The sequence below is a fragment of the Lactobacillus ultunensis DSM 16047 genome (assembly GCF_001436305.1).
Taxonomy (GTDB): domain Bacteria; phylum Bacillota; class Bacilli; order Lactobacillales; family Lactobacillaceae; genus Lactobacillus; species Lactobacillus ultunensis.
The window spans coordinates 1-57,671 of sequence record NZ_AZFO01000005.1 but is presented as its reverse complement, the minus strand read 5'-3'; the positions used below and the strand labels follow the sequence as shown (position 1 = coordinate 57,671).

Below are 57,671 nucleotides of genomic sequence, written 5' to 3'. Positions count from 1 at the left end.
TCTAAGCTCTTGCCTTCACCAATTTGCTTACCGGCACGCCAGTTACGTGAGTTAACTGAAGTACAAGTTACGATCAAGTCACCAATACCTGACAAACCACTGAAGGTCATTGGTTTAGCACCAAAGTAGTTAACACCTAAACGAGTAATTTCTGCCAAACCTCTAGTCATCAAAGCAGCCTTGGCATCATCGCCATAGCCTTGACCTACTAAAATACCAGCAGCAATCGCAATAACGTTCTTAACAGCACCGCCAACTTCTACACCGATTAAATCATCGTTGGTATAGAAACGAACATAATCATTTGAAAAGATCTTTTGTACTTTCTTTGCATTTTCTTCATCTGTTGAAGCACATGCAATAGCCGTCAAGTCTTTTTGAGCAACATTTTCTGCATGACTTGGTCCAGAAATAGCAACAATCTTATCTGAATCATTAGGATAAATTTCTTCAGTTAAGATCTCTGAAATAAGTTTCTTGGTACCTGGTTCAATACCCTTAGTAGCTGTTACTAAAAGTGGCTTTTGACCAGTCTTGTCCAAAACCTTACGAACATTTTTAGCTACGATTCTTACGGCTTTAGTTGGCAAAACGAATAATACAAGTTCTGCACCATCAAGTGCTTCTTCCAAATCACCAGTAGCCTTGGCATTTTCGTTAAGCTTCCAATCCTTCATATAATGGCTGTTAGTATGAGTAGCATTAATTTCTTCATTAACACTTTCAATGTTGCCGTAAAGAGTTACATCATTACCATTATCAGCTAACATTGAGCCTAATACTGAACCCCATGAACCGTTACCTAAAACTGCAATTTTTGTCATTTTTTATCTCTCAATCTTTCTAAACTGATTTTCCTATTAATCTCTCGTATACGGATATTTTAATCCGCTACCTTCTAAATACCATTTAGGTTTAACAACTTTACGCCGATAAATCCATAAAATTATTGTAGCAATAAAGAGGATTAAACTTAATGCCTGTGATACACGTATTATACCAAAAATGTATAGGCTATCTGTTCTCATCCCCTCAACAAAGAATCTTACTACACTATACCAAAGAAGATAGGTCATGAAAACTTCTCCTTGCTTGAAGAAATGTGTACGATGCCGTAATAACAAAATTAAAATCAAGCCAATTAAATTGAAAAAAGATTCATAAAGAAAAGTTGGCTGATAATAAGTGCCACCTATCTTCATCTGTTGAATGATAAACTCCGGCAAATGCAAACTTTGCAAAAAATGTAATGTAGTAGGACTACCATGTGCTTCTTGATTAACAAAGTTGCCCCAGCGGCCTAAGATCTGAGCAGCCATTACACCAGGCGTAATGATATCTAACATCAAAAACGGCGGTAGGTTTCTTTTGTGACAAAAGATGAGTAAAACTATTAATCCAGCAATTAAACCACCATAAATAGCGATTCCACCATTCCAAATAGCAATTATTTGATCTGGATGGTGAGAATAATAGCCCCATTCAAAAATCACATAATAGATACGGGCACCCACATAGCCTAATGGAACTGCCCATAATAATAAATCAACGAAGTCATCACTAATAATTTGTCTTTTTTTGCCTTCATTGATAGCCATCCAAGCTGCTAAGACAATGGCCACAGCCATAATTATACCGTACCATTTGACGCTAAGATTACCTAATTGAAATGCAATAGGATTAATTACTAAATTAGTCATCATGTGGCACCTTATTTGCATCCTCTTTTGAGTGCTCTGAAATCAGACTGGTTAAATTATTATCAAAGGTTTGCGTAGCATCATACCCCATCTTCTTAGCTCTAAAGTTCATTGCAGCTACTTCAATAATAATTTCAATATTACGTCCAACCTTCACTGGGATATTAACTTGTGGAATAGGTACATTGCAAATCATCCGAGTATTTTCTTGAAAACCTAAGCGATCATAATTTGCTTTAGGATCCCAGTTAACTAAGTTGATTACCAACTGAATTTCAGTTCTATTTTTAACAGCACCAGCACCAAATAAGTTCATGACATCAATAATACCAATCCCTCTGATTTCCATTAAGTGCTTTAAAATCTTAGGTGCTTCACCAACAACAGTATTGTGATCTTTCTGAAAGGCATCTACTCGGTCATCAGCAATTAATCTATGGCCTCTTTGAACTAAGCCCAAAGCAGTTTCAGATTTACCAACACCAGAAGCACCAGTTAAGAGAACACCCATACCCTTAATTTCAACTAAAACACCATGGATACTAGTTCTTTTAGCCAAACGTGCACGCAGATATTCCGTTAAAATACTTGAAATATAAGTCGTGGATTCTCTAGTTTGTAAAATTGGAATATGTGCTTCCTCAGCTGCAGCAGATAATTCTTCAGGTACAGGCAATGAACGTGAAATCAAAAAGCAAGGGGTAGCTTTAGTAGCCATTTTTGTAAAAACATGTGTCCGGATATCATGATCAAGTCTAGCTGCATATGAAATTTCAGTCCGCCCTAACAATTGAATACGCTGTGCTGGATAGAAATCAAAATAACCTGTTAATTCCAGACCTGGACGATAGATATCTGAAACCAAGACTTCTTTATCTTTAATACATTCTTCACCTTGAAAAATATCAAGAATGCTCTTGTTGTCTTGGATCAACTTACTTAATTTAACCGCATTAGCCATAATAATGACCTCCCAACTATTTATTGATATCCTTTGTAGTTACATTACGAGCATGCTTTCTGCTCTGCGTTTGAGTGGTACTTGCCTTAAACCAATCAAAATAAGAACTGCTGCTTGGCATATTCTCTTTATTTCTTTTACCGGCAATCCAGTAAATAAGCCAGATGATCGCAATAGCAATTAAAGCTACTGGTAAAAGAAGAATAAAGGCCTTAAAAAGCACAAACAGTAAACTTAAAATAATTACCGCTACTAAAACGAGCGTGACAATTCCTAAAAAACTCATTTTTTCACCTATTCTGGATTTTCTTGACTAAGTAGCCACTGCAAATATGAATAAATAAATGGTTGCAATTTACCATCCATTACGCCATTTACATCTGCTGTTTCATAACCAGTTCGCAGGTCTTTAACTAAATTGTATGGATGGAAAACATAGGATCTAATCTGTGAACCCCATCCAATTTCTTTTTGATCACCTTTAAGGGCCTGTTTTTGTTTCCGCTTTTTTTCTTCTTCTAAGTGAAACAACTTTGCTCTTAATTCATTCATTGCAGTTTCACGGTTTTGCAATTGTGAACGCTGTGCTTGAGAAGTAGTAACGATACCAGTTGGCAAGTGGGTAATTCGTACAGCACTAGAAGTCTTGTTAATATGCTGACCACCAGCACCACTTGAACGATAAACATCAATCCGTAAATCTTTCGGATCAATATCTATTTTAATACTGTCATCTACTTCTGGAATCACTTCAACAGAAGCAAATGAAGTGTGACGTCTTTTAGCCGCATCAAATGGCGAAATTCTAACTAAACGATGGACGCCATTTTCGGATTTAAGCATCCCGTAAGCATTTTTGCCTACGATTCTTGCACTAACGCTTTTCAGCCCAGCTTCTTCACCTGGTTCATAATCATTAATTTCAAACTTAAAGCCAGCACTATCACAATAGCGTTGATACATTCTTAACAACATTTGACCCCAGTCCATGGCTTCTGTACCACCAGCTCCTGGGTGAATTTCAAGCAACGCATTATGATTATCGTATTTACCAGATAAAAGCAAGTCTAATTCATAGTTGTGGAATTCTTCCTGCAAATTAGCTAAATCATTTTCTGTTTCTTTTTGCAAATCCGCATCTGGTTCTTCTCGCAATAACTCTAATGCAGTTGAAACATCTTCATAGCCTTTTTGCAGTTTTAAAAATGAATCTCGCTTTTCCTTTAAAAGATTATTGTCATTAATTAATTTTTGCGCTTTTTCTTGATCATTCCAAAAATCTGGTTGAGCCATCTTGGCTTCATTTATTTCGATGCTTTCATCAATTGCATCGAGGTCAAAGAGACCCCCTAAAGTGATTTAAACGCTTCTTAAGCTCGTCTAACGCACTTTGAATTTCACTAATTTCCATAATTTCTTCCTTTTACTGCAAAAAAAGGGAAGCTATTAACTCCCCTTCCTTTTTATTAACGACTAAGATTTTGTCTAATTTCAGCCTTCATGAACAAACGAGTTACATCAAATTCAATATTTGAAATCATTTCTTCAAACATTCTGTAACCAGAATCTTGATATTCAACCAATGGATTAAGTTGACCATAACCACGAAGACCAATTGATTGACGCAATTGATCCATAGCATCGATATGATCAGTCCAACGGTCATCTACGACACGCAAGATAACAACCTTTTCGAATTCAAGCATTTGACTTGGATCACCCAGAGCCTTCTCCTTGTCTTCAAAGTTCTTCTCTACAATGTCGTATAACTTCTTCTTCAAATCTGCAACGCTAATTGTCTTAAAGTCAATTGAATCAGTTACTTTTTCACTAGTTAAACTTGAAGAAATAAAGTCTCGTAATGAATCAAGACGCCAGTCTTTTCTATCACCTTGGGTAAACATGTTAACTTGGTGATCAATTGTACGATGAATCATTGGAACCAAAACATTCTTTAATGATTTATCTGCTTCAATAACTTGCATTCTTTCACCATAGATGATTTCACGTTGAATACGCATAACATCATCATATTGCAAAGTTTGCTTACGAGTATCGTAGTTATTACCTTCAACACGCTTTTGAGCAGATTCTACTTGACGAGTAATCAAACGACTTTCAATAACCTTGTCATCATCATTATCTGACAAACGATCCAAGAAGTCCTTAACACGATCACCACCGAAACGCTTCATTAAGTCATCTTCTAGTGACAAGTAGAATCTAGTGTAACCTGGGTCACCCTGACGACCAGAACGACCACGAAGCTGATTATCAATACGACGTGATTCGTGTCGTTCAGTACCAATAACAGCTAAACCACCAAGTTCTTTAACACCAGGCCCTAACTTAATATCAGTACCACGACCAGCCATGTTAGTAGCAATAGTTACAGCACCACGTTGACCAGCGTTCATAATAATTTTAGCTTCCTTAGCGTGGTTCTTGGCGTTTAAAACAGCATGAGGAATACCAGCTTCATCAAGCATCTTGCTTAAACGCTCAGAACTTTCAATAGCCACAGTACCAACTAGAATAGGTTGACCAGTTGCGTGACGCTTTTTAATTTCATCAACAACTGCCTTAAATTTTGAATCTAAAGTTGGATACAAAATATCAGGCATGTCTTTTCTAGCAATTGGACGGTTAGTAGGAATCGTGATTACCTGCATGTTATAGATTTCACGGAATTCTTCTTCTTCAGTCTTAGCAGTACCAGTCATACCAGACAACTTCTTGTACATTCTAAAGAAGTTCTGGTAAGTAATTGTAGCTTGCGTTCTTGATTCTTCTTGAATCTTAACGCCTTCCTTAGCTTCAATAGCTTGGTGCAAACCATCTGAATAACGACGGCCTTCCATTACACGACCAGTAAATGAGTCAACGATTAATACTTCACCATCTTGGACAACATAATCGATATCCTTAAGCATAATGTAGTTAGCACGAAGGGCTTGATCAATATGGTGAACCAATTTCTGGTTTTCAACATCATACAAGTTCTTTAAGCCAAAATGCTTGCAGGCCTTTTCAATACCAGTTCTAGTAAGAGAAATCGTCTTCGTTGGCCAGTCGATCTTGTAATCACCATGATCTTCATCATCGTCTGCATCATCATCGCTCTTGTCTTCGGTTAACGTCTTAACAAAGCGATCGGCACGGATGTAGTCGCTGTTTGCTTGTTCAGCTTCACCAGAAATAATCAATGGAGTTCTAGCTTCATCAATCAAAATAGAGTCAACTTCGTCGATAATTGCGTAATTTAATGGACGTTGTACCATTTGTTCCTTGTAAACAACCATGTTGTCACGCAAGTAGTCGAAACCTAATTCGGAGTTGGTTGAGTAGGTGACGTCACAGTTATAAGCTTCACGCTTCTCATCTGGTGACATTGAGTTCAAGTTCAAACCAACAGTTAAGCCAAGCCACTTGTAAAGTTGACCCATTTCTTCTTCGTCACGACTAGAAAGATATTCGTTAACAGTAACAACGTGAACGCCCTTTCCTTCAAGAGCATTCAAATAAACAGGCATTGTCGCTGTCAAAGTCTTACCTTCACCAGTCATCATTTCGGCAATGTTACCAAAGTGAAGTGCAATACCACCTAAAATTTGAACGTGAAATGGGTAAAGCCCTAAAACACGCTTAGCACCTTCACGAGCAACGGCAAAAGCTTCAGGCAAGAGTTCATCCAAAGTTTCACCTTTTTTAAGACGGTCACGAAATTCTGGAGTTTTAGCTTGCAATTGTTCGTCAGACAACTTGCTCATTTCTTCAGCATGAGATTCAACTTTAGCTGCAATTTTTTCAAATTTCTTAAGTTCTCTTTTATCGTCGTTATATAGTTTTCTTAAAATGTTTACCATTAAATCGGTCCTTATATGTCGTAAAGTCTAAAAATACAGATTAATTTTAACATGATTGCTTGTAAAAGAAAAATATTCCAATTAAAAAACCTCACGTATGAATAAACGCGAGGTTTTTATCATTAATGAGTATTTTAACTCGATTATTCGTTAGTTTCAATTAAACCGTAACGACCATCGTTTCTGCGGTAAACAACGCTAGTACCGTTAGTTTCAGCATCTTCGAATACGAAGAAGTCGTGTTCCAACATATCCATTTGCAAAATTGCTTCTTCTGGATCCATTGGCTTTAAGCTTACGCGCTTGTTACGAACGATATCGAATTCGCTAGGCTTCTTTTCTTCTTCTTCGGGTTGTTCAACGAAGAAGTCTTGCATACCCTTTTCACGGCTCTTTCTGTTTACACGAGTCTTGTATTTTCTAATTTGACGTTCAAGTTTTTCGGAAACGAAGTCAATGCTACGATACATATCATCCGTGTTTTCTTCAGCTCTCAAAACTAAGTATGGTAAAGGAATAGTAACTTCTACCTTAGCAGAATGATCACGGTACACTCTCAAGTTTACGTGTGCAATCACATCTTGACTCAATTCAAAGTATTTCTCTAACTTGTTTAACCGTTTCTCAACATAGCTTCTTAAAGCATCAGTTACTTCAATATTTTCTCCACGAACATTGTACTTTAACATATAAGATTCTCCTTTCACCGCAAAGCGGTTTTATCTTTACAAACTTATTATACCAAAAGATGAAAGCGTTTCATAATAAATCTAGCGACAAATTGAAAAGCTTTCAATTTTTGCTTCTGGAAAACCTTCTTGCAAGCAATCACGGGCATGGTAGAGCGTTCTGCCTGTTGTATAAATATCATCTAAAATCAGGATTTTACCTGTTCTTATATTTTCGTTTACTTTGACATTTTTATCAATGAAAAAGGCTTGCGGCGTTTTAAGCCGTTCTTCCTTGTTTTTCTCTCCCTGTGCATGACTACCTGCTTTTTTACCTAAAAGCGGCGTAAGAGTCAAAATATCGTCATAGATAGCTGAAATTGTATCAAATTGTCTCTTCTTTTTATGTTCAGGAGAAGTAGGCACCGGAACATAATAATCAAATTGGATTTTCTTCAAATATTCAAAACACAATTCTTGTAAAACTTCCCGCAAAACATAATCACCGCGCCTTTTATAAGCAACCATTAAATCATGAAAGGCAGCATTATATCGATAAAGTGCATGATTACGCAAAACATTCCCATGATATAAACTTTGCCAGTTTTTACAATCAATACAAACTAATCCATTTTCCATATTTTTAGAGCAGATTGTACAACGATTATCGGTTAATTTTTCAAATTGTTTTAAACAGTACAAACAAATTTTAGTTGGACGAAATTTTTTCAATGAAAAAATTTGAGCAAAATAGACTGGTGGAATAAATTCTTGTTCACATAATAAACAGTTTCTCATTGATTCATTTCCTTAATTTGTTTGATACTGCTCCGAATATTTTTAGTATAGCGATGATAACAATATAAAACTAACCCATTACGGTCATCTTTTGCTCGACCAACTCGCCCAGCTATTTGAACCAAACTAGCTGCAGTATAAATTGGATCATCGGCAGCAATAATAATCACCCAGACGTTTTTAAAAGTTACCCCACGTTCCAAAATAGTTGTGGTTAACAACAAATTCAGCTTGCGATCACGAAAGGCTTGCACTTTTTCCAACCGTTGTGGATCCTGTGCATGTACTCCTGCTATCTTAATTTTTTCATCTTTTAGTTTTTCTACTAAAACCTGTAAATAAACCGGGATCTGTTCAATTCGTGGCACAAATAAAAGCAAAGGATGTCCACTTCGAATTACTTTTTTAATCTCAATCAGCAATTTAGAGTGAATCTGTCCTCTTTTATTTAAAAAGGGTTTAATAAAAAGTTTTTCCTTAGGCACTGGCAAAAGTCCACCGTGAAAACGGCGATTCAATTTTAAAATCTCCAATTGTCCCTGTTTAACTTCTTTTAGCAAATCAGTTGTTGGCGTAGCCGTTAGATATACTCTAACTCCACTTGTTTTCACTGCATTTTTAGCCGCAAAATGCAACTGAGGATCACCCACATACGGGAATGAATCTACCTCATCAATCACTAACAAATCAAAAGCTTGATAAAACTTCAATAATTGATGCGTTGTACAAATTGTTAATTGTTCTAATCCCGGCTCTTTAAATTCTCGCCCATGATATTTGCCAATTTGAATCTCAGCAAAAGCTATTTCAAAACGTGGAAACAGCTCATTTACCACATCAATTCTTGGTGTAGCAATACAAGCTCTTTGACCATTTTTCATACATTGAGCAATTAAGTTAAAAAGCATTTCCGTCTTTCCTGCACCAGTAACTGCGTGAACTAAGCTATTTTTCTTTTGTTTAAAATTTTGAACCAAACTATTCGAGATTTCTTGTTGCAGCGGTGTTAATTGTCCTTTCCAAGTCATGCCACCATTTTCTATCGCCTCAAAGGAATAGTCACAGTTTTTCCGAACCAAAATAGCTCCTTCATCAATCCGTCCTAATCCAATACAACCACGGCAATACCGCTTACCATTGGGCAAACAATATTTAACTTCACTGCCACATCGATTGCATTTTCCGTTTTCAATTGCTGGGATTTTGCTGCATCTCACAAATATGCTAGAATCCTCTTGACTAGCAATCCATTGACGACCCAATAATAGAGTTGAATCTTCCATTTTTCTCACCTCTATTATTTATTACGCAAAAAGAGGCGATTTTTTTGTCAGAAAAAGAAAATTTTTTAACTATCAAAGAAAATGGCTCCGTTGAATTAGTTATCAAAAAAAGTAGATTCATTGCCACTATTGCTAGAACCACTTCAACTGATGAAGCTAATAAATTTATTCAAAAGATTTCTAAACAGTATCGGGATGCCACTCATAATACTTTCGCTTACACAATCGGTCTAAATGATGACCAAGTTAAAGAAAGCGACAACGGTGAACCTTCAGGAACTGCAGGAGTTCCTGAACTTAAAGCATTACAATTAATGAATCTGAAAAACGTGACTGTTGTCGTTACTAGATATTTTGGTGGCATTAAATTGGGCGCTGGCGGGCTCATCCGCGCTTATTCCAACAGTGTAACTAATGCTGTCGAAAAGATAGGTGTAATCAAACGCGTTCTTCAACAAGAATTAATTTTCAGCGTACCTTATAATCGTTTTGATGAAATTGATCACTATCTAAAAACCAATAAAATTTTTATTGCTAACGCAGAGTATGGCGTAGATGTTAAGATCCATATTTTCTTAGATGATGATAATCAAGAAAATACTAAGAATGATCTAACCAACTTACTCTCTGGTCAAGTAACTTTTACCAAAGGCGAGAAACGCTACAATGAAATTCCAGTAAAAAGCAATAATTATCATGAACAGTAAAAAACGTTTAGCAAATTTTGCTAAACGTTTTATTTTTGATCTTTTTTACTTTTTAATTGATTTGGTTTTTCATCACCTAAGTGCCAAACTTCAACGGTTGGATCCGTCTTACTCTTCTGATTAATAATTTTTTGAATCAAATTCATTAAAGGATGATACTTTTCACCTAATAATCCAATTGATTCTACGAAATATTCAAGCGCAATTACTAAACCAAGAATAAGAAGCCAAGTGCCCCATGCTGGTGACAATAAGAATAAAAGCGAAATAAACGAGAAAACTAATGACAAAGCATAGATCGTTAAAACTGTTTGTCGATGAGTCAAGCCCATTCGCATTAATTGATGATGCAAGTGATGTTTATCCGCTTCTGAAATTGGCTTTTTATTCAATTTGCGTCGAATCATCGCATAAACTGTATCAGTAATTGGAACACCTAAAATAATAATTGGGACCAACAACGAAATAAAAGTGACATTTTTTAGTCCTTTTAAAGACCATACGGCAATCATAAAGCCAATATACAGTGCACCAGTATCACCTAAAAAAATCTTGGCTGGATGGAAATTATATGGCAAAAAGCCCAACAAACAAGCTGCTAACATAAAGCAGGCAATTGGTACATAAAGCTGGTGCGTATGCAAAAAGAAATATCCGACAATCCCCATTGTCGTTAACGAAATCATTGATACGCCATCAGCTAAACCATCCAAACCATCAATCAGGTTAACTGCATTCGTTAGAGCAAGAATCCAAAAAATAGTAATTGGAAAACTCCACCAACCTAAATTAATCTCATGTGGGATAAGCGGCAGTTTTAGTACATTCATTCTAATGCCAGCTAAGAAATAAATAATCAATGATGCGATAAAAATCCCAAACATTTTTTGTCTAGGTTTTAATTCAAGAATATCATCAATTAATCCTGTTAGTACAATTACACTTGAAGCAAGCAGGATTGAAAAAATCTCATGAGTAGGAAATTGCTCTCGTAAAAGCACAAATGCACCAATATTAAAAGTAACAAAAATGCCCAGTCCCCCAATAGTTGGCATTGGTTTCTTATTAACACGACGAGCATTTGGATTATCAACAGCCCCTAACACAAAGGCAAGCCGCCGAATAAATGGCGTAATTGCCGCTGAGATAATTACTAATAAGAATAATTCAACAATAATTTTAAACATATATGGCTACTTTCCTTATTTACTTGTTTTAATTATACAAGTAGACAAGAATTTGTACAAATAGCAAAAAAGGTTTGGAACTTTTATTCCAAACCTTTTAACTTACTTAGCAATCGCTACAACTCGTTTTTCACGGATAACGGTAATCTTGATATTACCTGGATAATCCAGTTCTTTTTCTACTTGATTACGGATATCACGTGCCAAAATAACTGTACGATCATCTGAAATTTCATCAGGTTCAACCATAACCCGAACCTCACGTCCAGCTTGAATAGCATATGCTTGCTTGACGCCTTGGTAGCTCTTAGCTATCTTTTCTAGCTCAGTCAAACGTCTGATGTAATTCTCCAAACTCTCGCTTCTTGCACCTGGACGAGCCGAAGAAATCGTATCTGCTGCAACAACAAGTTCAGCAATAAACGATAGCTTAGGCACATCACCGTGGTGTGCAGCAATCGCGTTAACTACAACATCAGGTTCATGATATTTACGTGTTAATTCAACCCCAATTTCTACATGGGAACCTTCAATATCATGATCGATGGCTTTACCTATATCGTGTAATAATCCCGCGCGAACCGCTAACTTTTCATCTAAGCCCAGTTCCGCAGCCATAGTACCTGCTAGCTTCCCAACTTCAATTGAGTGTGACAAAACATTTTGTCCATACGAAGTACGATATTTCAAGCGGCCTAGTGTCTTAACTAGCTCTGGATTCATTCTATGAATACCAAGCTCCATCAAAGCACTTTCACCTGCTTCATAAATATCATCATTAACTTCTTTTCTGGCCTTATCAACCATTTCCTCAATTCGAGCTGGGTGAATTCTACCATCTTTAATCAAACGTTCCATTGCTCTCTTAGCAATTTCTCGTCTAATTGGATCAAATCCGCTTAATGTAACAACCTTTGGCGTATCATCAATAATTAGGTCAATACCAGTCAAAGCTTCAAATGAGCGAATATTACGGCCTTCACGACCAATAATTCGACCCTTCATTTCTTCATTTGGTAAATCAACAACAGAAACAGTGGTTTCAGCCACAGTATCTGCTGCACTGCTTTGAATAGCATCAACAATAACTTGATTAGCATAATGATCAGCTCTAGCCTTAACTTCTTCGTTACTATTTCTGATCATCTCGGCACGTTCTTTGACTAGTTCATCAGATAATTGATCAAGCACAATCTTCCTAGCTTGTTCTTTATCTAATTTAGCTACGTCATATAGCTTTTGCCGTCTATTTTCTACTAACTCATCAGCTTCAGCCAATTTTGCCTTTAGGCTAGCATCTTGCTGCTTTAATTGGTCTTCCTTTTGCGTGAGTCCAGCTTCTCGTTCATCTAATAAAGAATTCTTATGATCTAAGGTATCTTCACGTTGTTGCAAACGGTTCTTTTTCCGAGCTAAATTGTCTTTCTTAACATTCAATTCATCTTCGGTTTTTTGCCTAAAATCACGGATTTGTTCTTGAGCTTCAAGAATTTTTTCTTTCTTAGTATTTTCAGCACTTTGTTTAACAGCTTCCGCTGCTTGCTTTTGTGCATTAACTTCAGCTTCAGCAGCAGTTACCTGTGCCTTAGCATCAGCCAAAATGTGGTCAGCATCATTCTGCGCATTCTGAGCTTTCTGTTCCCAAGAATGCTTACGAATCGCATAACCCAACACTGTACCCACCAAAATCGAAACAATGGCAGTTGCGACGGGAATCATAATTATTGTATTCATGATTACTATCGCCTTTTTTTAGAATTATTCACACAACTTTTATGATAAAGAACCTACGAGTCCATGTCAATCTACATGAAAAAACCTTGGAAGATAATTCCAAGGTTCATATCACTTTTTATTTTGTCTTTTCAGCGTCTTTAGCATCTGTTGAAGCTTTTTTCTCTTCCTTAGCTTGTGCTTCTTCACGCTTTTCCTTTATTCTTTCAGGATTTTCACGATCAGCAATTGATTGCTTATCAATACCATAAGCTTTTCTAACCTGCTCTTGAATATCTTGATAAATATCTGGGTGTTCTTCAAGATATTTCTTAGCATTCTCGCGGCCTTGTCCAATTCGATCGCTCTTATATGAATACCACGAACCTGCCTTATCAATAATATCCTTATCAGCAGCCATGTCGAGCAATTCACCACTTTGTGAAATTCCCTTACCATACATGATATCTACTTCTGCTACCTTAAATGGCGGAGCAACCTTGTTCTTTACAACCTTAATTTTGACACGATTACCAAGAACTTCACCAGATTGCTTAATTTGTTCTGCTCTTCTTACTTCAAGACGAATCGTGGAGTAAAACTTCAAAGCACGACCACCTGGCGTAGTTTCAGGATTACCAAACATAACACCAACTTTTTCACGAATCTGGTTAATAAAAATGGCAATCGTTTTGGTTTTAGAAATAGTACCAGATAACTTACGCAAGGCTTGACTCATTAAACGTGCTTGCAAACCCACGTGAGCATCCCCCATCTCGCCTTCAATTTCAGCACGAGGTACTAATGCAGCTACTGAGTCAACTACTACAATGTCAATTGCTCCACTCGAGATCAAAGTATCGGCAATCTGCAGCCCCTCTTCACCAGTGTTAGGTTGAGATAAAATAAGTGAATCAATATCAACGCCCAAAGCTTCCGCATAAGCAGGATCCATTGCATTTTCGGCATCAATATAAGCAGCTGTACCGCCACGTTTCTGTACTTCAGCTACAGCATGAAGTGCAACAGTAGTCTTACCAGATGATTCAGGACCATAAACTTCGATAATACGGCCACGAGGATAGCCACCAACACCAATGGCAGCATCCAAAGCAAGTGAACCTGTTGACACCGTTGAAATTTGCGTATCAGCTTTTTCACCCATACGCATAACAGCACCTTTACCAAAGTTCTTTTCAATTTTCTTGAGCGCTGCATCTAAAGCAGCCTTTTTTTCATCTTTGGCCATTTCGTCCTCCTAATTTTTTGTACTTAATAATTATACTTTGTCCAATATCTAATTTGCAAGCAAAATGCAAACTAATGTTCAAAATATTTAGCCTACACTATTTATTACGCAAAAAAACGTGTTTTTTTTCCGAAGAAACAAAAAAAGAAGCAAATTCATGCTTCTTTTAATATATCTTTAATTGTAGTTTTTTACATAGAGCCCTTGAATACTCCCCATGATTGATGGAAATAATCATAACCTGAGTAAATAGTAAAGATCAATGCAAGATAAAGCAAGATAGTACCAATGTGCCAGAAATCCCCAATTAATAAGAAAATAATTGAAAGCATTTGGCAAGTTGTTTTAATCTTCCCGGGCATCTTAGCTGCCAAAACTTGACCTTTGTTTTCAGCCAAGATTAAACGCAAACCAGTGACTGCTAATTCACGACAAACAATAATAGCTACAACCCATGCTGGAGCTAAGTTTAATGAAACCAAGAAGATAAATGCGGTCATAGTAAGTATCTTGTCAGCTAATGGATCAGCAAACTTACCAAAGTTAGTAACCATATTGCGTGAACGAGCAATATGGCCATCAAACCAATCAGTTGCAGAAGCAACAGCGAAAACGATCGCAGCAATTACACGACTCCACACAACAGTTGAACCTGCTGCTACGACGCTAGCATTGCCACCAAAAATAATAATTAACATAAATACTGGAATCAAAAAAATTCTAAAAACAGTAAGTTTATTAGGTAAATTCATTCTTTGTTGTTTTCTCCTAAATTCTAATTGCCATTATTTCCGTTTCCGCTACTATTGTTACCAGAGGTATCACCACCGTTATTTTGAGTAGTAGTTGAGGATTGAACAGTAGAAGATTGAGTATTTTGGCTACTCTGCGTATGTGACTGACTACTTTGGGTAGTTGTTGTCGAAGATTGCGTATGTCTGCTTTGAGTAGTTGTACTATTATTTGTGTTGTTCGATCTGCTTTGAATTGAGCTTTGACCAGTTGAATTATTGTTATTCTTATAACTAGAAGTATTACTATTATTGTGATGATTATTAGGTTGACCATTTAAACGGTTGGTGCGGTCCACCGATTTCTTAGCATTACCAATTAATAAAGTAATAATTCGATATGCATTATTTGGCACAAATGGTATCTTTTTACCAGCAATAGTAATAGAGGTACCATTATCATTACCTAATGTTACTACTACACGATGTGCATTTGACGGAAGAGTGATTATATGCTTTTGTTTTGCAATTAAGGTTGATTGCCATGTAGTATATCCGTCAATTGAGACACTAGCAGAAATATTTCGTGTAGAACCAGCATGCACGGTTAAATGACGATTCTTTTTCAAACCAATAACTCGATATTCATTATTATTAATTTTCTTTACTTTAACTGGATTTACAGTAATCTTCTTTTTTGGTTTCTTAGAAGATGACGAGGACTTCTGGGATGAAACTGTTACTCTATTATTTTCATCAGTTTCATTATGGTGACCACCTGATGAAATCTTGGCATATAACACATAAACAACTAAGACGAGAATAATTACACCCAGACCAATCGCAATCCGAGGTAAATAATTCTTCCATAGTTTTTTCGTATTATCTGTAGTCTCATGTACCTCTTCGCTCTTATTATCAATGGAATTTTCCACATACTCATCTGGCTTAGCTTCTGGGACATCTTCATGATAATCACTGAGTAATTCTTTGCCATCTAATCCAACAACTTGAGCATATTGACGAATAAATGCTCTAACATAAAAATCACCTGGGAGCTTATCAAATTCATTTTTTTCAATTGCGATCAGATATCTACTTTGAATTTTTGTTATTCTTTCAACATCTTCAATTGAAAGCCCTTTTACTTCTCTAGCTTCTTTTAGTTTATCTCCGATATTTGTCATGTTTACCTCTTCCAAATTAATTTTAACAAATTGAGTATACCATAAAATCTTTACAATAACGTCTTAGTTATAAAAGCCAGCCGCCAGTAACATAAATTGTCTGTCCAGTAAGGTAGCTATTACGCTTGTCTAATAACGTTTTAACCCAGTATGAAATATCCTTTCCTTTTGCCCAACGACCTAAAGGAATTTCTTCTTGAACCTTTTCAATCGTATTTTTAGAAAAGATTGCATTCATATTTGTTTTTACAGCACCTGGCGCAATTACATTAACAGTCAAATTATTAGAAGCTACTTCACGAGCATAAGCCTGTGCAAAACGGGTGAGACCACCCTTCGTTGCACTATAAACTGACTCTAATGCACTACCATCACCGCCATAAACAGAACCTAGATAAACAATTCGACTAAAACTCTGTTTCATCAGCTGTGGCTCTAATAATTTAGTAAGCTTTATTGGTACCGCGAGATTTATTCTAATTAATTTAGCAATATTTGCAAGGTCTTCATCACCCAAAAAGCCATAATTGGTAACGCCTTGAGCAAACACAGCTGCATTCACTGGTAAAAGATTTTGTACAAATTCAGTTAATTGTTCATCACTCGAATTGAAATCTAACTGTATCGGCATAAAATCTTGGTTTGGATATTTATCAAACAAGTCTTGAGCCAGATTCATTGCAAATTGTTCTTTCGAATTATAGTGCAAGTAAAGTGACCAACCGCTAGCAGCTAAGTCTCGACAAATATCCTGCCCTATTCCACCAGTTGCTCCAAATACAATCGCTCGCTTCATTCATTTATCACCCCTTATTAGGATCTAAATAAGCAGAACAAATTGCACTCTCTTTCATAATTTGTTGGCAAACTTGATTAAATTCATCAAAGCTCATAACCTGTAATTTCTTCAGATTTAACTCTAGATTCTCATCATCCAGATTTTCTTCAATCATTTCAATTGCCAACGATGAAAGATCATTAATAGTTCTAACAGTGCGCGCAAACCATTCTTCCTTTTGCAATGCAAAATTATTTTCAATAAAGCGATATTGATCAGAATTTTTAATTAATGGCTCTGTCAAAATCTGCTTTATTTTTTTTATTGCTTCGTTTGCTTGTGGACTCACGCCAAAAATAGTTGCAAAGTCGCCCTGTCTTGTGTAATTAACTGAAATTTGAAGAGGATTGGTCAACAATTTTTTAGATCTCATCTCTTCAAACCACGGTCCCATCACACTTAATTTTGATTCTAACACTATTTCTAATAGAATTTGAGTCAAATCAAGACTTGATAATACTTTCTTAAAGTTTTTAAAGCGAATGCCCACACCAAAAACATTAGAATCCCCTTGAACAGGTAAAACTTGATCCTTCATTAAGCCATTAGGATGTTCAATCTTGCTTGAAATTGCTTTTCTTCCTTCCAAGTATTTTGCCTGCAATTTACCTACTTGCCGTAAAATTGTTTGCACCTGATTATTAGAAAAATCACCACAAGCTACAAATTGCATTTTACTTGGCACATAATTTTCTTCATAGGCAGCGGTCAAATTTTGCTTAGTTATTTTTCCAATTGATTCTTCAGTACCTACTACTTCTGTCCCAAGATTAGAATGATCAAACATTCCCGTCATAATTGCATTATTGACGCTCCAAATGGGATCATCCTTATACATAGCTAATTCTTGCTTAATAATTGGCGCCTCTTTAGCAATATTCTGCTTGGTAAAACATGGTTCACCTACTAATTCAAATAATAAATCTATCATTTTAGGCGTATGTTCAATGCCACTACAATAAAACATAGTTTCATTGAAAGACGTAAAAGCATTGACATCAGCACCAATGTTTTCAAATTTAAAAGAAATATCTCCATCTTTTTTAGCGAACAGCTTGTGCTCCAAAAAATGAGCTGAACCTGCTACTTTTTGCGAGTCGCTACTACCAAAATCAATAATGATACCAAAAAAGCGTTGATAAAAGTGGGGCTTCAAAATTACTTCCGCTTTAAAACCTGATTTATATTTTCTTTTTATTATCTTAGGTGTAATCATTTTAAAACATAGCTTTCATTAAAGAATAAGTTTTGTACAAAATCGACCAACTGATGTGGAGTAGCTCGTTTAATAGCAGCTTCACGATCAAAATTCAAATAATCAGGAAATAGCTCTCCACGCAATGCCTGCCCTAATTGCCAATTCTGACTATCTAAGCCAATTTTAGTATTACGCTGTAAAGCCTTCTTCGATTTTTTAAACAACTCTTCATCGATTTGACCATCCGCAATTTTTTGCATTTCATTGAAAATAATTCGTTTAGCATCTTCTACTTTAGCTGGATCAAGCCCCGTATTCACTAGAAACAGACAATTATTAGCAAAATTAGTTGCACCAACATCATAGGCAGCTCCTAATTCTTCACGAATTTGACTAAATAATTTAGAAGATTGATCTCCTGCCAAGTATTGACTCAGAAGCATCCCTACAATCTGACCTTGATAAGTGATCTTTTGCTTAAAGCCAAAGCCCATTAGCAATTGAGCCTGAATATTATTTTGTTCGTCAACCTTTTCAATAGGATTATTTTCTACAGGAATAGTTAAATCATCTACCTGAAATTGCTTGATAATCCCTGCACCTCTAAAAGAACTATCAACCAGTTTAGTCAAAAGCTGGTTATCCCTGCCCATGCCAATCACTGCCATTGGAACATTGCGTAAACTATCAATGAAATTATCCATTTCTGTAAAACCAGCATTTTTAATTTCATCAATAGAACCCATAAAGTTTTCCGCATAATCAGGACGATCACGATACCATATCTTAAAGAAACGATTAATTGCATAATTTGATGGCTGCTCCATCAATTCACGATAGTCATCTTCAAGTTGTCTTTTAGCATACGCAAACCAATCACGATCATACGAAGGCGATTCAATAATCTGACTTAATGTTTTTACTATTTCATCATACGTATAATCAGGATCAAGTACCTCAGTTGGTTCAACAAAATTAGCATAATAAGTTAAGATAATTTCTTTACCAAAAAGCTGCGGCATAATATCCAATTGCAAATCATATAATTCGGCTAACTTTTTCTGCTGAGCAGCCAGTGTAGGATAAGCCAATGACGTATTCATTTGTAAACGTGCAAGCAAACTGGCAAAAGCCAAATTATGATTAGTCAGTGGCAAGCGCAAAAAACAGCCTAGTGCGGCTGTTGTAAATTTTTTGTTTTTTCTAATTGCAATATTAGTTGTTAGCATTGTTTGAATTACCTTCATTCTTTACTGGTGGAACCAACACTTGACGTGGCTTAGAACCTTCAGATGGACCAACAATACCTTTAGCTTCCATTTCATCTACAATCCTAGCTGCACGATTATAGCCGATTCTAAACCTTCTTTGCAGCATCGATACGCTGGCAGTTTGCTGACGACGAACGAGGTCTACAGCTTGATTATAGAATTCATCTTCTGGTTCATCCTTACCACCATTTTCACCAGAAGTACTTTCACCCTTCTTCGGAATCATGGTTTCGTCATAGTCTACTTTTTGTTGCTTCTTCACCCATGCAATAACACGTTCTACTTCATCACTGGCAATATACGCACCTTGAATACGCTCAGGCTTAGAAGCACCAATTGGCATATAAAGCATATCACCACGCCCTAATAGCTTTTCTGCTCCAGTTTGATCTAAAATTGTTCTTGAATCTACCCCACTGGAAACAGCAAAGGAAATTCTGGATGGCACATTCGCCTTAATCAATCCAGTAATAACGTCAACACTAGGACGCTGGGTTGCCAAGATCATGTGAATACCAGCAGCACGAGCCATCTGTCCTAAACGAACGATTGCACCTTCAACATCATGACCACCGACCATCATCAAGTCACTAAGTTCATCTACAACTACCAAAATATATGGCAAGGGCTTCATTGCAGGCTTAGACTTATCCTGATTATTTTCAGCTACCTTTTGGTTATATTCACCCATATTACGCACGCCACCGGCTGCAAAAAGCTTATATCTGCGTTCCATCTCTTTAACGACTTTACGCAAAGCATTAGCAGCTAATTTGGCATCAGTAACAACTGGGATCAACAAATGTGGAACCCCATTATAAACCGACAACTCAACCATCTTAGGGTCAATTAAAACCAACTTAACTTCTTCAGGTCTAGCTTTCATCAAGATGCTGGCCAAAATCGTGTTGATTGCAACAGATTTACCAGAGCCTGTCGACCCAGCAATCAATAAGTGAGGCATTTTAGACAGATTAGCAGAAATGGTACTTCCTGTAACATCCTTACCTAAAGGCACATCCATTGGATTCTGCTTAGATTTCTTGTCTTGGTGCTCCATTACATCTTTAAAGGATACTACTGAAGTAGCGCGATTAGGTACTTCAATACCAATAAACGGTTTACCTGGAATCGGAGCTTCAATACGAATATCCTTAGCAGCTAGTGCTAATGCTAAATCATCAGCTAAGTTTACAATTCGACTAACTTTAACCCCAACGGCTGGTTGAACTTCATATCGTGTAATAGTCGGTCCTAAAATAGCCCTTTTGATAATTACCTTGACACCAAAGCTTTTAAAAGTTGACTGCAAAATTTGCGTGTTTTTCTTAATTAAGTCACGATCCGCACTTTGATCTGTTGACTTAATCGGATCAAGCAAACTTAAAGGTGGCATTTTATAAGCCATATTTACTGGTGTTGTTTCTGTCTTTAACTCACCATGATCTACTTGTCCTAACTCTTGTTGCAACTTTTGGTCTTCTTCAGCAAATGAATGAGACTTTGGTAGCTCTTTTTCATCAGATTCATCATGTTGAGGAGCAATCTGAATTTGTGGTTCCGGATCTGGCTCTGGTTCTGGTTCAGAGGCTGGTTCCGGTTCTACATCTTCTTCCGTAGGCTGAGGCTTTTCTTCTGGTTCTTCTTCAGGATCAAAGTCAGCTACATCAGGAAATATCGGTTTATCATGATTAGTTTTATCATCTTGTTCAGCTAATCGTTGTTGTCTTCTCTTTTCTAGTACATCCCCGTACTTATTTTTTAGCTTAACACCAGCCTCTTTATTCCTTTGAATAAATAATTGGCTAACAGATTGAAACTTTTCAATAATTGTCCTAAATTTCACATCAAAGAACATTAAGATGCCGATTGGTAGCAATAATGCCGCAAAAATACGTACGCCCCATTGACCAAGCAATGGATAAAATATTTGATAACCTAAAGAACCAATAAATCCACCACCAACATCTTCTGTTACGCCAGCACGACCAAATTCAGCACTCATTGCATGCCAAAACGAATTCAAGAAACCACTGTTCACAAGCTCATGTTCAAAATAAAGGCCACTTTGCATAAGCAAAATTCCAAAGAACGCCAAAATTAAACCTAAGCTACGCTTAATTGTGAAATGGATTGGTTGATTATAAATTACATTAACTAAGCCAAACACAGCCAATAAACCACTAGCAAACAAATAAGAATCACCAACTAACATTCGAATTAAGTTAGCAACTTGTTTGCCTAACATGCCAAATCTGACAACAGCCAACACAGATAACAAAATTAAAATTAGGCCAATAATACTCCAATTTAAGTTTTGCTTTTTAGTTGTTTTTTTATTTTTTCTCTTTGTTCTTCTTTTTTTCCTTTTTACAGGCATGTACTCACCCTAATTAGTGATTAAAAATTAGCCTTGAAGTTCAAGTTGACCGGTTTATCAAAGGTAACTTGAGTTACTTCATACGTTAAAGTTTCAATATATTCAACTAACGGCCGACTAAGAAGTTGCCAGTCAGCATTATCAATATCGGTACCATCACCATGGTAGCCCTTAATTTGCACGATTTGGTGAATTGCACCGCTAACTTCAAATTCCACCGGCTCTGGTATTACATCAAAGAAAACAGCAACATCATAGTAACTGCCATCTTCTTCGGAGTGAGTATCATCACCACTAACATCAAGTTTTCTAATACCAGGCTTAACATCGCTTTTGGCAACTGCCTTTTCATCAGTTAAATCATAGTGAAATGACTGTACAGTAACTGGGGTTCCTTTCTTAAAATCCATTATTTCTTATCTCCTAAATTACGTTCATATCTTTCAGGACGATTATAATCATCCTTCAATTTATCATTTTCATAGTGGTGTGCGGTTTCCATATTTGGAAAACCTTGTTGACGCAATGCCTCAAGCAACACCATTGCAACTGAATTGGACAAATTATAGCAACGAATATTATTAGACATTGGAATTCTTAAATTACGATCATAATATTCGCGCATAAATGTTTCTGGCAAGCCAGTTGTCTCTTTACCGAAAACAAAATAGTAATTCTTTTTAGGATCGGTATAATCAACTTCTGCATAATTTTTAGATGAGAATTTTGAAATTAAATACATTTCATCATTTGGACCCAAAGTCTTTAAAAATGCATCCAAATCATCGTGCATACGCACATCCACCTTGTCCCAATAGTCCAAACCAGCTCGTTTCATTTTTTTATTGTCAATTTGAAACCCTAATGGTTCAATCAAATCTAAAACCGTATTTGTTCCAGCACAAGTACGAGCTATATTTCCTGTATTAGCAGGCATCAATGGTTCATATAAAACTACATGATTTGTCATTCAAAAACTCCTTAATCAAAAAAGCGCAGCTTTAAGCCACGCTTTAAAACTATTTAGCATCATTTTTTACTTTTTTATCTGCATCCCCCGCGGCTAAAGAAGCAGCATCCGTTTCGCTAAAAATTTCAGATTCTCTTCGATAATAATTGTACACGCGAGACACAATAATCTTCAAGATTGCGTAAATTGGAATTCCAAAAATTACACCCCAAAGTCCCCAAACAGAACTTGCACCAATTAAAAGTAAAATTGTTGTTACAGGATGCATTTCCATCTTATTCCCCATTACTAATGGACTCAAAATTCTTGTTTCAATTGCTTGCTCAATTACAAAAATAACTAGAACCTTAATCAACATTGGTACTGAAGTCATTACAGCAATTACAATTACAGGAATCAAAGCCAATGGCGTTCCGAAATAAGGAATCAAATTCATAAAACCAGCCAAAATAGCTAAAGCCAAACCATAAGGCAACCCAATGACTATATAGCCAATTGTAAACATAACTCCAACCCAGAAAGCTACAGTAATTTGTCCTCGAATATAGGAAGCTAAAGCATAATTAATATCATAAAGCAATTTGCTAAAACTTGCTTGCCAATTTTCAGGTGCAAATTTAGTAATGTATGGTCGAAGCTGATGACCATCTTTCAACATAAAGAACAAGATAAATGGAGCTGTAAGCAAAGTCATCACAATCATAGTAATGATACTTACTGCTGATGAAATATTACCCAAAGTTGCATTTACAGTACTTTGTCCTGATTTAAACAAAGTTCTCTGAGTATTATCAATCATGCTCTTAAGGCTACCTTTTACCGGCGACAGTCTTGGATCACGCAGCGCGCTTTGTGTCGTATTAACTGCATCATTCCAAATGTGGGGCCAATTTTTAACCAAAGAATTAATCTGATTCTGCGCCATAGGAACCAAGATGTTGATAATCCAAATTAGAGCAATAATCACAAACAAAAATAGCACGATAATCGTCGCTACTCTTGGTACTTTGAATTTCTTTTCAAACCAATCTACTACTGGATTCATAATGTAGTATTGAATAATTGCCAGTAATAATGGTGGCAAAACCGCACTGAAGAAAACCCAAGCAGGATTCAATACAAAAGATATTTTATTAAAAACCCAGATGATTAAGAAAAACAATAAGATGTTTAATAAAACAATACTAAACCGATTATTTAAAAACCATCTTTTAAATAAGGTTTCTCCCTTATGTTTTTGTTTATAATCCATCTACCTATCCTATTGTTTAAATGTGTTCGTAAACAATATCATCGTCTACTTTAAAGTTAGGCAATGGTTGGTCAGTATCCGGATCAAAGTACACTGCGTTAGCCAAAGGAGTCTTTGAAACTGGACGATTAAAGAACAAGGTTGCGTGACCTAAAGCCTTCATGTTGCTTTCTACCATTGGTCCTACGTAATTTGCTACATAAGTTTGACCATCAACAGTGATAGTGTCACCCTTTTTGAAGACAAAACCACTAACTGGTGTATCGCTACTAAACTTTTGGATGACAGAAACTTCTTCCAAATCTTTATTAGCGCCTTCGCCAAATAAAATTACCATACCGTCTTTGTTATCGACAGCTTTTTTACCAATTTTCTTAATAGTTGAAATCCATTTCATAATTACATATCTCCTTAAAAATAATTTTAGCATAAGAAAAGCCGCTTAAAAACTTAAGCGACCCCAAATTACTGAATATTTTTCTTATGATATATTAACCATTTTCTTGCTTCATCAAGCAAAACCAATGGAATTGGCAACAAGAACAAGAAGATCCAGTCCGTTCCCAATAATGGCGTGGTATTAAACAATTCTTGAATACCTGGCGTAACTGTCAAAATGAAAAATAAGCAGATTTCAAAGATAATCCCATACCAAATATTTTTATTGCTAAATAGTCCCTTCTTGAAAACTGAAGTTGTATTAGTCCGGCAGTTCAATACGTTAGCTACCTGAGTGAAGACAATTGCACCTAATACCATTGTCGTAGCTCTCATATAAACCGGACCACTTGCAGCCAAATTCTTTAATGGCCAACCGTTTTGCCAGTTGACAAAGAAGTAAGCAGCAGTGGAAATAGCGCTGGACAACAGACCATACCAGCAAAATGCTTTGACCATGACACCCTTATTCAAAAGGTGTTCATTTCTTTTACGTGGTGGTTGATTCATCGTATCAGGGTCAGCTGCTTCGGCACCTAAGCCTAAAGCTGGCAACATATCAGTACCTAAGTCAACGGTTAAAATTTGCATGACCGTCATTGGCAACGGAATCAATCCAGCCGAGAACAGGAACAAAACTGATGGAATAGCTTCTGGAACATTTGAAGTCAAAATGTAGGTCAAGAATTTACGAATATTGCTATAAACAGCACGTCCTTCTTCAATCGCAGCTACGATTGAGGCGAAGTTATCGTCCGTTAAAATCATGTTGGCAGCTTCTTTAGCAACATCCGTACCAGTTTGCCCCATGGCAATTCCAATATCCGCCTGCTTTAAAGCTGGAGCATCGTTAACCCCATCACCGGTTGAAGCAACGACTTCACCATTAGCTTGACAGTTCTTAACGATCCGATACTTTTGTTCAGGTGCTACTCTGGCAAAAATGACTTCGTCTTTCAAAGCTTTACGTAATTCTTCATCACTCATCTTCTCAAGTTCAGTACCAGAGATTACCCGCGCTTTATCTGAAGTTAAACCAATTTGTACAGCAACAGATTTAGCAGTCAGTTTAGAATCACCCGTAACCATAATGATTCTAATTTTGGCTCTATGACAACGTTTAACGGCATCATAAATTTCTGGCCGAGGAGGATCACTCATAGTGGTCAAGCCCACAAAGACCAGATGACTTTCAGCTTCATCAATGGTCATCTTATTAATATCTTGATCACGATCAATTATCTTATAGGCCATAGCCATGCTCCGAAGACCACGAGATGCATAATCAGCATTAGCTCTCTTAGCATGAACACGGTCTTTTTCGGTCATTGCACGTACTTTACCATTTTCTTGAATACGATCGCATTGCTTAATCGTATCACTGTATGAACCCTTGGTAAGAATAATATATTGAGTATCATTCCAGCGGTGAATAGTTGACATCCGTTTACGATCAGAATCAAACGGTAATTCACGCAAACGTGGATATTTAACCAATACTTTTTGCTTGTCAAAACCAGCTTTTTGAGCCATGACAATCAATGAAGCTTCAGTTGGCGTACCCAGAATCTTAGGCTTGCCACCATCTTTACTTGGTTGAACAGATGTATCATTATCAAGTGCCGCAATTTGAACTAATTTATGCAGATCTGGATTTTCTTCATACCAAAGCTGCTTTTTATTTAATTCAATCTGCCCATTATTGACATAGCCATTTCCAGTAACGTGATATTCACCAGCTGGCGTCCAAATATAATGAATGGTCATTTGATTTTGTGTCAATGTACCAGTTTTATCTGAACAAATAACTGTTGTTTCGCCCAAAGTTTCAACGGAATTCAATTCCTTAACTAAGGCATGCTTTTTAGCCATTCGTTTAACGCCTTGAGCCAAACTCAAGGTTACAGTTGGCAGCAATCCTTCTGGAATAAACGCAACGATCATCCCCAACGCAAAGATAAATGCCTTAGCAAAAGGATATTTAACAAAGAAGATCGCTGCAATAAGGAAAATTATTCCAATCGTAATTGCAATAACTGAAAGCTGCTTAGTCAAACGATTAAGTTCCGCAGTTAACGGACTAGAAGTTTTAGTCTGCTTTTGCGTTAAACTAGCAATCCGACCAAATTCTGTCTTCATCCCTGTAGCAAAGGCAATCGCTCTAGCAGTACCAGCTCCAACAGTAGTACCAGAATAAACTAAATTGCTTTCCGCATAACTACCTTCACCAGGATCATATTTTACCGTTTTAGATTCAGGAACAGATTCCCCGTTTAATGCACTTTGATCAACCTGCATTGAACTAGCAGAAATAATTCGTGAATCAGCCGGAATCGAATTTCCTGCCTGTAACACAAAGACATCTCCTGGGACTAAATCTTTACTATCAATTTGTTTTTTCTTGCCATCACGGATAACATCCACATAAGTTGGCAACATATTATTCAACGCATCGGTTGCCCTTTTAGCAGCTCTTTCCTGCCAAAAACTAAACAAACCATTAATAATATTAACCAACCAGATGGCTATCCCTAATTCAAGAGTTCCTGACACCACAGCAATAAAGCCTGAGATCCATAGCAAAATCGCCATCATACTAGTAAAGTTCTTGAAAAAGGTTTTCCATTCGGACTCTGCCGCTGCTTTTTTAATAGCATTTTTACCATATTTTTTTAGCCGTCGATCGGCTTCAGCTTGTGATAAGCCGTCAGCGGAAGAGTGTAAGTTGGTAAAGACATCCGTAATATTATTTTGAGCATACAGCTCCCGGATTTTCTTTTCATCCATCTACACACGCCTTCTTTTTTAATAATCTACTTTTATTTGCATTACCTTATACCTATAACTGTAGCACTTTTAAAAAATAAAGAGTTATAAAGCGTCTTCTAATTCACATGGTATACTTAATTCTAGTTAATACTTTTTCTTAAAAATGGAGGTCACACATGAAAGTTTTAATTGGCGGATATACTAAAAAGACTTCAAAAGGCATTTATGAATTGCTTTTTACTGGAGAAAACAACGATGCTCGTCTGGGCAAGGCTGAAAATATTATCAGCGTCGGTGGTCCAACTTATTTTCAAAAAGATGGTGATTTGGTTTTCACTATTAATAATGCAGGGGACGAAGGCGGTATTAGCGTCTTTAAGTTAAGCGATCATGGTTCAAATGAAGTAGATCGCTACCTCACCCCTGGTGCTTCTCCAGCTTATGTTGGGATCGATCGTGAAAAGAAATTAATTTACACCGCCAACTACCACACCGCTGTTTTATCAGTCTTTCACTACAGCGAAAGCGGCAAACTTGATTTAGTCGATCAAGTTACACACAAAGCAGAAAGCTTAGGACCTCGTCCAGAACAAACCGATGGCCCTCATCCACACTTCTTTGATGAAACTCCTGCCGGCAATTTAGTTAGCTGTGATTTAGGTAATGATACCGTTGATTTTTATCGTCTAGAAGATAATAAATTAAAGCACCTAGCTCAATACAAAAATGAAGCTGGATTTGGCAGTCGCCATATTGTTTTCTCAAAAGATGGCAACTATTTCTACGTTGTTGGAGAACTTTCCAGCAAAATCAATGTAGTTAAATTTAACGAAAATACTTGGGAATTTGAAAGCATCGCCACCTACAAGACGATTCCTGAAGATTTCACTGAACATAATGGTGCGGCTGCTCTTTACATTAGTAAAGATGGTAAATATATTTACAACTCTAATCGTGGACATAACTCAATCACTGTATTCAAAATTAATGATGATCATACCTTAAGTCTTGTTCAACGTGTTTCCACCTTTGGCGATTTTCCACGGGACTTCAACTGGGATATTAGTCAAAAATACGTAGTAGCAGCCAATCAAAACACTGACAATGCTACTTTGTACTTAAGAAACGGTGGCAATGGCACTTTGACCCCTATTCAAAAAGATATCGCTGTTCCAGAAGGTACTCGCGTATTATTCACTAAGTAAAATTTTCAATGTAAGTCATGACAATGAAGTCATGGCTTTTTTAATTTTTTAAGTTAAAGTAAAATATAAATATAAATGTAGTGCAAGAAGGTGACAAAGTGAAACAAAAAACAATTCGAATTATTTTATTCATTATAGTTGGCATCTTAGGTTTATTGCTCTTATACAAGCTTTACCTAAGCTACCTACCAGAATTAAGATTGCTAACTCATTTTGATCACCATAATGAGGAATTATTAGTCAAAATGGTGCGCAGTCACGGTATTGAAGATTTAGCCTTTTTATTTATCCTTAATGCTGCCTGCGTAGCCATTCCAGGTTTATCTAACGGGATATTTTGTGTTTTAAACGGCATTCTTTATGGTCCAGCTCTAGGCTTTATTGTTAATTGGATCAGCGACATACTAGGACAAGTTCTTTTAATGGAATGCTTACGTAAGCTTTACGACATTAGGAATATGTCTAACAGTCGAATTTATAAATTGCTTACATCACAAAAATACCCAATGGTAGCTCTCACAATTGGATATTTAATTCCATTTATTCCTAGTGCTACAGTTAGTTACGTAAATGTCATGATTAATAAAGGAAGCCGTAAAAAGCAACTGACTCCTATTGTAATCGGAGTTGCTCCAATGGCCTATCTCTATGCTTATGGTGGAGACTCTATTCTGCACTTAGATAGTAGTCGAATCATTAAGTCAGTGATTATCTTTGTAGTCCTTGCATTGATTGCTGCAGCAATTTTATTTATTATGAAAAGCCTTAAAAAACATACAAAAAAAGCTTGAGTCAAAAACTCAAGCTTTTAATTTAGTTTAAAATTACATCAAGTTAGCTTCTTTAAGCAATTCAGCTACCCAGGTCTTTTTAATCTTTCTCATTCCTGTCTTAACAGCTAATTTTTCTGGCAGAGGCATTTCTTGATCCACCAATTTCTTCTTATCAGACATGTAGTACATTGCGCGAAGAAGTTGACGAATATCATAAATCGAATCAAAGACCTCCGGAACGCCACGATCAACATTAAGCAATGTATAAACAGCTTCCATCGCGGTTCTAACTGAATATTCAGTAGTGAAGACAGTATCTCTAGTTGGTGATTCCGCGAAGTTACCAATAAAGGCAATGTTGACAGAACCTTCTGGTACAACATCTGGACGATCTCCATCGTGACGAGGCATGAAGTAACTAGTGATATATGGCATATAAACTGGAACAGTATTCATGTTCTCTTCACTAGCTAATTCACTGATTTGACTTTCTGGAACACCTAAGTGATATAAAAGTTCTTCTGCAATTTCTTTACCGGTACAATCAACCACTCTCTTCTTAATGTAGTTACCTTCAGTATCTGAATATAAAGCATAAATCCAAACTACAATTTGATTTGGATTTTGACTCTTGAAGTGAGGCTGACGATGAATAGTAAAGCTAAGTTCCCAGTTTGAGTCAACAATAGTGATAATACCACCAGTATTAACCTTACCATCGTAAAGGCTACGCTTGGTTAAGCGTTCAAAGTAAGGTGCAAGCTTCTTGTTTTCCAAAGTTGCAGTTGCGGAAACAAACCAGCTACGTTCTGGCAAGTTTTCACAGAAGACGTCTGGATGACCAAATGCTGGATCTTGCTTAGCCAAGTTTTCCCATAATTTCCATGAACTGCCTTTTGCATGAGTAATTGGAGCTGGTGTATTTTGATCACCATAAGTTGAACTTTCAGTAATTGAACCATTAGTAATGAAGACGATATCATCCGGAGTTAAAGGAATTTCAGTTTCCTTGCCATTTTGAGTCATAACGATCTTTTTAGCAATCTTTTCATTGCCCTCATGATCAACTATTACATTTTGAACGTGACAATCATATTCAAATTTGACACCATGATCCTTCAAGTAAGCAAGCAATGGCTTTACCATAGATTCATATTGGTTGTACTTGTTGAACTTTAAGGCAGTAAAATCTGGTAAACCATCGATATGGTGAATAAACCGCATTGCGTAACGACGCATTTCAGCAACTGAGTGCCATTTTTCAAAGGCAAACATGGTTGACCAGTATGACCAGAAGTTAGTCTTAAAGAAGTCATCACTGAAGAATTCCTCAATAGTTTCGCCCTCTAGTTCCTTTTCTGGTGTCATGATCAATTTCACAATTTCATTAGCACATTTACCTAAGCCATATTGACCATCGCTTGGAAGACGATCACCACGGTTGTAGATTAAACGACAATTAGATGAGTTAGGATCTTCTTTATCAAGCCAGTAATATTCATCAAGGTATGATGCACCAGGAATTTCCAAACTTGGAATTGAACGGTACATATCCCATAAACATTCGAAGTGGTTCTCCATTTCACGTCCACCACGTACAACAAAGCCGGCATTTGGACGCTTAGCACCATCGAGTGAACCACCTGCAACTGGTAATTCTTCTAGGACATGAATATTTTCACCTTTCATTTGAGCATCCCGTACTAAAAATACGGCTGCAGAAAGTCCAGCTAAACCACTACCAATAATATAAGCTGATTTTTTATCTACACCTGCAGGTTTTTTAGGATCTGCAAACGCTTCGTAGTTACCATTGGAATAATACATAAAGACATCCTCTTTTCTGTATGAGTATAGTTTTACCTTATACTTCTTATTCTAAAGAAAACGCTTTCGGGATGCAAGACTTTTAGTAGCTTTGTCTAATAACTTTAGAATTTCTTGTTAATCATTTTTTGCCAAAGCTCATTCATATCTGTTGGTTCTTCTATTGAAATTTCTTTAATTTTTTCATTATCAAAAGGATCTGGAAAACTTAGATAAAAACAATTAAGAGCTTGTCTAGAAAAGTCATCCTCAATTCCATATAAATGATCACCATATAGAGGATGACCTAAATATGCCATATGTACACGAATTTGATGAGTTCTACCAGTTAATAGACGTAATTCAACCAGACTGGCCCCTGATACTTGTTTAAGTACCCGATATTTTGTCTGAGCTTTTTTACCACCTTCAACTACCGCTCTTTTTACACCACTACCTTTTTTACCTATTGGTGCATCAATTACTCCGGTAAGCTTATCCTCTGAAAAATTACCATGTACAATAGCATGATATTTTTTTACAAATTTTTCCTTTCCGATTTTACTAAAACGTGCATGCGCGATAGCATTTTTACCCACCAATACTAGCCCTGAAGTGTCACGATCTAGCCTGGTAATAACATGCGGCTTAAGATTTGACATGTTCTTTTTAGCAAAATAGCCCATCAAGCGATTAACAATAGCATCATTGTCTTCGTAACGTGATGGAATTGACAATACGCCGGCTGGTTTATCTAGAACAATATAATTTTTAGTTTCCAAAACCGGCTTCACAGGATTAGAAGAAGGCTTTAGAAATTCATTTTTCTTTTCTTCACCACTAATGAAAATCACTTCATCTCCTGTCCTTAAGCGAAAACTGAGATATCGTCTTTTATGATTTACTAAAATCATACCGTGATGATATCTTGCTTTAATCAAAGCTTGATGAGAAAAACCATTCTTTAACAAAAAAGAGCCCAATTTCTTTGGGTCTCTTTCTTGTACAATCAACTTAAATAAACTCGTCATTATTTTTTGCTTCTCCAATAAATGCATCTTGAACACGAGCCCAGAAATGATGGTGGCCAAATTGATCAAATTGGATTGAATGTTGAGAAATTCGATATTCAATTTTTTTAGCATTACGCACATCAATCCTTGCACCATCCACAGTCATTACAAAATGGTCCGCATTAGGAATAATTGTGATCCATTGATCAGGTGCAATTACAATCGGAGCGGACAAAGTTCTAAATACTCGATTGTTAATCGAAGCAATTTCAGTCATTTGCAAAGCTTTTAGGCGAGGATGAATAACTGCGCCACCCAATGATTTACTATAAGCAGTTGAACCTGTAGGGGTTGAAACACAAAGTCCATCACCCCGAAAGTTTTCAAATAACTCATCATTTATATAAACATCCGCTTCAAGCGTATGCGACACTCTTTTTACAGCTGATTCATTAACTGCTAGATGATAACGAGTTTCTCCTGATTCCGTTAGCATTTTTATCTCAAGTAAAGGATACTTAGCTGGCTCTCCTTTAGTTAATAAAAGCGCATCAACCATTTTGTCAATGTCATAATTTCGCCAATCAGTGTAAAAGCCTAAGTGACCAGTATGAACCCCTATAAAACGGACTGAATCAACCTGGTTCTCATAGCGGTGAAAAGCATTAATTAATGTGCCATCTCCACCAACGGTAATTACTACATCGGGATATTTGGCATCAAAAACAACATTCTTCTTTTGTAGAATATCTTTAAGACGAGCTACCGTTTCCAGCGTCTTATCATAGTTGTTATGCGCAATCGTTATTTTCATGATTTTTCCTTGCCCTTGTTTTTGGTAAAAATCTTTTGAGCTTCTTGGACCTCATCTTTAATTGATGACATTTCTTCATCCAGCTTATAAGCAGCTTCCGCAGTTGACTTTAACCGTTCAGAAATATCATCTGGATAGACACCTTGATATTTATAATTTAAGGTATGTTCAACAGTAGCCCAGAAATTCATTGCCAAAGTTCTAATCTGAATCTCGGCAATTAACTTTTTCGGACCTTCTGGCAAGTAAACAGTATAATTAATCACCATATGATATGAACGATAACCTGAAGGCTTAGCATTCTGAATATAGTCGCGTTCCTCTACAACTTCCATATCATCACGAGCATGAATTAAATCAACGACTTTATAAATATCGTCAACAAACTGAGTAACAATTCGAATACCAGCAATATCTTGCATATCAGTCTCAATAACATCAGGGCTGATTACTCGCCTGGTCATCTTTTCCTTAATCGAATCTACTGTTTTAACTCTACCAATTACAAACTCAATCGGTGAATGTTCTCCCTTAGTTAAAAAGCCTTGTCTAAGAGAACGAAATTTAACCTTTAATTCGCGAACAGCTTCATTATAAGGCCACAAGAAGTTATCCCAATCTATCTCCATGAGAAAACATTCCTTTCTTAAGCAAACATCTTAATTTTAACATATAATTGTCTTGTACAGTTTGGAGGAAAAACTATGAGTAAAAATCGTGAAATTGAAGCAAAAACACTTTTACAGAAAAAAGTTTATGATGAAATTGTAAACGGATTTCCTATAAAAAGCGACTTTATTCAAGAAAATTATTATTTTGATACTCCCGATGATGTATTAAAAAATCATCGTATCAGTTTAAGAATTAGAATTTATTCTGATCATGCAGAACAAACAATGAAAGTACCAGATCTAAATCCCGTACAAAAGAAATTCCACGAGGTTATCGAAATTAACGATAATTTAGCTTATGATCAAGCAAAAAAACTGGTCAGTCAAAAACATTTTCTTTTTCACGGCAATATAGGACAGTATCTCAATGAGAATTTTGCTACTAAAAAGAATGAACTTTCTTTGTTCACTTGGAGTAAAACTCGCCGTATTTTAATGAATGGTCCTAAAAACTGTGAATTAACTTTAGATGCTACTTCTTATCCAGATGGTTATCAAGACTTTGAACTTGAAATTGAAAATACCAATCCTTCTCTGATTAAAGAAGTTCAAAAGCAACTAGAACAAGATTATGGTTTTAAGCAAACAGCTGCGAATACTAATCAAAACAAAATCGCACGTGCAAGCGCACACAGAAAATAACATATAGAAAATAAAGCATATTTTTTGTCACTTATTTTGTTTCTTGCTAAAGTAACAATTAGTAAAACACCAAAGAGGTAGAGAGTATGTTTGAGATTTTTCTATTCATCAATCCAATAGGGATTTATTGTTACGATACAGAAAGACAAATTCGTAAAACCGTTGATGAATTAGGGATTGATGTTTGTTGTCATTATATCCCTATTGCTAATGTTAGTCTCGTACAAGACGACATTATTCGCCGCCGTAAGGATGCACAAAAATTACCAGATATTAGTAGTTTTTCTACAGCAACATATGATGCTTTAAAGGATTATCATGCCATTAAACTAACATATGGCAATAAAAAAGCTCGTAAATATTTATATGAATTACAAAAAAGTTTAAGTCATGATGCCTCAGCTTATAAACCGGAGCTACGTAAGCAAATTACCCAAAATTTGAACATTAAAATTTCTACTATTGATGCAATTAAACAAAGCGATTACTTAAAAATTTCTATTGAAGAAGATCAAAAATTAGCAAACCAGTGGAACATCAAGGCCACTCCAACTATTGTTTTATTTAATGAAAATAATGAACGCAATGGAGTACTACTAGATGACCCAGTGAGTCAAAACGATTTGCTTAATCTTTTGTTACCAGATTGCCCACCACATTATTTATCTAACTATCTGCCTGAACAGAGTCATCTACGTCTTATTTAATAAGACGCTTTTTTTGTAAATAATGTAAAACAGTATTTTCTTCTCCTGGTTTACGCCACTCGGTAAATAATTTTTCAGGCAAATCTTCAAACTTTAATCTTTGTTCATAAAGTAGCTGTCCAATTTTTAAACCTAATTTTGTTTTCTGCTTTATTTGTTTTCTAAGATAATTTTTCTGACTAGCAATATTTAAGATATATCGCTTTTTAGATGGATTAAAATACCAAAAACTTCGAATACTCACTTCATCCAAAACAAAATACTTAGTTTGATAATAAATCTTTCTAGTTACTGGTTCCTGTAAAATATTATATTTTAAACAAAAAAAGTTCTTTTGGGGATTAATTTCCAAATAATAATTGCCCCATTTTTTATTTTCTCTAAAAAAGATTAATTGTGTCTGTTTTAAACGATTTTTTAAGTAATGTCGCCTTCCAACAATCCAAATATCTGTCACACCAATTTTATGGTACAAATCATGTCGATGTTTGAACTCACTTTGACTCAATGGTGCGCATTGTACTTCAAAAGCAAGCTTTTCAGAAACTAAGACATCTGCTCTAAGTTGCCCATCAGCTAGTGGTATTTCTACTGCTGCATTAAATCCCGCGGCAGTTAATGCTGATTTTAACAACATTTTTGATTGGTGATGTTCTTCTTTTTCACCTATTAAATTGTTGTAGTTAGCCCAATGCTTAAAAAAGGCTGCTTTACGCTCTGACATAATCAAAATTACTTTTTTACTGCAATGCGGACAACGATAAACTTCTTGATTTAGTTTCTTTTGCTTAGTATTAACCAGATGTGCCTCGCTTACGGCAAGGACTAATTTTTTATTTAACATGGCTGCATACATTTTTTCACCCATGTTTTATTACGCAAAAAAGAGACGGATTTTTGTTCCGTCTCTTTTTCTTTAACAAAATTTAATTATTTTGCCTTACTTAAAAAGTAATAACGAATATGACCCAAAGCATCTTGATTAAGCAAACACTTACCTGTTTCCTTAACTGTCTTCATTTCTTCATCGGTAATTTTAATTCCATATTCATTAGCAATTGCCCAGGCATCAGCTGGTTTCAATTCAGCGTAATTTTCATCAAGAAAAGCCAATTCCAAGAAGTATTGACCACGTTGATAATATAAGCTAGAGGCCAAATCTCTTACTCTTAAACTATCTGCTAATTCAATCACATTGCCAAGTTCTGTGAATCTATAAGCATGACGTTTTTGAAACTTCCAATATTCACTATTAGCATCATTACTTGTATTTGCAGTTGCTTCTCGCTTTTCTTGTGCTGAAGGATCAAGTTCAGTATTTACATCGTCTTTAGGATCCAGATCGAAGAAACTTCTTCTTGTATCAGCCTGTCCTTGAGATTGACCACCATTATTATCGTCCATTCCACCCATCATTTTACGTAAATTATTGGCATCTTCAGGTTGGACTTTGGTAATCATTAAATCAAGGCCACCATTATTAGGCATTACTTGAAAAGTTACGGGTACGCCTTTAGTAAAGGTATGGTCTGTATCAACCTCTGAAAGGATTGAATAGAAGAACTGTTGAATCTTGTCTTTATCACCTAAAAGGTCTAATACCTTCAATCCACGACGAGCTAATTCTTCTTTATCAATTCTAACCCTAATGGTATTTTCATTAATATGATCTACTTGCAAAGGATTTCACCTCCATGAATCATTATAATATATTGTATCCTATTTTTTATTTAAAATAAAAGTGTTAGCTTAATCACTAACACTTTCAACAATTTTATAAATCAGCAATCTTTTGTGCTTCTGCTAATTCTAACCGACGTACCTTACGTGGCAAGAACCGACGGATTTCATCTTCATTGTAACCAACTTGAAGACGACGATCATCCATGATGATTGGCCTTCTAAGTAAACTAGGATTCTTTTCTACTAAATCAAGTAACTGATCAATTGATAAATCATCTAAATCGATTTTCAATTGTTGGAAAGCTCTTGAGCGGGTAGAAATGATTTCTTCTGTACCATTTTCAGTCATACGCAAAATCTTGAGTAATTCCTTTTTAGTTAATGGTTCAGAAAAGACATTTCTTTCCTTAAACGGAATATTGTGCTTTTCAAGCCAAGCTCTCGCTTTGCGACATGAGGTACAACTAGGAGATACATATAAATCTACCATAAAATCACGCTCCTCAGAACAAATATTTGTATACGTTCTTTATCATATAATTAGTATAACATACTAACTTCTTTTTTGTAAGTACTTATTTTATCGTTTAGGTTAACTTACAAACATATCCTAAAGATAAAACGTGAATTATTTGTGAAGAAATTATTTGTTTTGTTTAAAACTTTAAAAAAGACAACAAAAAAAGAGACATTTCGTCTCTTTTTTCATATTTAATAGTAAATTACTTGTTGATCTTCTTCATCAAGTCGTTAACTAATTTTTCATTTTCTTCAGCAGTTTCTGAAACGAAGCATGCTTCATTAGCTAATTCCTTAAGATCCTTAGTATCAAACTTCTTCATTAAGCTTCTGATACGTAAGATTGAAGTTGCACTCATTGAGTATTCATCAAGTCCCATTGAAAGTAAGATTGGGAACATAGTGTTATCACCGGCAGCTTCACCACACATACCACACCAAATACCGTTTTCGTGAGCAGCATCAATAGTATGCTTAATCAAACGAAGTACTGATGGGTTATATGGTTGGTACAAGTATGAAACGTTGTCGTTACCACGGTCAGCAGCCATAGTGTATTGAATCAAGTCGTTAGTACCAATTGAGAAGAAGTCAACTTCCTTAGCGAATTGGTCAGCTAAAACTGCAGCTGCAGGAACTTCGATCATCATACCAACTTGTAAGTCGTCACCGATCTTAACGCCCTTTTCAATAAGCTTTTGCTTTTCGTCATTCAAAATAGCCTTAGCTTGACGAAGTTCAGCCAATGTACCAATCATTGGGAACATAATACCAAGTTTACCGTATGCTGAAGCACGAAGCAAAGCTCTTAATTGAGTACGGAAAATCTTTTCATTTTTAAGTGAAAGACGAATAGCACGTACACCTAAGAATGGGTTCATTTCTTGTGGCAAGTCCCAGTAGTCGAGGTGCTTATCACCACCGATATCCATAGTTCTGATGATGACTTGCTTGCCATTCATGCCTTCGATAACCTTCTTGTAAGCTTCGAATTGATCATCTTCTGTTGGGAAGTCTGATGAATCCATGTACAAGAATTCAGTTCTGTACAAACCAACGGCTTCAGCACCATTTTCATGTACACCTGGCATATCATTAGGAGTACCAATGTTAGCAGCGATAGTAAACTTCTTACCATCTGCAGTTACTGAAGGTTCATCCTTTAACTTTTGCCATTCAGCCTTTTGCTTAAGGAAGTCTTCACCCTTCTTCTTGTAGTCTGCAACTTGATCATCACTTGGAGCAACGATTGCAGTACCATCAAGACCATCATCAATTAACATTTCGCCGTTCTTAACGTCTTTAGTAATTGAATCAGTACCAACTACGGCTGGCAATTCAAGTGAACGAGCCATAATTGCTGAGTGAGCTGTACGACCACCAACATCAGTAACAAAGCCCTTAACATACTTCTTGTTAAGTTGTGCAGTGTCACTCGGAGTTAAGTCATGAGCAACTACGATAACTTCGTGATCGATTGAAGCTGGGTTTGGCAATTCCTTACCAAGAAGGTGAGCCATGATACGCTTTGAAACGTCACGTACATCGGCAGCACGTTCTTGCATATAAGGATTATCAGTCATACCTTCAAAAATTGCGATGAATTTTTGAGCAGTTTCATCAAGTGCAGCTTCTGCATTAATCTTTGAGTCCTTAATCTCATTCTCAATAGCACCAGTAAATTCTGGGTCATTCAAAATCATTAAGTGAGCTTCAAAAACTTGGGCTTCTTCTTCACCCAAGCTCTTTTTAGCAGTATCACGAATTTTTTCAACTTCTGAAGTTGATTCCTTAATAGCATCCTTGTAACGAGCTACTTCTGAATCAACATCATCAATTGATGACTTTGAGAATGAAAGATCAGGCTCTACAAGAAGATATGCTGGAGCAATGGCAATACCATCACTAGCAGCAATTCCTTTTAAAGTCTTGGTCATTATTCAGCTAAACCTTCTTTTTTCATAGTGTCAGCAATTGCGTCTAAAGCGTCCTTTTCGTCGTCACCTTCAGCAGTGATAGTAACGTCAGCGTTTTGACCAACACCAAGTGACATAACGCCCATGATTGACTTCAAGTTTACTGACTTGCCGTTGTATTCCAAGTTAACATCTGAACCAAACTTTGAAGCAGCTTGTACTAAAAGAGTAGCTGGACGTGCATGAATACCTGTTTCTGCAATAATATGAAAATCGCGTTTTTCCATTGTGAATATCTCCTTTAAAATTGAAAAAATTAAACCGGTAATAAATACCCATTCGAGTACTAGATTATCATGTTTTTACGGTTAAGACAACAATAATGTAACAGTTTACATTATTTATTCATCAGTGTTCGTCGCGGTATACACAATAGCACCGCCTCTTTCAGCCCTACCGGTAATGTATTGTCTTTTACCATAATTTCGAATAGTTTTTTGAAGATCAAAGGCATCTTTAGGCTCTACTTTATACTCTTTAAGTTCACCTGAAACCAGTTGATCCAAAATTTTTTGATAATCCAAAAATATCACCACACTTTTAAGATAAGATTTTATAATTTTTCCCTCTTTTATTCTACTATTTATAGTAAATTTTCTAAAATATTAATATTTTATCCTGCTCTTACAAAAAATAAGTTTTTGGTGCTTAGCACTTGACTACTTCGAGTGCTAAATATATAATTTTGGTACAGTTTAAATGAAAGGCGGTAATATTTTTGCTTTGCCAAAATTGTCATAAACGGCCTGCCTCTATTCACCTTTTCACTAAGGTAAATGGCCAAAGCCGTGAAATTGATTTATGTCAACACTGTTATCAAGAATTAAAAAATCAACAAGGAAATCTAGAAAATATGAACAACGATAATAACGAATTTTTTGGCGACTTTGATGATTTATTCAACGCATTAAACGGAAATAATAACAATGCCGCAAATAACAACAATAATAGAAATATCGACCCTAGAATGCAAATGGGTGGCGGAAATGGTGGTCAAGGCGGTAGGAGTCTGCTTGATCAATATGGTACAGATTTAACCGAACTTGCTAAAAAAGGTAAAATCGACCCCGTTATCGGCCGTGACAAAGAAATTGCTCGTGTCATCGAAATTTTAAACAGAAGAACTAAAAACAACCCTGTTTTAATTGGTGAAGCCGGTGTTGGTAAAACTGCTGTAGTTGAAGGACTCGCACAAGAAATTGTGGACGGTTCTGTTCCAGCTAAATTACAAAATAAAAAGATTATTTCATTAAATGTAGTTTCACTCGTTCAAGGTACTGGCATTCGTGGCCAATTTGAACAAAGAATGGAACAACTGATTAAGGAACTCCAACAAAGAGATGACATTATTCTCTTTATTGATGAAATTCATCAAATTGTTGGTGCTGGTAACGCTGAAGGCGGTATGGATGCAGGCAATATCATTAAGCCAGCTCTTGCTCGTGGTGAACTTCAATTAGTGGGTGCTACTACTATTAAAGAATATCGTGATATTGAAAAAGATTCCGCTTTAGCAAGAAGATTCCAACCAGTTGAAGTAAAAGAACCTTCAATTGATGAAACTATCCGTATTTTGAAGGGTATTCAAAAACGTTACGAAGACTATCACCATGTTCACTACACTGACGATGCAATCGAAGCTGCTGCTAAGCTCTCAGCACGGTACATTCAAGACAGATTTTTACCAGACAAGGCTATTGACTTACTTGATGAAGCTGGTTCAAGAATGAATTTAACCATTCCTTACATCGACAAAGAAAAGATGCAGGAAAGAATTGATGCAGCTGAACAATTAAAGGAAGAAGCCCTAAAGAACGAAGATTACGAAAAGGCTGCCTACTATCGTGATCAAATTGAAAAGTACGAAAAGATGAAGGATCAAAAAGTTGACCCTGATAAATCTCCTATCATCACCAGCAAGATCATGAATAAAATTGTTGAAGAAAAGACCGGTATCCCTGTTGGCGACATTCAAAAGCAAGAAGAAAATCAATTGCAAAACTTAGCTAGTGACTTAAAGGCTCATGTTATTGGTCAAGATAAAGCAGTTGAAAAAGTTGCTCGTGCTATTCGTCGTAACAGAATTGGTTTCAACAAGTCTGGACGTCCAATCGGTTCATTCCTCTTTGTAGGTCCAACTGGTGTTGGTAAAACTGAACTTGCTAAACAACTTGCCAAGCAAATGTTTGGCTCAGAAAATGCCATGATCCGTTTCGATATGTCTGAATACATGGAACAATACTCTGTATCCAAATTAATCGGTTCAGCACCTGGATATGTTGGTTATGAAGAAGCTGGACAATTAACTGAACAAGTTCGTCATAACCCATATAGTTTGATCTTGCTTGATGAAATTGAAAAAGCTCACCCAGATGTTTTGAACCTATTCTTACAAATTCTGGATGATGGTCGTCTAACCGACTCACAAGGCAGAACTGTTTCATTCAAAGACACAATCATTATCATGACCTCTAATGCAGGTCAAGGCATCAAGAATGCCAGTGTCGGCTTTGCTGCTGAAAATGAAGATGAAGAACGTGAATCAGCAAGAAAGAACATGAGTCAATTCTTTAAGCCAGAATTCTTAAACCGTCTAGATGACGTTATTGAATTCAATGAATTGACTAAACCAGACTTACTCAAGATCGTTGACTTAATGCTCAAAAATACTAATGATATGGTTAAGGATCAAGGTATTCATATTGATGTCACTGATGCAGCTAAGGAAAAATTAGTAAATGATGGTTTCAACCCTGCTTTAGGTGCTCGTCCACTTCGTCGTACAATTCAAGAAGAAATTGAAGATAAAGTTGCTGATTATAAACTTGATCATACTGACAGCAAGAATCTAAAAGCAGATGTTAAAGATGGTCAAATCGTAATTAGTGATGAAGACCAACAATAATAATTAATTAGACAGTTTTTAAGTTATACGCAAAAAGATTCTGAAGCTTAAACTTTAGAATCTTTTTTGTTAAATATTTAAATAAAGTTCTATACACAAAATTGATATTTCAACTTTGATTTGAGGTATACTAAAAGTATGATAGAAAAGCTAAGAGAAACGGGTGAAATCCATGCATTTAATTGATGTAACCAATAATTATTCTGATTTGGTTCAAAGTCAGCTTAATACTACCGATGCTAATTATGTCAAAGTGTACTCATTAGGTAATACGTCAGTAATTTATACTGAAAGTAAGAACGCTATCGGTATTGCACTTGAAAATCACGATCGCCGCGTTCGTGAAGATGAAGTTGAATTTATTATCAATCGTTTAATTAAAAACTATGATTCTTCATATACATTAACTGTTGATAAGAGTCGTCACGTAATCGAAATTCACGTTGACAAGTAATAGAAATTTTAGCTACTAAAAAATCCTAGGAATAGATTTCCTAGGATTTTTTATATTTTTATAATTTTTCAGTCAATTTAACATCTGGATACTTGTCATGGAAGAATCGTTCCGCAAATTCATTTTCAAATAAGAACAAAGGATTACCATAACGGTCCTTTACCAACAGGTTCCGACTATTAGACATGCGTGGATCTAATTGATCAGGATCGATCCAACGTGCAACACGATGACCAATACTATTCATTTCAACTTCAGAATTATATTCATTCTTCATTCTGAATTGGAATACTTCAAATTGCAATTGACCTACCGCACCTAAAATATATTCATCAGTTTGATAGTTACGATAAAGTTGAATCGCACCTTCTTGCACTAATTGGTTCATCCCTTTATGGAATGACTTCTGCTTCATTACATTCTTAGCAGTTACCCGCATAAAGAGTTCAGGGGTAAATTCTGGAAGTGGTGGGTAAATAATCTTACGCTTACCGGCATAAATACTGTCCCCAATTTGGAAATTACCTGTATCGTACAATCCAACAATATCACCAGCAACAGCATCTGAAACTTGTACACGTTCACTAGACATAAATTCAGTTGCATTATTTAAACGAATTGGCTTTCCTGTTCTTGCTAAAATTACATCTAAGCCCTTTTTAAATTCACCACTACCTACACGAACAAAAGCAATTCGATCACGGTGATGAGGATTCATATTAGCTTGAATTTTGAAAACAAAACCTGAAAATTCAGGGTCTTCTGGACTTAATTCTTCATCCCCGTTAACAGTATGACTTTCTGGAGCCGGAGCTAAATCAACGAAACTATTCAAGAAGGTTTCAACCCCAAAATTAGTCAAAGCAGAACCAAAGAAGACAGGAGTTTGATCACCCATTGCAATCTTTTCACGATCAAACTTATTACCAGCTTCTTTTATCAGGTCAATTTCATCAAGCGTATCTTTAAATTGAGGATCCTGACTAAGTGGTTCATTATCCGGTAAAGTTCCTTCATCGTTAAGTGGCAAAAAACGATCCTTATCATTCTCACGGTAAAGTTCAACTCGTTTATTAGCAATATCGTACAAGCCTTTTAAAGTTTGACCTGAACCAATTGGCCAATCCATTGCTACGCCTTCGATTCCCAACAGATCTTCCAATTCAGCAATTAAATCCAAAGGTGGACGGCCATCACGGTCAAGTTTGTTCATAAAGGTAAAAATAGGAATACCACGTTGTTTAACAACCTTGAACAACTTCTTGGTTTGAGGTTCGATACCCTTGGCTGAGTCAATTACCATGACAGCTGCGTCTACTGCCATTAAAGTTCGATAAGTATCTTCAGAGAAATCTTGGTGACCCGGTGTATCCAAAATATTAATTCTCTTACCCTTATATTCAAATTGCATAACAGAACTAGTAACTGAAATACCACGTTTCTTTTCAATTTCCATCCAGTCACTTGTAGCATAGTTACCAGTCTTACGCGCTTTAACAGTACCAGCTTTACGGATTACCCCACCAAATAAAAGCATTTGTTCAGTAATCGTAGTCTTACCTGCATCCGGGTGAGAAATAATTGCAAATGTTCTTCTCTTTTTAACTTTATCTGCTAACTCTTTATCCATTAGTCTTTTATATCTTCTTCCTTTTTCGTTTCTTTTGATAATAAAACAGTAAGCAAACGCGACCCCTTCATTCTTCTAGTCGTTAAGCTCATGCCATCTCCAATATCTATTGTCAGCTTTTCCCCTTTAGCAGGGATCACCTTTAGAGTGTTAATGACATAACCCGCTACTGTATCGACATCTTCCATCTCTAATTTAGTGCCAAATTGTTCGTTAAAATCATCTAAGGGCATCTTGCCATAAATAATATATTTATTGGGAGCTATTTGATTATACAGGATTTCAGTATGATCGACCTCATCATCGATATCCCCGACAATCTCTTCGATCAAATCTTCAATTGTAGCTAAGCCGGTAACACCACCATATTCATCGGTCAAGATAGCTAATTGACGCTGAGTCTGTTGCATTTCCATCAACAAATCACCTAATTCTGCAGTTTCCGGCGCAAATAAAGGCTCCGTCATTACATCTTGGTAATCAAGATTTTCAAAGCCCTTCTGTTTAGCTTTTCGTAATACCGTTCTAATATGAATAATGCCTACGATCTTATCTTTATCTTTTTTATACACCGGAATGCGTGAATATGGTTCTCGTAAAATCTCATCCAAATTATCTTGAAAACTTTCTTCTGCATCCACCATGAAGGCATCTGTTCGTGGCACCATTACTTCACGAGCCATCTTGCCTTGGAAATCTAAAATTCCCTCAAGCATTGAGAATTCTGCATCATCAATCTTATGATTATCGTGCAGCTCATTAATTTCCTTTTCTAAATGATCTTTAGTTCCCTCTTTTTTCTCACCAGATAACCTATTGCGCAAGCGATCAAAAAGATTTTCCGCTCCCGGATCACTACTCATTTTTCTACTCTCTTTCTTAAAAAGTTATCTAAATATAGCTATTATAGCATAGAGCAAGCCTCATTATGTTAAAATAGCACATAAGACTAGAGGAGGTAAGACTTATGAAAAAAAGCCATGTCTTGCTTGTTTTTACATTTTTACTATTAATCCCATACATTTGTAGTCTGCTAATTATTGGAATTGGCTATAATGCATTAGTATTGCACTCAGCAGAAATCTACCGCACTATTATCGGTGCACTTGTTGGTTCAATCATTATGTTTGCTGTCAAAGCCACTATTCAACGCCCTGTTGACTTATTAGCTGTCCAAATTAATGATGGTTTGCTAAAACAGCTATTGCGTTTCTTCAGCATTAGGCGACGCTATTATTTATTATTTGCTAACATTATTTTAGATTTTATCTTGTGTTTTGCAGCAACGTATCTAGTTCGCTCAGTATTGACACTTGATCAAATTGTTGGTAGCTCCATCGGCTTTGTTTTGTTAATTATGTTCGTTTCAACTTGCTTAGGTGCCTATGTAGAATATGACAACCTATCGATTGATCCAGAACAACATTAATTCTATTCACTGACCTTTACGTAGAAATCTTGGGTCAGTTTTTTTGTATCCAAATTAAGATCCCAAACAATATAAGGCGTATCACTATCACCTAAATTTTGATAAACCTTAACGCCATTTGCCACAACCCTTTTTACAAAGTTAGGTACCGTGCTAACTAAAGGTAAATTGAAGTAAACTAAATTTTGATTTTCCTCTTCTTCCTCATCTATTTCAGCCTTAGGCAATTCAAACTTCATTAGACCTGTAGGCACATCAATCGGCTTATCATCTAACAAAACACCATACCAGTACATAAAACTTTCAGGTGCAGAAACAATCAAAGCGGTTCGTTTGTTTTCCAAATCATGATCAGCTAAAAATTTCTGAAAAACTTCATCATTTTCAAGTTGTTGATTAGATTCCATAAAACTCTTTTGTGCATTCATCATACTACTTGGAAATGGACGACCAACGAATAATTTTTTATCAATAACTTTCTTCATTTTTTCTCCTTAATATTCAGCTAATTCACTCAAATCAATTACTTCGCCATTCAAAAAAGCATCGATTTCACCAGATGAGAAACCATGACTAAATAAATACTTTTTTATCTTAAACTTTCGTTCAGATTCATCAAAACGGTGAAAACGTTTATAAGCTTTAATGCCCTGCTTTTTCAAAGCTTCCATTTGCGTATCTTCATCTTCTTGCAAATCTAAAGACGCGATAACTTCTGTACTAATGCCACTATCAAAGCCATGACTTAGCAGTTTAGTTCTCATCTTACGCTCTATTTCACGTTGCGAGATTTTTCCAAGTTGATGTACCATTGATTTAACAACTCTTTGCCCAACTTCAATCCACTCTTCATCAGCCACTTCATCTAATTCATCCTGACTAATCTCAGGATTAACACCTTTTTGGGTTAATTTACGCAATAAACTTTTCGATCCATCTGATCCAACCCGCAAATTATTCTTAATAAACAATTTCATATATTGCTGATCATCAAGATAGCCTAATTCATTCAGCTGACTCACAGCACTATTAGCTGCCTCATCTGAAATCTCATGTTTTTTAAGATACTGCAATACCTCAAAAATAGTTCGTGGTTCATAACTTAAAAAGTGCGCTGCAAGATCACTTGCTTTAGCATCTGCATCAAATTGTTTAATTTTTTCAACTTGAGCATCATCTAATTCTTTTCCTTTTAAAAGAACAAATTCAGCTACAGTTTTCTCACTCGCGGAAAAGGCATATTTACCATCCAAGAAAATATTATAGCGACCTGGTCGCCGTTGTGCACTTACTTTGGTTATCAGCATTTTTTCACCTCACAATATTCCAAAATACATGCTAGCAAATTTTCGTAAGGCTTGCTAAGAACTTTTTTTAGGTAGTACAATTAATAGCAATGTAATTTAGTTTTTAGTAGAAAGAATAAGATAATGAACAGAAAATTTTCTAAGAATAAACAACATCGTGAAAAAGATGTCATCATTACCATCAAGCGTTTAGGCATTAATGGTGAAGGCATTGGCTATTACAAAAAGAAGATCATCTTTATTCCTGGTGCTCTCCCAGATGAAGTAGTTGTAGCTAAAATTGTAAAAAGCTATCCACATTACCTTCAGGGCGAACTTGTTCGGATTAAAGAAAAGAGTCCTGACCGTGTTGCCTTTCCAGAAGGCGTCGACCCCGAAATTGGTGGTCTTGAGTTAGCTCATTTGTCTTATGACAAGCAACTTGAATTTAAGCGCAACAACATGCTTGAATCTCTTAAGAAATACCACCCACGTGGCTACGCTAAATATAAGGTCAAAAAGACTATTCCTGCTCCAGACCCTTGGCACTATCGCAATAAGGCTCAATACCAAATTGAAAATGTACATGGTAAGATCAAATTAGGACTGTTTGCACCAAATTCACATCGTTTAATTGACCTTCCTAAGATGCCTACTCAAAGCGAAGATACGCAAAAAACAGAACGTGAAATTAAAGTCTTAATTGAAAAACTACATGTTCCAGTTGCCAATTACAGAAGACATTTACCTGGAATTAAAACCGTAGTTGTTCGCCAATCAGAAGCCAACAAAGAAATTCAGGTTACTTTAATTACAATTGACCATAAGATTAAGAATTTGATTCCTTTAGCTAAGGAAATCATGAAACTTGATCATGTTGTCAGTGTTTACCAAAATGAAACTGAATGGCAAAATCCACAAGTTTGGGGCAATAAGACTGAGAAACTATTAGGTAAGAATCAAATCGTTAAAGAAATCTTAGGCAAGAAATTTGCCTTGTCCCCACGTGCTTTCTTCCAACTCAATCCTGTTCAAACTACTAACCTGTACTCTGAAGCCTTGAAGTACTTAGACTTAACGCCTGATCAAACCTTAATTGATGCTTATAGTGGTGTAGGTACCTTAGGTATTCTCGCAGCTGATCGCGTTAAACATGTTGTGGGCATTGAGACTATTCCAGAAGCAGTTAAAGATGCAGAACACAACGTTGAATTAAATCACATCAAGAATGCCGATTATATTCAAGGCAGTACAGAAAAAGTTTTACCAGAGTTACAAAATAGTGGCGTATCTATTGATGCCTTAATTGTGGATCCACCAAGAACTGGTTTAGCAAAGAGCTTGATCAAGACAATTTTAAGGGTTAAACCTCAAACTTTCGTTTATATCTCATGTAACCCTTCAACTCTAGCTCAAGATTTAGTTTTACTTAGTGAAGCTTATGATGTCCGTGTCATTCAAAACGTTGATATGTTACCTCAAACTCCACGTTGTGAAGCTATTGCTAAGTTAATTTTAAGGAAATAACCAATTAGCCTAGTCAAACGACTAGACTTTTTGCATACAAAAAAGCAGCTATCGGACAATCCTTGTCTCTTAATAGCTGCAATTTCAAGTGGATGAGGTAGCTCATCAATTGATAGTCACGATTTTCAGTTGTTTGGTATGTAATAAACAATGGCTATCGCAACCAATATTAACATTCACTTGTTCGGGTCTTTACATAAAACGTAACTTTTTAATGAATTGGAGTTTTTGCGAACAGCCACTGATAATCAAATAATCTAGCATCATTAAATGATTTATGGCTGACACCTCTACATATAGAGAATCTTTCAAGTTTCCAATAATAATACAATTCTGGAGATAAAAACTTATTGTTTGTTTTATAATCTGTTAACTTTATTTCTACCTCTTCCACACTTCTAATTATATCCGCTTGTGTAACCGCTTGCAATGATTAACAATTATATTTTTTCAAAAAGGCTCTAACACGCTGTTGATATTCTGTTTTATACATAGGATAAGATAAAGCATGCCCAGCTAAAGGCGCAATCCATAATTCTTTGGGCGCATTTGTTGCTGCATAATTTTGATAAACCATTTTTGTCGGTACAAAATGATCCTTACCACCATGGATAAATAAGAACGGTCTAGTATTTTTTCTTAATTGTTTCACCGCAGATGCATGTCCCAGGAAAAAGCCATTTCTGAGCTTATTAATACAGCTTACTGTCTCAATTACAGGAATTCGAGGAAAAGCACGCAGATTAAATAAATTTCCTGCCTGATATTCAATTTCTTCTTTCACGCTCGAATAGCCACAATCTTCAATAAATGCTTTAACCTGAACTGGCAAATCTAATCCACTAACCATCATTGCAGTGGCACCGCCCATACTCTGTCCCATGATGACGATTTTACTGTTAGACCCTACCTTGATAATTACTTGATTAATCCAAGCTAGAATATCTTCTTTTTCAACCCAACCATAACCAATGTATTTGCCTTCGCTTCTTCCTTGAGCACGAGCATCTGGCAACAGAATGTTAAAGCCCAAGTCATAAAACATTTTAGCAAAACCACCCATGCTATCACCATCACTCATAAAACCATGAAGCAAAATAGCCGTTTTATCAGAATGATGATTCAAATATTGAGCAAACAAGTTAAGTCCTTTATCTGACTTAATAGTCCATTTTTCCTTTGGAAAATCCTTAAACCAAACTTTATCTCGATAAAGGGGATCCTTACCTGATAACTTTTTAGAATCAGGCTCTTTATTGTAAGGTGTCATAGCATATTTAAAAAAGTATTCTCCAGCTGCAAGTAAGCCAAGGCCTGCTACAGCTATAGATGACAATAATAATTTTTTCTTCATGATGAGCACTTCCGAATTATTTTAGTAGTATTTATCTTATAATTTAATTGATAATCTTATTTTAACTTTATTGTACTAAAAAATGCGTTTAACAGATTTACTTCAATTAATTGATGATTTAAATATAAATACTGCTTTTTACTTACAGATTGATAATCAACTATTGCCTTGGAGCAAACTTACTTTAGCAGGCGATAAATGCTTGCTTTATCCAGGAAAAAAGCCATTAACCAAAATTAGACTAATTAAATTAGTAGGCAGAATACATGGTCGTGGCATCCCTCTTTTAGCTGTAGTCAATGATCAGGAATATCCCATTTTCGGCCTACAAATTAGGGAAGAAACAGGACAAGCTGTTCTGAAATAAAAATAATCATGATCTAACGACCATGATTATTTTTTTACTTTTGTTTGTATTGCCGGATATGACCTTGAGTTCCAGCAAAATACCAAGTTCCGGCTGCATCATCACTAGTCAATTCCTTACCATCTACTGGATCCTTTAGAGCAGTGTTAAAGACATCTTCATATTCTGCAATAGTCAATTTTTGGCGACGATCTAACATTGCTTGATCAGCAACTGGATTAATTTCCTTTTCATATCCTGGAACTAAATTGCCACTATAAAATTCACCCATTGCGCCAGAACCATATGAAAACAAACCAACTAACGAACCAGCAGGCAAATTGCCTTTTTCTAATAAACTAAGCAGACTCATATATAAAGATGCTGTATAAATATTACCAACATGGCGAGATAATTGCTTAGATGCCTCAAAACTGTTTTGCAGTTTTTCCGTTGTCTTTTCGTCTTGATCTTCAACCGCAATTCTATTTGCTTTAAGTCCCATCTTAGTAAACGGCAAATGGTAAATTAGTGCATCGAAGTCTTTAGTGGCTAGATTTTTTTCTTTCTTATAATCATTAAAAGTCTTTGTAAAGAAATCCAAATATACCTGAGTAGAATATTTGCCATCAACCATTGCCACGCGTGAATCGTTAGGCCGCCAGAAATCATTAATATCCTCACTATAAGCACTGTGACCATCATTTAACGCTAAAATACTTGGATCCGTCTTAATCAACATACTAATGCTACCAGCGCCCTGTGTGACTTCTCCTGGTGTATTTATTCCGTAACGAGCAATATCACTACCAATTACAATAGCAGTTTGGTGGGGATGCACTCTGACAAAGTCACGAGCAATCATTAAAGCTGCAGTTAAACCAAAACATGCTTCCTTAACTTCAAAAGTTCGCACTTCTGGCTTTAATTTCAATGCAGTCTTAACAAATAATGAAGCAGACTTGGATTGATCAATTCCACTTTCAGTACCAAAAACAAGTAAACCAACCTTATCTTTATCAATACGATCAATGTATTTCATTGTCGCATTAATTCCCATTGAAACGGCATCTTGAGTTTGATCAGCTACACTCATTTCACTCTGACCAATTCCAATTAAAAACTTATTGGGATCTTGATTTCTAGCATGAGCTAAATCAACCATATCAACATACTTATTTGGCGTAAAAAGACCGATTTTATCAATACCTACCTGCATTATTTTTCCTCTCTTAATTTCTGTAAAAGTTCTTGTGCATGACTTTCAGAGTAATTCTTCTCTGTTACCATTTTATCTAAAACTAACTGTTTTTCCTTATCGTTTGCATCAAGTTCCGCAACTACATTTCGAGCTTGTAGTTTCATGTGCCCCGCTTGAATACCCACAGTTGAAATTGCCAATAGTGCAGCTAAATTATTGGCTAAACCAGTGCTAACGATAATTTCCGACAAATCCTTACTGGTAATTTTATTTCCAAGAATAGAAAAGCTTTGCTGCACATCGTGACGCGCTTTAATTGAACCGCCTACTACTCCAATCGCCATTGGCAAAGTTAGAGTACCGATTAATTTATTATCTTTCATTGTCCACTTAGACAAACTACGGTACTGTCCATCCTGACTTGCCAGAACAGCTGTAGCACTCTCAATTGCACGATAATCATTACCGGTTGCTAAAAGTACAGCATCTACACCATTCATAATGCCCTTATTGTTAGTTACCGCACGATAAGGATTATCCCAACCAATTTTGCTTAATAAAGCTACTCGTTTTGCCACTTTTTGACCGCCAACCGTTTTAGGATCAAGCTCAACTCTAGCTGTAGTTAATTGACTAGGATAGTTAGACAAAATGGCAAAAAGTTTTTCTTCAACACCAGCAAAATTTTCTAATTTTGCACCTAAAAATTCCAAAATTGAATTGGTTTTATTGGCACCCATTGCTTCAGCTGGATCAACTAGTACCTTAAGGTAAACCAGGTCATCTTTTTGATTAGCTGTGATTTTTCGAGTACCGCCACCATGTCTAATTAAACTAGCAAATTTTTGATTTGCATCATCGATAAGTTCAGGAAATTCTTTTTCAAGATCAACTAAAGAAAAATATTCATCAACCTTTAACACAATTTGGCCATAGATTCCTTGGCGCTTACTATTACTTTGTACTCCGCCATTTTTGGCAAAAATATTAGCTCCGTGGTTAGCAGCAGCAACTACAGATGGTTCTTCCACTGCCATCGGGACCCAATATTTTTTTCCATTAACACACAGATTTTGAACTACGCCTAATGGAAGCCGGAGTTGTCCAACGACATTTTCACTTAGCTTGTCTAAACGCTCAAGAATGTGTTGATCAATATCTTCTAACTTAATTCCTTCAGTTATTAAAATTTGTCTTCGCTGCTCGGGCGTTAATCGATAAAATTTCATTATGCATTCTCTATTTCATAAGCAACGGCTTGACCGCCACCAATACACAAGGTAACCAAAGCTCGTTTGCCATTTCTATTCTTTAAACCACTAATTGCTGAAGCGACTAGACGTGTGCCAGTTGCTCCTAGGGGATGACCTAATGCAATAGCTCCGCCCATGATATTAAGCTTATCCATTGGAACGTGCAAATCACGTGCAACTGCAACGCTTTGAGCTGCAAAGGCTTCATTTAATTCAATAACATCATAGTCGTTAATTGTTCGCCCAGTTTTAGCTAGCAACTTTTTGACTGCAAAATATGGCGTATAACCCATGTAAGCTGGATCAAAGCCGGCTTCCGCAAATTGACCTAATTTAGCAATTGGCGTTAAGTGCAATTCTTCCATTTTCTCTTTAGTAGCTAAGACCAACATGCTAGCACCATCATTCAATGTCGAGGAATTGCCAGCTGTAACCTGACCATCTTTCTTGAAAACTGGCTTTAAGTCACTTAAAGCTTCAAGTGTAGTATCTGGTCGAATCGATTCATCATGATCTAGAGTTTGACCATCAATTTCCACTTTTAATATCTCATTATCAAAGAAACCTGATTTCGTTGCCTTAGTAGCTAAGCGATGTGAGCGCAAACTAAATTCATCCATATCTTTACGCGAAACATGATATTTCTCGGCAACATTTTCCGCCGTAATACCCATATATTTGTTAGAAAAAGCATCCATTAAGCCGTCATTAATCATTGTGCTGACCATACTATCAACTGGGTGATCCTTATTCTCTTTTTTAACAAAATAAGGTGCACGAGTCATATTTTCACTACCACCCACTGCAACTAAGTCAAGATCTCCCATTTCCATTTGACCTTGAGCCAAACGAACGGCTTTCAAACTAGAGCCACATACTTCATTGATAGTAACTGCCACAGATTCTTGCTTCATTCCTGAATGAAGTGCAACCTGTCTAGCCATATTTTCACCTAGACCAGTAGATAAAACATTACCCATAAATAAAGCTTGGATGTCTTTTGGATTAATTCCACCAGTCTTCAAAGTACCTTTTAATGCTATTACTCCCAAATCAACTGCAAAAACATCTTTAAAAAAGCCACGATACTTTCCAAAAGGCGTTCTTTTAGCAGCAACAATATAAATATCTTTCATTAAATTCTCTCCATTTTGTAATTGTAACAAACAAAATAATAGCAAAAAATTATTAAGAATACGTAAAAAGACTACGCAAAATACGTAGCCTTCTACAATATTAATTAAGAATTTATTTTTTAGCTTTATCTTCAGCTTCAAACTTTTTATCTAAACGTTGAATATATGCACGAAGCTGTTCCTTGATTTCAGGGTGCTTTAAACCATATTCAATTGAAGTTTCAAGATAACCTTCCTTGTTACCAACATCATGACGTTCACCCTTGAACACATGAGCAAAAACCCTTTGAGTTTTGTTCATTGTATCAATGGCATCAGTCAATTGAATTTCACCACCACGACCTGGTTTTTGATGAGCTAAAATATCAAAAATTTCTGGCGTAAGCAAGTAACGGCCAATAATTGCATAATCACTTGGAGCCTTATCAATATCTGGCTTTTCCACAAATGACTTAACATTGATTAAACCAGGCATGATTTCATTCTCTGGTTCAATGACACCGTACTTAGAAACTTCTTTATGAGGTACTTGCATTACGGCAATTGTTGAAGCATGAGTCTTGTTATAACGCTCAATCAATTGCTTAGTTAATGGAACCTTATCATCCATTAAATCATCGCCCAACATAACTACAAATGGTTCATCACCAACGAAGCTACGGGCACGGAAAATTGCATCCCCTAAACCAGCTGGGTGTGGTTGTCTAGTGTAATACAAATTGACGCCCAGGTGAGTAATACTTTGAGTTAATTTCAAAAGGTCATTCTTACCCTTTTCTTTTAGATCTTGTTCCAATTCAGGATTAGAATCAAAGTGATCTTCAATTGGACGCTTATTTTTACCAATTACGATCAAAATATCTTCGATGCCAGACTTCTTAGCTTCTTCTACAATAAATTGAATTGTTGGCTTATCAACAATTGGCAACATTTCTTTAGGTAAAGCTTTAGTAGCGGGTAAGAATCTAGTACCCAAGCCGGCTGCTGGAATAACAGCTTTTCTTACTTTCATATAAACACACTTTCCATATCAAATTTATAAAATAATCATAGCAAATTTCTAAATTATCAGCTACTTTGTTTTCGTCTTTTATCTTGAATATAACTTGCAATCCTACCAGCCGAATATTCTAATTCTCCTACACGATTATGAATAATCGCTGCATTGACAGCAACCCCAACTAAAAACAAAACAGCTGCTATATTTAGCCACAACATAAAAATAATAAAGGTACCTACAATACCATAATTTTCCCATGTAATCGGAAAATTATGTAAGTAAAAACTAAATAAAAATGAAAGTCCTAACCAACCAATTACTGTAGTAATTACACCTGGCCAAATTACGCGCTTTTTTAATTTAATGTTGGGCAAAACATAGTTCAAATATGATACCGCTAAAACCATAACTAATATAACCACAGGATAGCGGTAGCTAAATATCTTATTAATTTCATTCACCGGTAAATGAAAAATCGGTTGCAGTACATTAAGCAACTGTTGACCAAAAACTAACACAATACTGACAGCCGTAAAAATGATAATCATTAAAGCCGTAAAAGCAATAGTGATCATTCGTGTCCAAATAAAATTAACAATTGAAAGTTTTAATTCAACTTGGTGTACGCCATAAAGCCGATTTTCACCTAAACGAATAGCATTAACTAAATTAGAAAATGACCACACGGCTAAGATAATACCGAACGACATATATCCTGTTGAAGTTGTCTTAAGTAACGAATTAACAATCGGCATAATAAACTCTGACACTTGATCCGGAAAAACGACGTTTAAATACTTCGCAATCGGTGCCGTATCAATATGAAACAAGGGTAAAACATTTCCGATAATAATGATGATCGGAAAAATCGAAAATAAAATATAATAGGCAATTACAATCGAACTATCAAATATTTCACCCTGAGACAGAGTTGTACGCAAAGTAAGAATAAACTTACCAAATTTGGAATCGAGTCGACTCTTTTTGTTCATTAAAAAACCTAGTCATCCATCTCATCAAAATGAGGGATATACTTTTCTAAACCATCATAAGGATGTTGTAAAGTCAAAATCTTAGGACCATCCTTGGTAATAGCAAAGGTGTGTTCAAATTGAGCAGCATTTGAGCCATCTGGAGTTGCATAGTATACCCAATCATCATTTGGATCATCTACAGTTCTTTGGTCAATGTGCCAATCGCCACCAGCTTCAACCATTGGTTCACAAGTAATGGTCATTCCTTCACGTAAGCGAATGCCGTGACCAGCTTTACCCCAGTGTGGAACTTCTGGATCTTCATGAATTGATGGTTGAATACCGTGACCAATTAATTCACGAACATCACCATAATGGTTCTCATCTTCTACCCAATGTTGAATAGCAGCACCAATATCACCAATACGGTTACCTAAAACAGCTTGATCAATACCCAGATACATAGCTTTCTTAGTTACTTCTATTAGCTTTTTATCAGCATCTGAAATTTTGCCAACTGGGAAAGTAGTACATGAATCTGATTCATAACCGTTCAAATTGCAGGTAACATCAACCTTAACAATGTCGCCTTCCTTTAAAATACGATCCTTTCTTGGAGTTTGGTGAGCAATTTCATCATTAACTGAAATACAAGTACCATATTTATAACCTTCAAAACCTTGTTCTGAAAGACGTCCACCACGACTCTTAACAAATTTTTGACAAAACTCTTCAATTTCCCAGGTTGAAATTCCTGGCTTAATAACGTCACGCAAGCCTTCAAACATAGTAGCTAAAAGGTGGCCTGAAGCTTGCATACCTTTAAGTTCACGAATTGATTTAATTGTAATCAAAATTTTTTCTCCTTTTAAAATGTATTCCTTATCATTATAACGTTTTAACGAATATTTTTAAAAGTTTATCAAAACGAAACAAAATTCTCCGGGTTTTCATGTATAATAAGGTGTCGTACAATGCATTGAAAGGTATGAAAAATCATGAAAGCAAGAATTGTCTATGCCAGCATGACTGGTAATGATGAAGACATGGCAGATATTTTAGAAGAAGATCTTCAAGATTATGGTTTCGACGTTGAAACAAGCGACGTTGGCTTTACCGATGCTAGTGATTATTTAGAAAGTGATCTTTGCATTTTTATAACTTATACCTATGGTGAAGGTGTAATGACTGATGAACTTGCAGACTTCTATGAGGAATTAAAAGGGCTTGACCTTACTGGTAAGTATTTTGCTGTAATGGGCTCCGGTGACAAGACTTACGGCAAACATTATTGTGAAAATGTTTTTGATTATGAAAAAGCATTTAAAGATTGTCACGCCACAGAAATTACTAAGCCAGTTACTATCGAAAATGCTCCTGATGACGATGCAATTGCATTAATTGATCAAGCTGCAAAGGAAATGGCTGATAAATTAAATGACTAAAAATAAAAAAGAGGCCACTATTGCTGATCAGGCTCAGATTCACAAGCTAGGTCAAAAGCTCATTAAACGCCATCGTAATCTGTGGGTCTATATGATCTTTGGTTTTGTAGCCGCACTTATCAATACGATCGTTTTTATGATTTTACACTCATGGTGGCATAGCGTAATGGTGATTTCCAACACAATTGCCTTTATCGTGTCCAACTTAGCTTCGTTTTATTTCAATCAAAAGGCCGTCTTCATTAATAATGTAGATCATGATCATTCTACGTGGCATAAACTAATTGTTTTCTTTACTTATCGTGTCATCAGCTTAATCCCTGATACATTAATCATGCTTGTAGGTTTATCATGGCTTCACTTGAACGCCTTGCTCGTCAAGATCATCGACCAAGTTTTAGTTGGTGTCTTCAACTACCTGACTACAAGATCTGTCTTTCAAAAACAAGAACATACCATGATTGAACGTGCTAAGATGCGCATTCAAGAACAGAAGAACAAAAGAAGCAGCAAATAAAATTGCTGCTTCTTTTTTCTACTCAAAATCTTTTGGCTTAGCTACTTCATCTTTATGGAAGTAGTAATAAATATCATCCATGATACGATCGCTGGCATGACCATCACCATATGGATTCTTGGCATTAGCCATTTTATCGTAAGCTGATTTATCTTCTAATAGCTTGAGCATCTCATTATGAACCTTATCTACTTGAGTACCAACCAACTTTAAAGTACCGGCCTTAACGCCTTCTGGTC

The 57,671-nt window shown here is 36.1% G+C and carries 57 protein-coding genes (1 of these 57 running past the window's edge); 12 read left to right on the top strand and 45 right to left on the bottom strand.

Annotated features, from left to right (window positions below; all coding sequences use genetic code 11):
* From FC57_RS02600 to FC57_RS02560, 9 genes are all read right to left on the bottom strand, one after another.
* On the bottom strand, positions 1–824 hold the 5' portion of the coding sequence (locus FC57_RS02600; protein WP_007125243.1) for an NAD(P)H-dependent glycerol-3-phosphate dehydrogenase. 196 nt of this gene lie to the left of the window's left edge; 824 of the gene's 1,020 nt are visible here — the first part of the coding sequence; it begins with the start codon at positions 822–824; the stop codon falls past the left edge of the window.
* A gap of 36 nt (positions 825–860) precedes the next feature.
* Positions 861–1,700: a prolipoprotein diacylglyceryl transferase gene (gene lgt / locus FC57_RS02595; protein WP_040529420.1), complete on the bottom strand. Its 840-nt coding sequence runs from the start codon at positions 1,698–1,700 to the stop codon at positions 861–863.
* Positions 1,693–2,661 (bottom strand): HPr(Ser) kinase/phosphatase, encoded by a 969-nt coding sequence (gene hprK, locus FC57_RS02590; RefSeq protein ID WP_007125241.1) that lies wholly within the window; start codon positions 2,659–2,661, stop codon positions 1,693–1,695. Before hprK ends, lgt begins: the two co-directional genes overlap by 8 nt.
* Positions 2,662–2,677: 16 nt before the next feature.
* Positions 2,678–2,947, bottom strand: coding sequence for a hypothetical protein (locus FC57_RS02585; protein WP_007125240.1), 270 nt, complete (start codon positions 2,945–2,947; stop codon positions 2,678–2,680).
* An 8-nt stretch (positions 2,948–2,955) separates the two neighbouring features.
* Positions 2,956–4,072 (bottom strand): peptide chain release factor 2 gene (gene prfB, locus FC57_RS02580; protein WP_148449527.1). Its coding sequence is split into 2 segments (ribosomal slippage): positions 2,956–3,999 and positions 4,001–4,072, totalling 1,116 coding nucleotides; the frame shifts between segments, so codons are not numbered across the junction.
* A 55-nt stretch (positions 4,073–4,127) separates the two neighbouring features.
* Complete coding sequence (secA, locus tag FC57_RS02575; RefSeq protein ID WP_007125238.1) at positions 4,128–6,527, bottom strand: preprotein translocase subunit SecA; 2,400 nt, start codon at positions 6,525–6,527, stop codon at positions 4,128–4,130.
* A 143-nt stretch (positions 6,528–6,670) separates the two neighbouring features.
* Positions 6,671–7,216 (bottom strand): ribosome hibernation-promoting factor, HPF/YfiA family, encoded by a 546-nt coding sequence (gene hpf / locus FC57_RS02570; RefSeq protein ID WP_007125237.1) that lies wholly within the window; start codon positions 7,214–7,216, stop codon positions 6,671–6,673.
* Between the two features lie 81 nt (positions 7,217–7,297).
* Positions 7,298–7,993, bottom strand: coding sequence for a ComF family protein (locus FC57_RS02565; RefSeq protein ID WP_007125236.1), 696 nt, complete (start codon positions 7,991–7,993; stop codon positions 7,298–7,300).
* Complete coding sequence (locus FC57_RS02560) at positions 7,990–9,276, bottom strand: helicase-related protein (RefSeq protein WP_007125235.1); 1,287 nt, start codon at positions 9,274–9,276, stop codon at positions 7,990–7,992. Before FC57_RS02560 ends, FC57_RS02565 begins: the two co-directional genes overlap by 4 nt.
* A 44-nt stretch (positions 9,277–9,320) precedes the next feature.
* Here FC57_RS02560 and FC57_RS02555 point away from each other — a divergent pair, with 44 nt between their 5' ends.
* Entirely contained in the window at positions 9,321–9,983 is a 663-nt protein-coding gene (locus tag FC57_RS02555; RefSeq protein ID WP_007125234.1) for a YigZ family protein, read from the top strand.
* A gap of 29 nt (positions 9,984–10,012) precedes the next feature.
* Here the strand turns inward: FC57_RS02555 and FC57_RS02550 are convergent, their stop codons facing one another.
* From FC57_RS02550 to FC57_RS02485, 14 genes are all read right to left on the bottom strand, one after another.
* Positions 10,013–11,170, bottom strand: coding sequence for a glycosyltransferase family 4 protein (locus tag FC57_RS02550; protein WP_007125233.1), 1,158 nt, complete (start codon positions 11,168–11,170; stop codon positions 10,013–10,015).
* Positions 11,171–11,272: 102 nt separating this feature from the next.
* On the bottom strand, positions 11,273–12,904 hold the full coding sequence (gene rny / locus FC57_RS02545) for a ribonuclease Y (protein WP_007125232.1): 1,632 nt from the start codon (positions 12,902–12,904) through the stop codon (positions 11,273–11,275).
* A 118-nt stretch (positions 12,905–13,022) separates the two neighbouring features.
* Complete coding sequence (gene recA / locus FC57_RS02540; RefSeq protein ID WP_007125231.1) at positions 13,023–14,132, bottom strand: recombinase RecA; 1,110 nt, start codon at positions 14,130–14,132, stop codon at positions 13,023–13,025.
* Positions 14,133–14,323: 191 nt separating this feature from the next.
* A complete protein-coding gene (pgsA, locus tag FC57_RS02535; protein ID WP_007125230.1) occupies positions 14,324–14,884 on the bottom strand; it encodes a CDP-diacylglycerol--glycerol-3-phosphate 3-phosphatidyltransferase in 561 nt (186 codons plus the stop codon).
* Between the two features lie 23 nt (positions 14,885–14,907).
* Positions 14,908–16,050 carry a helix-turn-helix domain-containing protein gene (locus FC57_RS02530; protein ID WP_007125229.1) on the bottom strand — a complete coding sequence of 381 codons (1,143 nt, stop codon included), beginning with the start codon at positions 16,048–16,050 and terminating at the stop codon, positions 14,908–14,910.
* A 67-nt stretch (positions 16,051–16,117) separates the two neighbouring features.
* Entirely contained in the window at positions 16,118–16,846 is a 729-nt protein-coding gene (ymfI, locus tag FC57_RS02525; RefSeq protein WP_007125228.1) for an elongation factor P 5-aminopentanone reductase, read from the bottom strand.
* Between the two features lie 7 nt (positions 16,847–16,853).
* The gene (locus FC57_RS02520) at positions 16,854–18,104 is read right to left on the bottom strand and encodes a M16 family metallopeptidase (protein ID WP_007125227.1); all 1,251 of its coding nucleotides are present in this window, start codon (positions 18,102–18,104) and stop codon (positions 16,854–16,856) included.
* On the bottom strand, positions 18,101–19,315 hold the full coding sequence (locus FC57_RS02515) for a M16 family metallopeptidase (protein WP_040529349.1): 1,215 nt from the start codon (positions 19,313–19,315) through the stop codon (positions 18,101–18,103). Before FC57_RS02515 ends, FC57_RS02520 begins: the two co-directional genes overlap by 4 nt.
* Complete coding sequence (locus FC57_RS02510) at positions 19,302–21,737, bottom strand: DNA translocase FtsK (protein WP_007125225.1); 2,436 nt, start codon at positions 21,735–21,737, stop codon at positions 19,302–19,304. The genes FC57_RS02515 and FC57_RS02510 overlap by 14 nt, the downstream gene beginning before the upstream one ends.
* Positions 21,738–21,757: 20 nt before the next feature.
* Complete coding sequence (locus tag FC57_RS02505; RefSeq protein WP_007125224.1) at positions 21,758–22,147, bottom strand: DUF1149 family protein; 390 nt, start codon at positions 22,145–22,147, stop codon at positions 21,758–21,760.
* Entirely contained in the window at positions 22,147–22,707 is a 561-nt protein-coding gene (locus FC57_RS02500; RefSeq protein ID WP_007125223.1) for a tRNA (cytidine(34)-2'-O)-methyltransferase, read from the bottom strand. Before FC57_RS02500 ends, FC57_RS02505 begins: the two co-directional genes overlap by 1 nt.
* 49 nt (positions 22,708–22,756) lie before the next feature.
* Positions 22,757–23,959 carry an AI-2E family transporter gene (locus FC57_RS02495; RefSeq protein WP_007125222.1) on the bottom strand — a complete coding sequence of 401 codons (1,203 nt, stop codon included), beginning with the start codon at positions 23,957–23,959 and terminating at the stop codon, positions 22,757–22,759.
* Positions 23,960–23,975: 16 nt separating this feature from the next.
* Complete coding sequence (locus FC57_RS02490) at positions 23,976–24,356, bottom strand: PTS glucitol/sorbitol transporter subunit IIA (RefSeq protein ID WP_007125221.1); 381 nt, start codon at positions 24,354–24,356, stop codon at positions 23,976–23,978.
* A 68-nt stretch (positions 24,357–24,424) separates the two neighbouring features.
* Positions 24,425–27,184, bottom strand: a complete 2,760-nt coding sequence (locus FC57_RS02485) for a cation-translocating P-type ATPase (RefSeq protein ID WP_007125220.1) — start codon at positions 27,182–27,184, stop codon at positions 24,425–24,427.
* A gap of 158 nt (positions 27,185–27,342) precedes the next feature.
* Between FC57_RS02485 and FC57_RS02480 the strand changes: the two genes are divergently transcribed.
* Entirely contained in the window at positions 27,343–28,371 is a 1,029-nt protein-coding gene (locus FC57_RS02480) for a lactonase family protein (protein WP_007125219.1), read from the top strand.
* A 98-nt stretch (positions 28,372–28,469) separates the two neighbouring features.
* On the top strand, positions 28,470–29,162 hold the full coding sequence (locus tag FC57_RS02475; protein ID WP_040529348.1) for a TVP38/TMEM64 family protein: 693 nt from the start codon (positions 28,470–28,472) through the stop codon (positions 29,160–29,162).
* Positions 29,163–29,195: 33 nt separating this feature from the next.
* Here FC57_RS02475 and FC57_RS02470 read toward each other — a convergent pair whose 3' ends face one another.
* The 4 genes from FC57_RS02470 to yjbM form a co-directional block, all read right to left on the bottom strand.
* Entirely contained in the window at positions 29,196–30,971 is a 1,776-nt protein-coding gene (locus tag FC57_RS02470) for an oleate hydratase (protein WP_007125217.1), read from the bottom strand.
* A gap of 104 nt (positions 30,972–31,075) precedes the next feature.
* The gene (locus FC57_RS02465) at positions 31,076–31,981 is read right to left on the bottom strand and encodes an RluA family pseudouridine synthase (RefSeq protein ID WP_040529347.1); all 906 of its coding nucleotides are present in this window, start codon (positions 31,979–31,981) and stop codon (positions 31,076–31,078) included.
* Positions 31,965–32,777 (bottom strand): NAD kinase, encoded by an 813-nt coding sequence (locus FC57_RS02460; protein WP_007125215.1) that lies wholly within the window; start codon positions 32,775–32,777, stop codon positions 31,965–31,967. The genes FC57_RS02465 and FC57_RS02460 overlap by 17 nt, the downstream gene beginning before the upstream one ends.
* A complete protein-coding gene (yjbM, locus tag FC57_RS02455; protein ID WP_007125214.1) occupies positions 32,774–33,406 on the bottom strand; it encodes a GTP diphosphokinase in 633 nt (210 codons plus the stop codon). The genes FC57_RS02460 and yjbM overlap by 4 nt, the downstream gene beginning before the upstream one ends.
* A gap of 75 nt (positions 33,407–33,481) precedes the next feature.
* Here yjbM and FC57_RS02450 point away from each other — a divergent pair, with 75 nt between their 5' ends.
* Positions 33,482–34,090 (top strand): CYTH domain-containing protein, encoded by a 609-nt coding sequence (locus FC57_RS02450; protein ID WP_007125213.1) that lies wholly within the window; start codon positions 33,482–33,484, stop codon positions 34,088–34,090.
* A gap of 86 nt (positions 34,091–34,176) precedes the next feature.
* Positions 34,177–34,797, top strand: coding sequence for a DsbA family protein (locus tag FC57_RS02445; protein WP_007125212.1), 621 nt, complete (start codon positions 34,177–34,179; stop codon positions 34,795–34,797).
* On the opposite strand, the gene FC57_RS02440 is transcribed toward FC57_RS02445, so the two are convergent.
* From FC57_RS02440 to FC57_RS02415, 6 genes are all read right to left on the bottom strand, one after another.
* Positions 34,790–35,653 carry a competence protein CoiA gene (locus tag FC57_RS02440; RefSeq protein WP_040529419.1) on the bottom strand — a complete coding sequence of 288 codons (864 nt, stop codon included), beginning with the start codon at positions 35,651–35,653 and terminating at the stop codon, positions 34,790–34,792. The two genes, FC57_RS02445 and FC57_RS02440, sit on opposite strands and share 8 nt — an antisense overlap.
* Before the next feature lie 74 nt (positions 35,654–35,727).
* Positions 35,728–36,477 (bottom strand): adaptor protein MecA, encoded by a 750-nt coding sequence (locus FC57_RS02435; RefSeq protein WP_007125210.1) that lies wholly within the window; start codon positions 36,475–36,477, stop codon positions 35,728–35,730.
* A gap of 94 nt (positions 36,478–36,571) precedes the next feature.
* Complete coding sequence (spx, locus tag FC57_RS02430; protein WP_007125209.1) at positions 36,572–36,970, bottom strand: transcriptional regulator Spx; 399 nt, start codon at positions 36,968–36,970, stop codon at positions 36,572–36,574.
* Positions 36,971–37,202: 232 nt separating this feature from the next.
* Positions 37,203–38,936, bottom strand: a complete 1,734-nt coding sequence (gene ptsP, locus FC57_RS02425) for a phosphoenolpyruvate--protein phosphotransferase (protein WP_007125208.1) — start codon at positions 38,934–38,936, stop codon at positions 37,203–37,205.
* Positions 38,936–39,202, bottom strand: a complete 267-nt coding sequence (locus FC57_RS02420; RefSeq protein WP_005718606.1) for a phosphocarrier protein HPr — start codon at positions 39,200–39,202, stop codon at positions 38,936–38,938. The genes ptsP and FC57_RS02420 overlap by 1 nt, the downstream gene beginning before the upstream one ends.
* A 114-nt stretch (positions 39,203–39,316) precedes the next feature.
* A complete protein-coding gene (locus FC57_RS02415; protein WP_187364794.1) occupies positions 39,317–39,499 on the bottom strand; it encodes a hypothetical protein in 183 nt (60 codons plus the stop codon).
* A 194-nt stretch (positions 39,500–39,693) separates the two neighbouring features.
* Between FC57_RS02415 and FC57_RS02410 the strand changes: the two genes are divergently transcribed.
* On the top strand, positions 39,694–41,880 hold the full coding sequence (locus tag FC57_RS02410) for an ATP-dependent Clp protease ATP-binding subunit (RefSeq protein WP_007125206.1): 2,187 nt from the start codon (positions 39,694–39,696) through the stop codon (positions 41,878–41,880).
* 172 nt (positions 41,881–42,052) lie between these two features.
* On the top strand, positions 42,053–42,334 hold the full coding sequence (locus FC57_RS02405) for a DUF1827 family protein (protein WP_007125205.1): 282 nt from the start codon (positions 42,053–42,055) through the stop codon (positions 42,332–42,334).
* A 58-nt stretch (positions 42,335–42,392) separates the two neighbouring features.
* Here the strand turns inward: FC57_RS02405 and FC57_RS02400 are convergent, their stop codons facing one another.
* Complete coding sequence (locus tag FC57_RS02400) at positions 42,393–43,964, bottom strand: peptide chain release factor 3 (RefSeq protein WP_007125204.1); 1,572 nt, start codon at positions 43,962–43,964, stop codon at positions 42,393–42,395.
* Complete coding sequence (locus FC57_RS02395) at positions 43,964–44,827, bottom strand: hemolysin family protein (protein ID WP_007125203.1); 864 nt, start codon at positions 44,825–44,827, stop codon at positions 43,964–43,966. Before FC57_RS02395 ends, FC57_RS02400 begins: the two co-directional genes overlap by 1 nt.
* A 104-nt stretch (positions 44,828–44,931) precedes the next feature.
* Between FC57_RS02395 and FC57_RS02390 the strand changes: the two genes are divergently transcribed.
* Positions 44,932–45,393: a hypothetical protein gene (locus tag FC57_RS02390; RefSeq protein WP_007125202.1), complete on the top strand. Its 462-nt coding sequence runs from the start codon at positions 44,932–44,934 to the stop codon at positions 45,391–45,393.
* Positions 45,394–45,395: 2 nt separating this feature from the next.
* Here the strand turns inward: FC57_RS02390 and FC57_RS02385 are convergent, their stop codons facing one another.
* Positions 45,396–45,878 carry a hypothetical protein gene (locus FC57_RS02385; RefSeq protein WP_007125201.1) on the bottom strand — a complete coding sequence of 161 codons (483 nt, stop codon included), beginning with the start codon at positions 45,876–45,878 and terminating at the stop codon, positions 45,396–45,398.
* A gap of 9 nt (positions 45,879–45,887) precedes the next feature.
* Complete coding sequence (gene recX, locus FC57_RS02380) at positions 45,888–46,700, bottom strand: recombination regulator RecX (RefSeq protein ID WP_007125200.1); 813 nt, start codon at positions 46,698–46,700, stop codon at positions 45,888–45,890.
* A gap of 123 nt (positions 46,701–46,823) precedes the next feature.
* Here recX and rlmD point away from each other — a divergent pair, with 123 nt between their 5' ends.
* Entirely contained in the window at positions 46,824–48,206 is a 1,383-nt protein-coding gene (rlmD, locus tag FC57_RS02375; protein WP_007125199.1) for a 23S rRNA (uracil(1939)-C(5))-methyltransferase RlmD, read from the top strand.
* A gap of 433 nt (positions 48,207–48,639) precedes the next feature.
* On the opposite strand, the gene FC57_RS02370 is transcribed toward rlmD, so the two are convergent.
* Entirely contained in the window at positions 48,640–49,560 is a 921-nt protein-coding gene (locus tag FC57_RS02370) for an alpha/beta hydrolase (RefSeq protein ID WP_007125197.1), read from the bottom strand.
* An 82-nt stretch (positions 49,561–49,642) separates the two neighbouring features.
* On the opposite strand from FC57_RS02370, the gene FC57_RS02365 reads away from it, so the two are divergent.
* Entirely contained in the window at positions 49,643–49,927 is a 285-nt protein-coding gene (locus FC57_RS02365; protein ID WP_007125196.1) for a hypothetical protein, read from the top strand.
* A 34-nt stretch (positions 49,928–49,961) separates the two neighbouring features.
* Here FC57_RS02365 and FC57_RS02360 read toward each other — a convergent pair whose 3' ends face one another.
* The 6 genes from FC57_RS02360 to map all read right to left on the bottom strand — a co-directional run bounded on the left by FC57_RS02360 (position 49,962) and on the right by map (position 56,324).
* Positions 49,962–51,125, bottom strand: a complete 1,164-nt coding sequence (locus FC57_RS02360) for a hydroxymethylglutaryl-CoA synthase (RefSeq protein WP_007125195.1) — start codon at positions 51,123–51,125, stop codon at positions 49,962–49,964.
* On the bottom strand, positions 51,125–52,336 hold the full coding sequence (locus FC57_RS02355) for a hydroxymethylglutaryl-CoA reductase, degradative (RefSeq protein ID WP_007125194.1): 1,212 nt from the start codon (positions 52,334–52,336) through the stop codon (positions 51,125–51,127). Before FC57_RS02355 ends, FC57_RS02360 begins: the two co-directional genes overlap by 1 nt.
* A complete protein-coding gene (locus FC57_RS02350) occupies positions 52,336–53,496 on the bottom strand; it encodes a thiolase family protein (RefSeq protein WP_040529346.1) in 1,161 nt (386 codons plus the stop codon). Before FC57_RS02350 ends, FC57_RS02355 begins: the two co-directional genes overlap by 1 nt.
* A 112-nt stretch (positions 53,497–53,608) precedes the next feature.
* The gene (gene galU / locus FC57_RS02345) at positions 53,609–54,508 is read right to left on the bottom strand and encodes a UTP--glucose-1-phosphate uridylyltransferase GalU (protein WP_007125192.1); all 900 of its coding nucleotides are present in this window, start codon (positions 54,506–54,508) and stop codon (positions 53,609–53,611) included.
* Positions 54,509–54,564: 56 nt separating this feature from the next.
* A complete protein-coding gene (locus FC57_RS02340; RefSeq protein WP_007125191.1) occupies positions 54,565–55,488 on the bottom strand; it encodes a YihY/virulence factor BrkB family protein in 924 nt (307 codons plus the stop codon).
* 8 nt (positions 55,489–55,496) lie between these two features.
* Entirely contained in the window at positions 55,497–56,324 is an 828-nt protein-coding gene (gene map / locus FC57_RS02335; RefSeq protein WP_007125190.1) for a type I methionyl aminopeptidase, read from the bottom strand.
* Positions 56,325–56,468: 144 nt separating this feature from the next.
* Here map and FC57_RS02330 point away from each other — a divergent pair, with 144 nt between their 5' ends.
* A complete protein-coding gene (locus FC57_RS02330) occupies positions 56,469–56,915 on the top strand; it encodes a flavodoxin domain-containing protein (protein WP_007125189.1) in 447 nt (148 codons plus the stop codon).
* Entirely contained in the window at positions 56,908–57,432 is a 525-nt protein-coding gene (locus FC57_RS02325) for a GtrA family protein (RefSeq protein ID WP_007125188.1), read from the top strand. The genes FC57_RS02330 and FC57_RS02325 overlap by 8 nt, the downstream gene beginning before the upstream one ends.
* An 18-nt stretch (positions 57,433–57,450) precedes the next feature.
* Here the strand turns inward: FC57_RS02325 and FC57_RS02320 are convergent.
* On the bottom strand, positions 57,451–57,671 hold a 221-nt coding region (locus FC57_RS02320; RefSeq protein ID WP_201781913.1), incomplete at its 5' end, for a UDP-N-acetylglucosamine 2-epimerase.

What these genes read in the sequence shown, in the direction of transcription:
- FC57_RS02550 (WP_007125233.1), bottom strand. Translation starts at nt 11,170, where the DNA reads ATGTTTAAAATTATTGTTGAATTATTCTTATTAGTAATTATCTCAGCG.
- ymfI (WP_007125228.1), bottom strand. Translation starts at nt 16,846, where the DNA reads ATGAAGCGAGCGATTGTATTTGGAGCAACTGGTGGAATAGGGCAGGAT.
- lgt (WP_040529420.1), bottom strand. Translation starts at nt 1,700, where the DNA reads ATGACTAATTTAGTAATTAATCCTATTGCATTTCAATTAGGTAATCTT.
- FC57_RS02510 (WP_007125225.1), bottom strand. Translation starts at nt 21,737, where the DNA reads ATGCCTGTAAAAAGGAAAAAAAGAAGAACAAAGAGAAAAAATAAAAAA.
- FC57_RS02370 (WP_007125197.1), bottom strand. Translation starts at nt 49,560, where the DNA reads ATGAAGAAAAAATTATTATTGTCATCTATAGCTGTAGCAGGCCTTGGC.
- FC57_RS02500 (WP_007125223.1), bottom strand. Translation starts at nt 22,707, where the DNA reads ATGACAAATCATGTAGTTTTATATGAACCATTGATGCCTGCTAATACA.
- FC57_RS02330 (WP_007125189.1), top strand. Translation starts at nt 56,469, where the DNA reads ATGAAAGCAAGAATTGTCTATGCCAGCATGACTGGTAATGATGAAGAC.
- FC57_RS02530 (WP_007125229.1), bottom strand. Translation starts at nt 16,050, where the DNA reads ATGACAAATATCGGAGATAAACTAAAAGAAGCTAGAGAAGTAAAAGGG.
- FC57_RS02385 (WP_007125201.1), bottom strand. Translation starts at nt 45,878, where the DNA reads ATGAAGAAAGTTATTGATAAAAAATTATTCGTTGGTCGTCCATTTCCA.
- FC57_RS02505 (WP_007125224.1), bottom strand. Translation starts at nt 22,147, where the DNA reads ATGGATTTTAAGAAAGGAACCCCAGTTACTGTACAGTCATTTCACTAT.
- secA (WP_007125238.1), bottom strand. Translation starts at nt 6,527, where the DNA reads ATGGTAAACATTTTAAGAAAACTATATAACGACGATAAAAGAGAACTT.
- FC57_RS02440 (WP_040529419.1), bottom strand. Translation starts at nt 35,653, where the DNA reads ATGTATGCAGCCATGTTAAATAAAAAATTAGTCCTTGCCGTAAGCGAG.
- FC57_RS02585 (WP_007125240.1), bottom strand. Translation starts at nt 2,947, where the DNA reads ATGAGTTTTTTAGGAATTGTCACGCTCGTTTTAGTAGCGGTAATTATT.
- FC57_RS02450 (WP_007125213.1), top strand. Translation starts at nt 33,482, where the DNA reads ATGAGTAAAAATCGTGAAATTGAAGCAAAAACACTTTTACAGAAAAAA.
- FC57_RS02355 (WP_007125194.1), bottom strand. Translation starts at nt 52,336, where the DNA reads ATGAAATTTTATCGATTAACGCCCGAGCAGCGAAGACAAATTTTAATA.
- FC57_RS02490 (WP_007125221.1), bottom strand. Translation starts at nt 24,356, where the DNA reads ATGAAATGGATTTCAACTATTAAGAAAATTGGTAAAAAAGCTGTCGAT.
- spx (WP_007125209.1), bottom strand. Translation starts at nt 36,970, where the DNA reads ATGGTAGATTTATATGTATCTCCTAGTTGTACCTCATGTCGCAAAGCG.
- hpf (WP_007125237.1), bottom strand. Translation starts at nt 7,216, where the DNA reads ATGTTAAAGTACAATGTTCGTGGAGAAAATATTGAAGTAACTGATGCT.
- FC57_RS02445 (WP_007125212.1), top strand. Translation starts at nt 34,177, where the DNA reads ATGTTTGAGATTTTTCTATTCATCAATCCAATAGGGATTTATTGTTAC.
- hprK (WP_007125241.1), bottom strand. Translation starts at nt 2,661, where the DNA reads ATGGCTAATGCGGTTAAATTAAGTAAGTTGATCCAAGACAACAAGAGC.
- FC57_RS02485 (WP_007125220.1), bottom strand. Translation starts at nt 27,184, where the DNA reads ATGGATGAAAAGAAAATCCGGGAGCTGTATGCTCAAAATAATATTACG.
- FC57_RS02390 (WP_007125202.1), top strand. Translation starts at nt 44,932, where the DNA reads ATGAAAAAAAGCCATGTCTTGCTTGTTTTTACATTTTTACTATTAATC.
- FC57_RS02480 (WP_007125219.1), top strand. Translation starts at nt 27,343, where the DNA reads ATGAAAGTTTTAATTGGCGGATATACTAAAAAGACTTCAAAAGGCATT.
- FC57_RS02395 (WP_007125203.1), bottom strand. Translation starts at nt 44,827, where the DNA reads ATGAGTAGTGATCCGGGAGCGGAAAATCTTTTTGATCGCTTGCGCAAT.
- galU (WP_007125192.1), bottom strand. Translation starts at nt 54,508, where the DNA reads ATGAAAGTAAGAAAAGCTGTTATTCCAGCAGCCGGCTTGGGTACTAGA.
- recX (WP_007125200.1), bottom strand. Translation starts at nt 46,700, where the DNA reads ATGCTGATAACCAAAGTAAGTGCACAACGGCGACCAGGTCGCTATAAT.
- yjbM (WP_007125214.1), bottom strand. Translation starts at nt 33,406, where the DNA reads ATGGAGATAGATTGGGATAACTTCTTGTGGCCTTATAATGAAGCTGTT.
- FC57_RS02470 (WP_007125217.1), bottom strand. Translation starts at nt 30,971, where the DNA reads ATGTATTATTCCAATGGTAACTACGAAGCGTTTGCAGATCCTAAAAAA.
- FC57_RS02350 (WP_040529346.1), bottom strand. Translation starts at nt 53,496, where the DNA reads ATGAAAGATATTTATATTGTTGCTGCTAAAAGAACGCCTTTTGGAAAG.
- FC57_RS02565 (WP_007125236.1), bottom strand. Translation starts at nt 7,993, where the DNA reads ATGAGAAACTGTTTATTATGTGAACAAGAATTTATTCCACCAGTCTAT.
- recA (WP_007125231.1), bottom strand. Translation starts at nt 14,132, where the DNA reads ATGGCCAAAGATGAAAAAAAGGCTGCTTTAGATGCAGCGCTCAAGAAA.
- FC57_RS02405 (WP_007125205.1), top strand. Translation starts at nt 42,053, where the DNA reads ATGCATTTAATTGATGTAACCAATAATTATTCTGATTTGGTTCAAAGT.
- FC57_RS02465 (WP_040529347.1), bottom strand. Translation starts at nt 31,981, where the DNA reads ATGACGAGTTTATTTAAGTTGATTGTACAAGAAAGAGACCCAAAGAAA.
- FC57_RS02340 (WP_007125191.1), bottom strand. Translation starts at nt 55,488, where the DNA reads ATGAACAAAAAGAGTCGACTCGATTCCAAATTTGGTAAGTTTATTCTT.
- ptsP (WP_007125208.1), bottom strand. Translation starts at nt 38,936, where the DNA reads ATGACCAAGACTTTAAAAGGAATTGCTGCTAGTGATGGTATTGCCATT.
- FC57_RS02400 (WP_007125204.1), bottom strand. Translation starts at nt 43,964, where the DNA reads ATGGATAAAGAGTTAGCAGATAAAGTTAAAAAGAGAAGAACATTTGCA.
- FC57_RS02560 (WP_007125235.1), bottom strand. Translation starts at nt 9,276, where the DNA reads ATGGAAGATTCAACTCTATTATTGGGTCGTCAATGGATTGCTAGTCAA.
- rlmD (WP_007125199.1), top strand. Translation starts at nt 46,824, where the DNA reads ATGAACAGAAAATTTTCTAAGAATAAACAACATCGTGAAAAAGATGTC.
- FC57_RS02420 (WP_005718606.1), bottom strand. Translation starts at nt 39,202, where the DNA reads ATGGAAAAACGCGATTTTCATATTATTGCAGAAACAGGTATTCATGCA.
- FC57_RS02365 (WP_007125196.1), top strand. Translation starts at nt 49,643, where the DNA reads ATGCGTTTAACAGATTTACTTCAATTAATTGATGATTTAAATATAAAT.
- FC57_RS02360 (WP_007125195.1), bottom strand. Translation starts at nt 51,125, where the DNA reads ATGCAGGTAGGTATTGATAAAATCGGTCTTTTTACGCCAAATAAGTAT.
- FC57_RS02325 (WP_007125188.1), top strand. Translation starts at nt 56,908, where the DNA reads ATGACTAAAAATAAAAAAGAGGCCACTATTGCTGATCAGGCTCAGATT.
- FC57_RS02515 (WP_040529349.1), bottom strand. Translation starts at nt 19,315, where the DNA reads ATGCTAACAACTAATATTGCAATTAGAAAAAACAAAAAATTTACAACA.
- FC57_RS02460 (WP_007125215.1), bottom strand. Translation starts at nt 32,777, where the DNA reads ATGAAAATAACGATTGCGCATAACAACTATGATAAGACGCTGGAAACG.
- rny (WP_007125232.1), bottom strand. Translation starts at nt 12,904, where the DNA reads ATGAATACAATAATTATGATTCCCGTCGCAACTGCCATTGTTTCGATT.
- FC57_RS02520 (WP_007125227.1), bottom strand. Translation starts at nt 18,104, where the DNA reads ATGATTACACCTAAGATAATAAAAAGAAAATATAAATCAGGTTTTAAA.
- pgsA (WP_007125230.1), bottom strand. Translation starts at nt 14,884, where the DNA reads ATGAATTTACCTAATAAACTTACTGTTTTTAGAATTTTTTTGATTCCA.
- FC57_RS02495 (WP_007125222.1), bottom strand. Translation starts at nt 23,959, where the DNA reads ATGGATTATAAACAAAAACATAAGGGAGAAACCTTATTTAAAAGATGG.